The organism is Propionispora hippei DSM 15287 (genome assembly GCF_900141835.1).
In the GTDB taxonomy this organism is placed as follows: Bacteria; Bacillota; Negativicutes; order Propionisporales; family Propionisporaceae; genus Propionispora; species Propionispora hippei.
Genome location: NZ_FQZD01000006.1, coordinates 57,672 through 113,829 on the forward strand (window position 1 = coordinate 57,672; position 56,158 = coordinate 113,829).

General features: G+C 49.6%; 62 protein-coding genes and 1 tRNA gene (1 of these 63 running past the window's edge). 58 read left to right on the forward strand and 5 right to left on the reverse strand.

Going from position 1 to position 56,158, the window contains the following annotated elements; genetic code table 11:
• The first annotated feature begins 321 nt into the window (after positions 1-321).
• The 3 genes from fusA to rpoZ all read left to right on the forward strand — a co-directional run bounded on the left by fusA (position 322) and on the right by rpoZ (position 3,665).
• Positions 322-2,409, forward strand: a complete 2,088-nt coding sequence (fusA, locus tag F3H20_RS03545) for an elongation factor G (RefSeq protein ID WP_149733596.1) — start codon at positions 322-324, stop codon at positions 2,407-2,409.
• 545 nt (positions 2,410-2,954) lie between these two features.
• Positions 2,955-3,215: a GlsB/YeaQ/YmgE family stress response membrane protein gene (locus F3H20_RS03550; protein WP_091744041.1), complete on the forward strand. Its 261-nt coding sequence runs from the start codon at positions 2,955-2,957 to the stop codon at positions 3,213-3,215.
• Positions 3,216-3,458: 243 nt separating this feature from the next.
• Positions 3,459-3,665 carry a DNA-directed RNA polymerase subunit omega gene (gene rpoZ, locus F3H20_RS03555; RefSeq protein ID WP_149733597.1) on the forward strand — a complete coding sequence of 69 codons (207 nt, stop codon included), beginning with the start codon at positions 3,459-3,461 and terminating at the stop codon, positions 3,663-3,665.
• Positions 3,666-3,936: 271 nt separating this feature from the next.
• On the opposite strand, the gene F3H20_RS03560 is transcribed toward rpoZ, so the two are convergent.
• A tRNA-Pro gene (locus F3H20_RS03560) sits at positions 3,937-4,013 on the reverse strand.
• A 153-nt stretch (positions 4,014-4,166) separates the two neighbouring features.
• Between F3H20_RS03560 and F3H20_RS03565 the strand changes: the two genes are divergently transcribed.
• The 10 genes from F3H20_RS03565 (at position 4,167) to F3H20_RS03610 (ending at position 12,361) form a co-directional block, all read left to right on the forward strand.
• Positions 4,167-4,856, forward strand: a complete 690-nt coding sequence (locus F3H20_RS03565) for a C40 family peptidase (RefSeq protein ID WP_149733598.1) — start codon at positions 4,167-4,169, stop codon at positions 4,854-4,856.
• Between the two features lie 145 nt (positions 4,857-5,001).
• Positions 5,002-5,733 carry a GntR family transcriptional regulator gene (locus F3H20_RS03570; RefSeq protein ID WP_149733599.1) on the forward strand — a complete coding sequence of 244 codons (732 nt, stop codon included), beginning with the start codon at positions 5,002-5,004 and terminating at the stop codon, positions 5,731-5,733.
• Positions 5,734-5,775: 42 nt separating this feature from the next.
• Positions 5,776-7,155 carry an N-acetylglucosamine-specific PTS transporter subunit IIBC gene (gene nagE, locus F3H20_RS03575; RefSeq protein ID WP_149733600.1) on the forward strand — a complete coding sequence of 460 codons (1,380 nt, stop codon included), beginning with the start codon at positions 5,776-5,778 and terminating at the stop codon, positions 7,153-7,155.
• A 105-nt stretch (positions 7,156-7,260) separates the two neighbouring features.
• Positions 7,261-8,151: an N-acetylmuramic acid 6-phosphate etherase gene (gene murQ, locus F3H20_RS03580; RefSeq protein WP_149733601.1), complete on the forward strand. Its 891-nt coding sequence runs from the start codon at positions 7,261-7,263 to the stop codon at positions 8,149-8,151.
• On the forward strand, positions 8,132-9,280 hold the full coding sequence (gene nagA, locus F3H20_RS03585; protein WP_149733602.1) for an N-acetylglucosamine-6-phosphate deacetylase: 1,149 nt from the start codon (positions 8,132-8,134) through the stop codon (positions 9,278-9,280). Before murQ ends, nagA begins: the two co-directional genes overlap by 20 nt.
• A gap of 5 nt (positions 9,281-9,285) precedes the next feature.
• Positions 9,286-10,092: a glucosamine-6-phosphate deaminase gene (gene nagB, locus F3H20_RS03590; protein ID WP_149733603.1), complete on the forward strand. Its 807-nt coding sequence runs from the start codon at positions 9,286-9,288 to the stop codon at positions 10,090-10,092.
• A 78-nt stretch (positions 10,093-10,170) separates the two neighbouring features.
• The gene (locus tag F3H20_RS03595; protein ID WP_149733604.1) at positions 10,171-10,650 is read left to right on the forward strand and encodes a PTS sugar transporter subunit IIA; all 480 of its coding nucleotides are present in this window, start codon (positions 10,171-10,173) and stop codon (positions 10,648-10,650) included.
• Positions 10,651-10,794: 144 nt separating this feature from the next.
• Complete coding sequence (gene rsmD / locus F3H20_RS03600; protein WP_149733605.1) at positions 10,795-11,415, forward strand: 16S rRNA (guanine(966)-N(2))-methyltransferase RsmD; 621 nt, start codon at positions 10,795-10,797, stop codon at positions 11,413-11,415.
• Positions 11,381-11,866, forward strand: coding sequence for a pantetheine-phosphate adenylyltransferase (gene coaD / locus F3H20_RS03605; RefSeq protein ID WP_149733606.1), 486 nt, complete (start codon positions 11,381-11,383; stop codon positions 11,864-11,866). Before rsmD ends, coaD begins: the two co-directional genes overlap by 35 nt.
• 27 nt (positions 11,867-11,893) lie before the next feature.
• Positions 11,894-12,361, forward strand: coding sequence for an ATP synthase subunit B family protein (locus F3H20_RS03610; protein WP_149733607.1), 468 nt, complete (start codon positions 11,894-11,896; stop codon positions 12,359-12,361).
• A gap of 15 nt (positions 12,362-12,376) precedes the next feature.
• On the opposite strand, the gene ylbJ is transcribed toward F3H20_RS03610, so the two are convergent.
• Entirely contained in the window at positions 12,377-13,630 is a 1,254-nt protein-coding gene (gene ylbJ / locus F3H20_RS03615; RefSeq protein ID WP_149733608.1) for a sporulation integral membrane protein YlbJ, read from the reverse strand.
• 139 nt (positions 13,631-13,769) lie between these two features.
• Between ylbJ and F3H20_RS03620 the strand changes: the two genes are divergently transcribed.
• Positions 13,770-14,597 carry a patatin-like phospholipase family protein gene (locus F3H20_RS03620; RefSeq protein ID WP_149733609.1) on the forward strand — a complete coding sequence of 276 codons (828 nt, stop codon included), beginning with the start codon at positions 13,770-13,772 and terminating at the stop codon, positions 14,595-14,597.
• Here F3H20_RS03620 and F3H20_RS03625 read toward each other — a convergent pair.
• On the reverse strand, positions 14,515-15,783 hold the full coding sequence (locus tag F3H20_RS03625) for a nucleotidyltransferase (RefSeq protein WP_149733610.1): 1,269 nt from the start codon (positions 15,781-15,783) through the stop codon (positions 14,515-14,517). The genes F3H20_RS03620 and F3H20_RS03625 overlap by 83 nt on opposite strands.
• A 190-nt stretch (positions 15,784-15,973) precedes the next feature.
• On the opposite strand from F3H20_RS03625, the gene F3H20_RS03630 reads away from it, so the two are divergent.
• From F3H20_RS03630 to ftsY, 17 genes are all read left to right on the forward strand, one after another.
• Entirely contained in the window at positions 15,974-17,185 is a 1,212-nt protein-coding gene (locus F3H20_RS03630) for an acetate/propionate family kinase (protein WP_149733611.1), read from the forward strand.
• Positions 17,186-17,300: 115 nt separating this feature from the next.
• The gene (locus F3H20_RS03635; RefSeq protein WP_149733612.1) at positions 17,301-17,807 is read left to right on the forward strand and encodes a YceD family protein; all 507 of its coding nucleotides are present in this window, start codon (positions 17,301-17,303) and stop codon (positions 17,805-17,807) included.
• Between the two features lie 65 nt (positions 17,808-17,872).
• Positions 17,873-18,049, forward strand: a complete 177-nt coding sequence (gene rpmF / locus F3H20_RS03640; RefSeq protein ID WP_091744024.1) for a 50S ribosomal protein L32 — start codon at positions 17,873-17,875, stop codon at positions 18,047-18,049.
• A gap of 140 nt (positions 18,050-18,189) precedes the next feature.
• Positions 18,190-18,756: a transcription factor FapR gene (gene fapR, locus F3H20_RS03645; protein WP_149733613.1), complete on the forward strand. Its 567-nt coding sequence runs from the start codon at positions 18,190-18,192 to the stop codon at positions 18,754-18,756.
• A 25-nt stretch (positions 18,757-18,781) separates the two neighbouring features.
• Entirely contained in the window at positions 18,782-19,798 is a 1,017-nt protein-coding gene (gene plsX / locus F3H20_RS03650; RefSeq protein WP_149733614.1) for a phosphate acyltransferase PlsX, read from the forward strand.
• Positions 19,791-20,807, forward strand: a complete 1,017-nt coding sequence (locus tag F3H20_RS03655) for a beta-ketoacyl-ACP synthase III (RefSeq protein ID WP_149733615.1) — start codon at positions 19,791-19,793, stop codon at positions 20,805-20,807. Before plsX ends, F3H20_RS03655 begins: the two co-directional genes overlap by 8 nt.
• A gap of 52 nt (positions 20,808-20,859) precedes the next feature.
• Positions 20,860-21,753, forward strand: a complete 894-nt coding sequence (fabK, locus tag F3H20_RS03660; RefSeq protein WP_394349561.1) for an enoyl-[acyl-carrier-protein] reductase FabK — start codon at positions 20,860-20,862, stop codon at positions 21,751-21,753.
• A 170-nt stretch (positions 21,754-21,923) separates the two neighbouring features.
• Positions 21,924-22,868 (forward strand): ACP S-malonyltransferase, encoded by a 945-nt coding sequence (gene fabD / locus F3H20_RS03665; RefSeq protein WP_149733617.1) that lies wholly within the window; start codon positions 21,924-21,926, stop codon positions 22,866-22,868.
• Position 22,869: 1 nt separating this feature from the next.
• Entirely contained in the window at positions 22,870-23,613 is a 744-nt protein-coding gene (gene fabG, locus F3H20_RS03670; protein ID WP_149733618.1) for a 3-oxoacyl-[acyl-carrier-protein] reductase, read from the forward strand.
• 57 nt (positions 23,614-23,670) lie between these two features.
• Positions 23,671-23,907, forward strand: a complete 237-nt coding sequence (locus F3H20_RS03675) for an acyl carrier protein (RefSeq protein WP_091744017.1) — start codon at positions 23,671-23,673, stop codon at positions 23,905-23,907.
• An 89-nt stretch (positions 23,908-23,996) separates the two neighbouring features.
• Positions 23,997-24,947 (forward strand): NAD(P)H-dependent flavin oxidoreductase, encoded by a 951-nt coding sequence (locus F3H20_RS03680; RefSeq protein WP_149733619.1) that lies wholly within the window; start codon positions 23,997-23,999, stop codon positions 24,945-24,947.
• A gap of 34 nt (positions 24,948-24,981) precedes the next feature.
• A complete protein-coding gene (gene fabF / locus F3H20_RS03685) occupies positions 24,982-26,223 on the forward strand; it encodes a beta-ketoacyl-ACP synthase II (protein WP_149733620.1) in 1,242 nt (413 codons plus the stop codon).
• A gap of 3 nt (positions 26,224-26,226) precedes the next feature.
• A complete protein-coding gene (rnc, locus tag F3H20_RS03690) occupies positions 26,227-26,955 on the forward strand; it encodes a ribonuclease III (RefSeq protein WP_149733621.1) in 729 nt (242 codons plus the stop codon).
• Between the two features lie 62 nt (positions 26,956-27,017).
• The gene (locus F3H20_RS03695) at positions 27,018-28,073 is read left to right on the forward strand and encodes an elongator complex protein 3 (protein WP_149733622.1); all 1,056 of its coding nucleotides are present in this window, start codon (positions 27,018-27,020) and stop codon (positions 28,071-28,073) included.
• Between the two features lie 260 nt (positions 28,074-28,333).
• Positions 28,334-28,594 carry a stage V sporulation protein S gene (locus F3H20_RS03700; protein WP_091744013.1) on the forward strand — a complete coding sequence of 87 codons (261 nt, stop codon included), beginning with the start codon at positions 28,334-28,336 and terminating at the stop codon, positions 28,592-28,594.
• A gap of 119 nt (positions 28,595-28,713) precedes the next feature.
• The gene (gene smc / locus F3H20_RS03705) at positions 28,714-32,271 is read left to right on the forward strand and encodes a chromosome segregation protein SMC (protein WP_149733623.1); all 3,558 of its coding nucleotides are present in this window, start codon (positions 28,714-28,716) and stop codon (positions 32,269-32,271) included.
• 228 nt (positions 32,272-32,499) lie between these two features.
• On the forward strand, positions 32,500-33,411 hold the full coding sequence (gene ftsY / locus F3H20_RS03710; RefSeq protein WP_149733624.1) for a signal recognition particle-docking protein FtsY: 912 nt from the start codon (positions 32,500-32,502) through the stop codon (positions 33,409-33,411).
• Between the two features lie 131 nt (positions 33,412-33,542).
• Here the strand turns inward: ftsY and F3H20_RS03715 are convergent, their stop codons facing one another.
• The gene (locus tag F3H20_RS03715; RefSeq protein ID WP_149733625.1) at positions 33,543-33,773 is read right to left on the reverse strand and encodes a hypothetical protein; all 231 of its coding nucleotides are present in this window, start codon (positions 33,771-33,773) and stop codon (positions 33,543-33,545) included.
• Between the two features lie 386 nt (positions 33,774-34,159).
• On the opposite strand from F3H20_RS03715, the gene nifH reads away from it, so the two are divergent.
• The 10 genes from nifH to F3H20_RS03765 all read left to right on the forward strand — a co-directional run bounded on the left by nifH (position 34,160) and on the right by F3H20_RS03765 (position 42,421).
• Positions 34,160-34,987 carry a nitrogenase iron protein gene (nifH, locus tag F3H20_RS03720; RefSeq protein ID WP_149733626.1) on the forward strand — a complete coding sequence of 276 codons (828 nt, stop codon included), beginning with the start codon at positions 34,160-34,162 and terminating at the stop codon, positions 34,985-34,987.
• Between the two features lie 104 nt (positions 34,988-35,091).
• Positions 35,092-36,660 carry a nitrogenase iron-iron protein, alpha chain gene (gene anfD / locus F3H20_RS03725; RefSeq protein ID WP_149733627.1) on the forward strand — a complete coding sequence of 523 codons (1,569 nt, stop codon included), beginning with the start codon at positions 35,092-35,094 and terminating at the stop codon, positions 36,658-36,660.
• 15 nt (positions 36,661-36,675) lie between these two features.
• On the forward strand, positions 36,676-37,026 hold the full coding sequence (gene anfG / locus F3H20_RS03730; protein WP_149733628.1) for a Fe-only nitrogenase subunit delta: 351 nt from the start codon (positions 36,676-36,678) through the stop codon (positions 37,024-37,026).
• Between the two features lie 13 nt (positions 37,027-37,039).
• Entirely contained in the window at positions 37,040-38,428 is a 1,389-nt protein-coding gene (gene anfK / locus F3H20_RS03735) for a Fe-only nitrogenase subunit beta (protein ID WP_149733629.1), read from the forward strand.
• Between the two features lie 116 nt (positions 38,429-38,544).
• Positions 38,545-38,997: a hypothetical protein gene (locus tag F3H20_RS03740; protein WP_223191591.1), complete on the forward strand. Its 453-nt coding sequence runs from the start codon at positions 38,545-38,547 to the stop codon at positions 38,995-38,997.
• Positions 38,998-39,047: 50 nt separating this feature from the next.
• Positions 39,048-39,758: a type 1 glutamine amidotransferase gene (locus F3H20_RS03745; RefSeq protein ID WP_149733630.1), complete on the forward strand. Its 711-nt coding sequence runs from the start codon at positions 39,048-39,050 to the stop codon at positions 39,756-39,758.
• Positions 39,759-39,764: 6 nt separating this feature from the next.
• Positions 39,765-40,289: a pyridoxamine 5'-phosphate oxidase family protein gene (locus F3H20_RS03750; protein WP_149733631.1), complete on the forward strand. Its 525-nt coding sequence runs from the start codon at positions 39,765-39,767 to the stop codon at positions 40,287-40,289.
• 60 nt (positions 40,290-40,349) lie between these two features.
• Positions 40,350-41,633, forward strand: a complete 1,284-nt coding sequence (nifB, locus tag F3H20_RS03755; RefSeq protein WP_149733632.1) for a nitrogenase cofactor biosynthesis protein NifB — start codon at positions 40,350-40,352, stop codon at positions 41,631-41,633.
• A gap of 36 nt (positions 41,634-41,669) precedes the next feature.
• Positions 41,670-41,996 carry a P-II family nitrogen regulator gene (locus tag F3H20_RS03760; RefSeq protein WP_149733633.1) on the forward strand — a complete coding sequence of 109 codons (327 nt, stop codon included), beginning with the start codon at positions 41,670-41,672 and terminating at the stop codon, positions 41,994-41,996.
• 11 nt (positions 41,997-42,007) lie between these two features.
• Positions 42,008-42,421 (forward strand): P-II family nitrogen regulator, encoded by a 414-nt coding sequence (locus F3H20_RS03765; RefSeq protein WP_149733634.1) that lies wholly within the window; start codon positions 42,008-42,010, stop codon positions 42,419-42,421.
• Positions 42,422-42,507: 86 nt separating this feature from the next.
• On the opposite strand, the gene F3H20_RS03770 is transcribed toward F3H20_RS03765, so the two are convergent.
• The gene (locus F3H20_RS03770; protein WP_149733635.1) at positions 42,508-43,440 is read right to left on the reverse strand and encodes a substrate-binding domain-containing protein; all 933 of its coding nucleotides are present in this window, start codon (positions 43,438-43,440) and stop codon (positions 42,508-42,510) included.
• Between the two features lie 244 nt (positions 43,441-43,684).
• On the opposite strand from F3H20_RS03770, the gene ylxM reads away from it, so the two are divergent.
• The 17 genes from ylxM to F3H20_RS03855 form a co-directional block, all read left to right on the forward strand.
• Positions 43,685-44,044 carry a YlxM family DNA-binding protein gene (gene ylxM, locus F3H20_RS03775; protein ID WP_223191592.1) on the forward strand — a complete coding sequence of 120 codons (360 nt, stop codon included), beginning with the start codon at positions 43,685-43,687 and terminating at the stop codon, positions 44,042-44,044.
• A gap of 1 nt (position 44,045) precedes the next feature.
• A complete protein-coding gene (gene ffh, locus F3H20_RS03780) occupies positions 44,046-45,395 on the forward strand; it encodes a signal recognition particle protein (RefSeq protein ID WP_149733636.1) in 1,350 nt (449 codons plus the stop codon).
• A gap of 57 nt (positions 45,396-45,452) precedes the next feature.
• Complete coding sequence (gene rpsP, locus F3H20_RS03785) at positions 45,453-45,734, forward strand: 30S ribosomal protein S16 (RefSeq protein WP_091743999.1); 282 nt, start codon at positions 45,453-45,455, stop codon at positions 45,732-45,734.
• A 5-nt stretch (positions 45,735-45,739) separates the two neighbouring features.
• Entirely contained in the window at positions 45,740-45,967 is a 228-nt protein-coding gene (locus F3H20_RS03790) for a KH domain-containing protein (protein WP_091743998.1), read from the forward strand.
• A 145-nt stretch (positions 45,968-46,112) separates the two neighbouring features.
• Positions 46,113-46,520 carry a YlqD family protein gene (locus F3H20_RS03795; protein WP_149733637.1) on the forward strand — a complete coding sequence of 136 codons (408 nt, stop codon included), beginning with the start codon at positions 46,113-46,115 and terminating at the stop codon, positions 46,518-46,520.
• Positions 46,521-46,531: 11 nt separating this feature from the next.
• Positions 46,532-47,038 (forward strand): ribosome maturation factor RimM, encoded by a 507-nt coding sequence (gene rimM, locus F3H20_RS03800; protein ID WP_149733638.1) that lies wholly within the window; start codon positions 46,532-46,534, stop codon positions 47,036-47,038.
• Positions 47,038-47,784, forward strand: coding sequence for a tRNA (guanosine(37)-N1)-methyltransferase TrmD (trmD, locus tag F3H20_RS03805; protein WP_149733762.1), 747 nt, complete (start codon positions 47,038-47,040; stop codon positions 47,782-47,784). Before rimM ends, trmD begins: the two co-directional genes overlap by 1 nt.
• 7 nt (positions 47,785-47,791) lie before the next feature.
• Positions 47,792-48,361 (forward strand): RNA methyltransferase, encoded by a 570-nt coding sequence (locus F3H20_RS03810; RefSeq protein WP_149733639.1) that lies wholly within the window; start codon positions 47,792-47,794, stop codon positions 48,359-48,361.
• A 112-nt stretch (positions 48,362-48,473) separates the two neighbouring features.
• Positions 48,474-48,815, forward strand: coding sequence for a 50S ribosomal protein L19 (rplS, locus tag F3H20_RS03815; protein WP_091743994.1), 342 nt, complete (start codon positions 48,474-48,476; stop codon positions 48,813-48,815).
• 353 nt (positions 48,816-49,168) lie between these two features.
• Positions 49,169-49,696, forward strand: coding sequence for a signal peptidase I (lepB, locus tag F3H20_RS03820; RefSeq protein ID WP_091743993.1), 528 nt, complete (start codon positions 49,169-49,171; stop codon positions 49,694-49,696).
• Positions 49,697-49,881: 185 nt separating this feature from the next.
• Positions 49,882-50,769, forward strand: a complete 888-nt coding sequence (gene ylqF / locus F3H20_RS03825) for a ribosome biogenesis GTPase YlqF (protein WP_394349556.1) — start codon at positions 49,882-49,884, stop codon at positions 50,767-50,769.
• 170 nt (positions 50,770-50,939) lie between these two features.
• Entirely contained in the window at positions 50,940-51,500 is a 561-nt protein-coding gene (locus tag F3H20_RS03830; protein WP_149733640.1) for an ATP-dependent Clp protease proteolytic subunit, read from the forward strand.
• Positions 51,501-51,681: 181 nt separating this feature from the next.
• Entirely contained in the window at positions 51,682-52,473 is a 792-nt protein-coding gene (locus F3H20_RS03835) for a ribonuclease HII (protein ID WP_223191594.1), read from the forward strand.
• Positions 52,463-54,289, forward strand: coding sequence for a hypothetical protein (locus tag F3H20_RS03840; protein WP_149733641.1), 1,827 nt, complete (start codon positions 52,463-52,465; stop codon positions 54,287-54,289). The genes F3H20_RS03835 and F3H20_RS03840 overlap by 11 nt, the downstream gene beginning before the upstream one ends.
• Positions 54,286-54,573: an EscU/YscU/HrcU family type III secretion system export apparatus switch protein gene (locus tag F3H20_RS03845; RefSeq protein ID WP_149733642.1), complete on the forward strand. Its 288-nt coding sequence runs from the start codon at positions 54,286-54,288 to the stop codon at positions 54,571-54,573. Before F3H20_RS03840 ends, F3H20_RS03845 begins: the two co-directional genes overlap by 4 nt.
• Before the next feature lie 32 nt (positions 54,574-54,605).
• The gene (locus F3H20_RS03850) at positions 54,606-54,959 is read left to right on the forward strand and encodes a YraN family protein (protein ID WP_149733643.1); all 354 of its coding nucleotides are present in this window, start codon (positions 54,606-54,608) and stop codon (positions 54,957-54,959) included.
• A 70-nt stretch (positions 54,960-55,029) separates the two neighbouring features.
• A protein-coding gene (locus F3H20_RS03855; protein ID WP_149733644.1) for a YifB family Mg chelatase-like AAA ATPase crosses the window boundary here: on the forward strand, positions 55,030-56,158 show its 5' portion. The gene runs 392 nt beyond the window's last position; 1,129 of the gene's 1,521 nt are visible here — the first part of the coding sequence; it begins with the start codon at positions 55,030-55,032; its stop codon lies off the right edge, out of view.

Below are 56,158 nucleotides of genomic sequence, written 5' to 3' on the forward strand. Positions count from 1 at the left end.
GTTCCCAACATACAATGTACTACATGTGAACCATGCAACGGTTAGGAGGCGAGTGTGATGAAACTGCTGAAGGTATATATCATGACAGTTCCGGCACCATTGCGCAAAATTATGCGGCTGTTTTACAAAACTACGTAAATACGTGCTCTTTTCTTATAACCGCTCCGGGATGGGGCGGTTATTTAATTTATTTTCAATGAATAGACTGAAAAGAAGGAAAATTTAAACGACAAGGAGAAATGGAAAAATATTGCTTGTTTGTGTGAGTCTTTGTGTATGTCTTTGGTGCGAACTGCCAATATCTTGAGGAGGGGGTTCAGTATGAAGGATTATAAAGGCGACAGAATACGAAATGTAGGAGTTGTGGCTCATGGCGGTGCCGGCAAAACATCTCTGGTAGAGGCCTTTCTGTTTGACAGCGGCGCGGTAACCCGGCTGGGAAGGGTAGACGACGGTACAACGGCGACAGACTTTGAACCGGAGGAAATGAAGCGCAAGGTGACGATCAGTGCGGCGTTGGCGCCCTGTGAATGGAAAGAACACAAACTCAATTTTGTCGATACGCCCGGCTATGCCGATTTTGTATCGGAGGTTAAAGGTTCTTTACGGGCTGTCGACAGCGTTCTAATGGTGGTATGCGCCGTATCGGGCGTGGAAGTGGAAACCGAAAAGGTTTGGCAGTATGCCCAGGATTTGAATAAGCCTTCCTTGCTGTTTGTCAACAAGATGGACCGGGAAAACGCTGATTTCTTTGCTGTTTTGGAGCAAATTCGCGCTTCCTTTGGTAACCGGGCGGTACCTGTGCAGATTCCGATAGGCTCACAGGAGACCTTTCGCGGTGTTGTTGACCTGCTGACAATGAAAGCTTTTTTTTCGGCCAATCCGGCGGGAACGCAGGTACGGGAAGAAGTTGTGCCGGAAGAGGTCATGGAGCAGGCTCTGCAGGCCCGGCAGCAGCTTATTGAGTGTGCGGCGGAGGCTGACGATGAACTGCTGGAACGGTATCTGGAAGGGGAGGAACTAAGTGCGGAAGAAATCAGAAAGGGGCTGCTGCTGGGGATAGCCCGGGCGGAAATTTTCCCTGTTTTATGTGGTTCTGCTTATAAAAATATCGCTGTACAGCCATTGCTTGACGCCATTGTGGACTATCTGCCGGCGGCGACAACCGCGGTGGCTGAAGGATATCATCCTGTCACCAGAGAGGCTGTGACGCGAAATAGTCAGGATCCCTTTTCGGCTATTGTATTCAAAACGACGGCAGATCCGTTTGTCGGCCGTTTGACCTATATCCGGGTATTTTCCGGTGCCCTCAAACCGGACAGTGCCGTATACAATGCTTCGAAAGGAAAAACCGAGCGTATTGGTAATGTTTTTACTCTTCGCGGCAAACACCAGGAGGTAGTGGGGGCTATCGGCGCGGGCGATATTGGGGTGGTTGCCAAGCTGCAGGATACCGCGACCGGTGATACCCTGTGCGATAAGGACAATCCGGTAGTATTCCTGCCGATTGAGTATCCTCAGCCGATGTTTTCCATGCGTTTAGAGGCTAAAAACCGTAATGATGAGGACAAAATCGGCGGTGCGCTGGCCCGGTTGCTGGATGAAGACCCAACGCTCAGCGTGAAGAAGGCCACCGATCCGGTGCAACTGGTGGTCAGCGGAATCGGCGAGCTGCATATTGATATTATGGTGGAACGGCTGAAGCGGAAATTCGGTGTGGATGTAGTACTGCAGCCGCCCAAAATTCCTTACCGGGAAACCATCCGGAATTCGGTGAAAATCGAAGGAAAGCATAAAAAACAGAGCGGTGGCCACGGACAGTACGGACATGTCTGGCTTCAGATCGAGCCGCTGGCGCCGGGGACCGGTTTTGAATTTCACGATTCCATTTTTGGCGGTGCCGTGCCGCGCCAATATATACCGGCGGTGGAAAAAGGCGTCAGGGAAGCTTTGCAGGGCGGTGTTCTGGCTGGTTATCCTCTTGTGGACGTAAAAGTGACTCTGACTGACGGTTCCTATCATACGGTGGATTCGTCGGAAATGGCTTTTAAGATTGCCAGTAGCCTGGCCTTGCGCAAAGGAGTGCTCCAGGCCAAACCGGTACTGTTGGAACCGGTCTACAATCTGGAAGTGGAAATACCGGAAACTGATATGGGCGATATTATTGGTGATATTAACAGCAAGCGCGGCCGGATACTTGGAATGGAAAACATCGGAAAGGGTCTCGGCATCGTCCGGGCCCAGGTTCCGCTGGCCGAAGTCTTTCGTTATGCGCTGGATCTGCGGTCACTGACACAAGGGCGAGGCAGTTTTACCATGAAGTTCTCTCATTATGAAGAACTGCCGCAGCGCATTGCCGAACAGGTGATCAGCTCCAGTAAAAAAGACAAGTTGGCGGAAGAAGGTTAAAAGGCTAGCTGACAATGGTCAGGCCCCTCCCGGAAGGGAGGGGCCTTTATTTTAGACATGGTAGTTTATGAATATGCTGTAAAAAGAGTGCTGTTTCTGTCTGAAAAGCAAGGAATTTGCGAAGAGGAATTTATTTCCATTTGGAGAATATATGTAAAAAAATGGAAAGAAGGTTTTCGATGATCGCACCGGTACCTTGCATTTACAAAGCAGAAATCAGACAGCAGCCTAAACCGGCTTTTGTCTGTATAGCGAAGAAAAAGGAGGAAAAGAGTTTTAAAAATATACTGGACCATGCAGTGAAACGGGGGGAGGAATACAGCATAAGCATACGGATTTAAGCCGGATAGCCGGCCGGACTACCTGAATGGGAGGAGGCTTGTTGGAAAAATTTTCGTTTTTCACTTATGAAATATTGCTTTATTAGCCATACTAGTGCTGTAACAACTTTGAAACGGAAAGATAATGGCGAGGTAAAATTTTGGCCATCAGCAATTTCTGCTTTCAAGGTTGGTGCAACACTAGGATCAGGAGGTGATAAAGCGATGATTTGGTTTTTAGTAATTGGTCTGGTATCCGGCTGGCTGGCCGGAATGATCGCCAAAGGCGGCGGTTTCGGTATCTGGGGCGATCTGGTGACCGGTGTGATTGGTTCTTTTATTGGCGGCTTTTTATTTAATCTTTTGGGAATCAGCACTTATGGCACCATTGGGTCCATCATATCCAGTACGGTTGGGGCCATTGTGCTTTTATGGGTGATCCGCATGTTTTCCCATGTTGCGCCGGCCGCTCAGAAAAAAGAGTAGAATAAAGCTAATCGAAAAGCCCTATCTGCTAATATTCGGCGGATAGGGCTTTTCGCCGGCATAAATACCTTGGTTTCATTTCACTAATACCCTTAATTCCCAGACTGTTGTTTTAATTGAATTTAAAGCTATGAAATACCTAACAAAGAAGAGTTAAATATGATATAATATATTAATTAGCCAATTTCGAAACTATATGATGGGAGGACCGATAGTAGAGTATAAAGAAAAGAGGGAACAATAATGGATTATCCTGTACTAGAAGACTTGTTAGAAAAAGTGGATTGTAAGTATACTCTGGTTGTACTTGCTGCCAAGCGGGCAAGAGAATTGAGAGAGGGTAAAACCTGCTTAGTCAATCCTAAGTCTTCAAAAATAGTTACAATTGCTCTGGAGGAAATTGCACAGGGGAAAATATCGTACCAACGGCATAAGGTGGGCATAAAATAGCATACAACCTTGGCAATATCATATAAATTTTCAAAAAATGATAAAGCTAACAATAAATCCCCGCTTCGGTTTAGACCGAGCGGGGATATTTATATTACCTATTAATTTTAGGAAATTTAGGGTTTGAATAAAATAAAAAAATCCGACCATTATGTATGGTGGAATTTTATTTAATAAACCTTATGCCTACTTTTGATACTCCATCAGAAAAATGCGGAAAGTAAGCACCATCGTAGATTCAATTTAGCTATCGGGATTAGCTATATTTAAGTGGTCGGGGCGACAGGATTCGAACCTGCGGCCTCTTAGTCCCGAACCAAGCGCGCTACCAAACTGCGCTACGCCCCGTTGCTCACATTTACATATTATACACATGAAAGGCGAGGTTGTCAACATAAGTATTGGAGGAAAGAATATTTTTTCGATGGCTTAAAAATTGGAAGGATTTTGGAAAAAAATAAAGAATAGTTTCACTATTAAGAAAATACAAAGGGGGGTTTTATGAAAAAGAGCGGAAAAATCATTGTTTGTTGCTGGTTTGTTTGCCTGATGGTTTTAGCTGTCATGCCGGCAGCGCTGGCGCAGGTTGCTCTTAAACAAGGTTCGTCCGGCAACGAGGTCTTTATGCTGCAAACAAGGCTAAGGGAAATCGGGTACTACCAAGACGAAGCGGATGGGGCTTTTGGTTCCGGTACCCGCAGTGCGGTAATTAACTTTCAATTGGATTGCGGCCTGGCTGCCGATGGTGTGGTCGGGGCACAAACCTGGCAGGCTTTACGGGATTATCGGGTAAATGATACCAGCCGCGGACAGGTGGACCGGCGCTTAGGGCAACGGATTGCTGTGTATGCCCAGAACTTTTACGGTGTGCCCTATGTCTGGGCCGGTCGTTCGCCGTCGGGGTTTGATTGTTCAGGATTTATTTCCTATGTATTTGCTCAGAACGGAGTTTCATTGCCAAGGATGGCAGATGAGCAGTACAATGTGGGGATGTGGGTAAATCGGGCCGATTTGCAGCCCGGCGATTTGGTCTTTTTTTCTACCTATGAAGCCGGAGCTTCCCATGTAGGCATCTATATCGGCAACGGGCAATTTGTCCATGCCAGTTCCGGTGCAGGACAGGTGGTCAGTACCTCCCTGTACAGCCAGTATTATCAAGCCCGATATTTGGGTGCCCGCCGTGTTGCATAAGACAGCCGAACTTTCGGCTGTTTTTCATTTCTGCCACTATAAAAAAAGTATTGAAGGAAAGAAAAAGTAGTGCTATAATTGGTATATACAACATATCAATATATCAAATTACGGATATCGGATTATAGACCAAACGGAGGTTGTTATGCAGAAAGTAGATAAGACTTCACCTGTCCCGTTGTACTACCAATTGAAAAATATTTTGGTCGAATTAATTGAAAATGAGGAACTGCAGCCCGATGATCCCATACCGCCTGAACGGGAATTGTGCGAATATCATGGGGTCAGCCGTATGACAGTGAACAAGGCGGTTGTCAGCCTGGTCAATCAGGGTGTTTTATACAGGGAACAGGGGAAAGGAACCTTCGTGGCGCCTCATAAAGGAAAGTATACGCTTTCCGGCTTGTTTGGCTTTACCGAGGATATGGAACGACGGGGACTAACTGTGCGCACCACACTTATTTCTTTTGAAAAGAAGGAAGCGACGAAAAAGATTCTGGAAACTCTAAAACTGGAAGATCACCAGCCGGTTTTTGAAATCACCCGGCTGCGGTATGTAGAGGAAGAACCTTATGCGCTGGAAACGGCCTATATTCCGGTGTATCTGTGTGAGACGTTAACGGCCGACATGCTTCAGGATCATTCCCTGTATGGCTTGTTGACCGGTGAGTTCGGTCTGCAGATTGAACATGCTTACCAGACTATCGAACCGGTGTTGATGAACGATTATGAGAGCAACATGCTGGATGTGAAAAAAAATAAACTGGCGTTGCTCTTTTCCCGGAGGACCTATGTCAAAGGTAATATTCCGATGGAAATGACCAAAGCCATTTACCGGAGTGACCGGTACAAGTTTGAGGTCACCTTACAGCGTTAGCCGGCACGTCGGGGACGTGCAAAAAATAAAGGGGGTTAAGAGATGAGTAATTGGTTTGGAAGTGTGCAGAAGATAGGTAAAGCCTTGATGCTGCCAGTGGCAGTGTTACCGGCTGCGGCCCTATTGCTGCGGTTTGGAGCGCCGGATGTGTTGAACATCCCGTTCATTATGAAGGCAGGCGGTGCCATCTTTGACCATTTGGCATTACTGTTTGCCATTGGTATTGCCGTTGGGTATTCTCATGACAACGGCGGAGCATCCGGGCTGGCCGGTGCTGTCGGGTATTTTGTACTGACCGAAGGGTTAAAGGCGATTAATCCCGATCTGGATATGAAGGTGCTGGCAGGGATTATCACTGGTTTGGTTGCCGGCCTGATCTACAATCGATATTATAATATTAAACTTCCTGATTATTTAGGTTTCTTTGGTGGACGGCGGTTTGTACCCATTGCCACCGCAGCGGCCGCCGTTGTATTGGCCGGATTGTTTGGCGTGATCTGGGCGCCGATTCAGGCAGCCATCCATTCCATTGGCGAATGGATTATCGGGGCCGGTGCTCTTGGGGTATTCATTTTTGGCTTCTTTAACCGTTTATTGATCCCTGTTGGATGTCATCATATTCTCAATAGCTTTATCTGGTTTGTTTTTGGCAATTATACTGATAGCACAGGAAAAGTGGTTACTGGGGATTTGAACCGGTTCTTTGCCGGTGATCCGACGGCGGGCAATTTCATGGCCGGTTTTTATATCATCTTTATGTTTGCCTTACCGGCGGTAGCCTTTGCCATGTATACAACAGCTAAACCGGAAAACCGGGCTAAAGTGGGCGGCATGCTGTTTTCCGTAGCCTTTACATCCTTCCTGACAGGTATTACCGAACCGATTGAATTTATGTTTATGTTTTTAGCTCCGGCGTTGTATTTCTTCCATGCCGTATTAACCGGTCTGGCTTTGGCGGTATCCTATTCCTTCGGGATTCTTCACGGGTTCGGTTTCTCGGCCGGGTTAATTGACTATTTGCTGAGCTGGAAGCTGGCTACCAATGCCGGTATGATTATTCCGTTAGGTCTGGCTTTTGCCGCTATCTATTATGTAACCTTCGTTTGGGCCATTCGCCGTTACGACCTGCCGACACCCGGACGATATGAGGATGAACTGGAAAATACGGCAACTGCGAATATCAATATCAGCGATTTCTCCGTTAAGATGCTGGAAATACTTGGTGGTAAAGAAAACGTGGCTACACTGGATTCCTGCATTACCCGACTGCGGATGAATATGAAAGATGCAGGTATGATTGATGAGGATAAATTAAAGGCTTTAGGTGTCCGCGGCGTTATCAGAAGAGGCGACAGTGTGCAGGTGGTTGTGGGTACACAGGCCGAACTGATTGCGGAAGAATTGAAAAAGTTAATTAAGTAAACAGTAGGAAGCGGGATTAGCGAATGCGGTTTGTAGCTCTGTCTTTAAAAAACGGTGACGGCAAACCGCATTCTCTCGCAATATATGCATGGAGCAGGAGGATATATGAGTCAAATCAATGAGAAAACAGTGCATATTGATGAACTGGCTACGCGGGATATGGCCGCGCTCTTTAACCAGGAAGACAAACTGGTGGCTTGGGCAGTGGAAAAATCGCTGGATACTATTGCACAGGCTATTGACCGAATTGCCGTCTGTCTTGCCGCACAGGGCCGCCTATTCTACATCGGCTCAGGCAGCGGGGGCAAGATCGGAGTGCTGGATGCTACCGAATGTCCGCCGACTTTCGGGGTGAACGATGGAGTAGTGATCGGCGTGATTTCCGGCGGGGCCGAGGCGCTGACCGGCTGGCGGGAGGATACGGAAGACGACGGGGAACTGGCGCGGTGTGATCTGAAAGAACGGGAATTTTCACGCAATGATATTCTGATTGCCTTAAGTGCCAGCGGCAATACTCCGTACGTGCTGGCAGCGGTGGATTACGCCAAGAAACTGGGGGCGCAGACCATCGGTGTGTGCTGTAATCCCGGCGGGCTGTTGGAGTCGTCAACCGACTTGTGCATTACGGTTGATGTGGGTCCGGAGGTCATTATGGGGTCAACACGCTTGAAAGCAGGTACGGCGCAAAAGATGGTGCTCAACATGCTGTCTTCCTGTGCCATGATTAAACTGGGTAAAACCTATGGTAATCTGATGGTCGATGTAAGGCCGATCAATCTGAAGCTGAAAAAACGAGTCATTGACGTTGTGCAGATCGCTACAGGTAAAACACGGGAAGCCGTCATGGCCACTCTGGAAGCAGCCGAGGGTGATGCAAAAGCCGCGATTGTCATGCTTCTCTTGGATGTGGCGGCACCGAAGGCGCGCGATTTGCTAAAAGCGCATAATGGCTTTGTGAAAAAGGCAGTGAGAGAATATGATGAAAGCAATTGTTAATGCCCAAATTGTTTTGGAAAACAGCATACTTTCCGGTTATGCCATTTTATTTACCGATAAGATCGTCGATATCGTGCCAGAGCAGGAAATTGCCGGTCTTAACGGCCTGGAACGCCTGGACGGAGCGGGACAGTACGTATCGGCCGGATTTATTGACACCCATGTCCATGGCTGCGCCGGTGTCGATACGATGGATGAACAGGAAAACAGTATCAGTCATATCAGCCGGCATATTGTGCAAACCGGCGTAACAGCTTTTTTGCCGACGACCATGACGATGAGTCTGGATCGGATCACTCAGACGCTGGGCCGTATTAGGCAATTTATGAAAGAAGGCTTGAAAGACGGTGCCCAGGTGCTGGGCTGTCATTTGGAAGGTCCGTTTATTAATAGAAACTACAAGGGAGCGCAAGCCGAAGAATATATTCTGCAGCCCGATTTTTCCTTGATTGAGCCGTTTGAGGATATCATCAAAATTGTCACTATGGCGCCGGAACTGACCGGCAGCGAGGAATTTATCAGACAGTGTGTCCGGCGCGACATCGTCGTTTCCATTGGACACAGCGCGGCTACTTATGAGGAGACGACCGCTGCCATTGCGGCCGGTGCGTCCCATATTACCCATATCTGTAATGCCATGCCTTTGTTAAATCATCGCCAACCCGGCATTTTGGGGGCGGCCTTTGAACATAAAGAAATGACCTGCGAGCTTATTGCCGACAATATTCACGTACATCCGGCTGTGCAGCGGTTGGTGCTTGCAGTAAAAGGCAATCATGCTGTACTGCTAATTACCGACGCTATGCGAGCCTGTCTGCTAGGCGAAGGAGAATATGATCTGGGCGGGCAAAATGTCATTGTCAAACAGGGAGAAGCCAGGCTGTCCAGCGGCGTGATTGCCGGCAGTACGCTGACGCTGAATAGGGCGGTTGGTAATTTTATGAAAAATACAAACCTGAGTATCGCGGAAGCCGTTGCGCTTGTCACCTCGAATCCCGCCAGAAAGATTGGCGCGTTCCGGCAGAAGGGAAGTATTGCTATCGGAAAGGATGCCGATTTTACTTTGTTTAATCAGGAGTTCGACGTTTTTGGCACGGTTGTTCGGGGAAATCTGGTGTATCGGAGGTAATGAGTATGCGTGTGTTTATCGTGAAGGATTATGAGGAATTGAGTGTGCAGGCAGCACAAATTGTGGCCGGTCAAATCTATGTAAAGCCGAATAGCGTACTGGGGCTTGCCACCGGCAGTACCCCGCTGCTTATGTATCATCATCTGATCAGAATTTATAAAGAATACGGGCTGGATTTTTCTGAAGTGACTACCTTTAACCTGGATGAGTATGTAGGCTTGCCGGAAGCAGACAAAAACAGTTATCACTATTACATGAACGATAATTTCTTCCGGCACGTAAATCTGGACCAAAAGAAAATTCATCTTCCTGATGGCATGGCTGCCAGTGTCGACGCCGAATGTCTGGCCTATGAAAAGGCTATTCAAAACTGTGGCGGCATTGACTTACAGGTGCTGGGAATCGGTCAGAACGGGCATATCGGCTTTAATGAGCCTGATGAAAAATTTGAAGCCTATACCCATGAGGTAAAGCTGAAACAGGATACCATAGAAGCTAACGCCCGCTTTTTTGCCGATATAAGCGAAGTACCGACCCGGGCCATCAGCATGGGAATAAAGACCATTATGCAGGCGAAAAAGGTTGTATTGTTGGCTAATGGCAGCAATAAGGCGGAGGCTGTTTATCGTGCTGTCTGTGAAGGCATTACACCGGAAATTCCTGCTTCCATTCTACAATTGCACCAGGACGTTATCGTTATTATTGAGGAAGGGGCGGCCCAGTATTTAAAGGACAGGTTGACTTTTCAGCAAAAGGAAAAAATTCTTTTTTTTAACAAAATTCATGAATGCAGCAAGATTATTGCGTCATAACGTCGTAATTGATAACTAAAGGTTTTGCAGAATGTGAGGAAATAGGCGCTAAAAATATGATGGCCAGGTGGGAAAAACATGTTTAATTTTTTTAGTAAAAAGAAACAGGAGATCAGTCTGTATGCGCCGCTGCAGGGGAAAGTCATTGGCATTGAGGCGGTGGATGACCAGGTGTTTTCACAAAAAATCATGGGTGACGGTATTGCCGTTGAACCGACCAATAACCAACTGGTAGCTCCCTGTGACGGACAGATTGTATTGGTGGCAAAGACGAAGCACGCCATTGCCATCCGGGCACAGGGTGGTTTGGAGGTTTTGCTGCATGTAGGAATGGATACGGTGGAGCTGGAGGGCGAGGGATTTACCTGCCATGTCCGGGAAGGGCAGGCGGTGAAACGGGGCGAACTCCTGTTGGAATTTGACAGGGAACTGCTTACAGCCAAAGGCAAAAAGCTGACTACACCACTGGTGATTACCAACGCTGAGGAAAAGGTAAGTCAACTGGTCAGACCGAACCCGGGAGATTCCGGTCCGGTACTGCAAATTACTTTAAAATAGGTTATGCAAACCGGTGTGAATAAAGCAACGTTGCTTTGTTCATGCCGGTTTTGCATTTTCACTGCTTTTATGCCATAATTTGTAGTATAAATTTCGAGCATTATCAAGAAAAATATGTTAGAATGTAACGGTAGAGGTAGATATATGCGAATTATTACAGGAAGTGCCAGAGGGGCTAGACTGAAAGCGCCCCGGGGAATGGATACACGTCCTACCGCTGACCGGGTAAAGGAATCGGTTTTTAATATTCTTGGAACGCGGGTGCGGGAAGCGCGGGTGCTGGATTTATTTGCCGGTACGGGCAATCTGGGATTGGAAGCGCTTAGCCGGGGAGCCAGGTCCGCCGTTTTTGTCGATTCCGGCAGTGCCAGTGTTGCCGTTATCCGGGACAATGCCTGCCACACCAAGCTGCTGGACCGGGCAGTGATTTACCGAAAGGATGTATACAAGGCGATTGAGGCCGCGATACATAACCGGCAGATCTTTGATATGATTTTTAGTGATCCGCCATACAATAAGGGATTGGCGGTTGCAACGATAAACAAACTGGATGCGGCCGGCATTCTGGCGCCTGAGGGGATTATTGTCATAGAGCATTCTTGCCATGAAATGCTTGACGAAAAATGGAGCCGCCTTCGTAAGATCCGCAGTGAAAAGTATGGGGAGACAATGGTCAGTTTTTTTGCCAATCAGGAGATACAGCAGTCAGCTAATGAACCAGGAGGAATACATGAAACAGATAGCCATATGTCCGGGCAGCTTTGATCCGATCACTAACGGACATCTTGATATTTTTGAAAGAGCCAGCCGGATGTTTGACGAACTGATTGTGGCGGTTTTTCATAACCCGAACAAAAAGCCGCTGTTTACCATGGAGGAACGGGTCGCGCTGCTGGCGGAGGCCACCGGGCATATTCCAAATATCCGGATTGATTCATTTTCCGGTCTTTTAAATGTGTATGTCCGTGAGAAAAATGCTAACATCATTGTCCGGGGACTGCGGGCACTGAGCGATTTTGAGTATGAGTTTCAGCGGGCGCTGCTTATTAAAAAGATTGATCCGGTCATTGAAACGGTGTTTATGATGACCAGCAGTGAGTATTCTTTTGTAAGCTCCAGCGGAATCAAGGAGTTGGCCAAGTTTGGCGGTGTTATTACCGATTTTGTGCCAAGTTGTGTGGAACGGGAAATTATGCGGCGAAGCGCCCAAATCTGAGATTAAATCTAGGCGGGAGATGGATCGATGAGTATTGAGCAAATATTGGACGAACTGGAAAATTTGCTTTTAGAAGCTGCCCGGGTGCCGTTTACTAATAAGCGGGTTGTGGAGGAAGACGAACTGGCCCGTTTGCTGGACGATCTGCGGGAGATCATACCGGGAGAGATTATGGAAGCCAGCCGGATCGTGAAGGACCGGCAGCGGATTATTGAGGATGCCCAGCGCGAGGCTCAGCAGATTGTCGAACAGGCAAAGAATTATATTGCCAAATTGACGGATGAAAATGCTATCACTAAGCAGGCGCAGGAACAGGCCAACGAAATCATCCTGCAATCGCGTAAGAGTGCGCGGGAACTGCAGGTGGATGCCATTGGCTATGCCGAGAATGTGTTTAAGCATTTGGAAGATAATTTAACCAAAGCCCTGGAGGTTATCCATCAGGGACATCATGAATTACAGCAATCAAAAAATGATCAGTCAAAAGCGGGATAAGGAGCCTAAAGCTCCTTATTTTTTTATGGCGTACGTGTAGATGCCGCGGAGAATATGCAGGGTGATGGACAGTGAGACGAGAATTGCTAAGAGTAGCAGGAGCTGGTAGGAAACCTGTTCCAGCCGGGTAAGCCAGTACGCTGCGGTAAGATTGCCGGTCTGATCGAACAGTACAGGAGCTACGAACAGACGACTAATGGTATCCATATGATCAAAAAAAAGCAGGGTCAAGAGGCCGGCCAATAGAGCGTGCAGAAAACGGGCGACCATATAGGGAGCCATGCGGATGCCTGATTCAATGACAATACTGGCGACCTGACCGTGTACCGATAAGCCGCTCCAGGCGATAATAGCGCTGGTCATCACGGTTTTTTGCCAGAGCGGAGCATCGGCCTGGCTGGCGGCCAGCGTCCCCAGGTCAATTTCAAATAGCCCGCTGACCAATGATTCGGCCAGATTGCCGCTTAAGCCCAGCCAGTGGAGCATTCCTGAGAAAATAGCTGCCAGCGTGTCGGTGGCTCCGATGATGGATAACATGCGGAGAAAGACGGAAAATAGTATAATAAAGCCGCCAATCAGCAAAGCTGTATTCATGGAGCTTTTTACGGAATCACCAAGTAGCAGGCCGATGGGGCGCCCATCTTCCTGTTTTGCCTGGTAAAGAGCCCGGAAGGCCCGGCTGACCAAATTGCCGGAAACCTCCTGTTGCGGCGGTTTTGGGGGAACATCACGGTCAGTGCCGTGAAAACGGAAAATAATACCAACCAGGAAACTGGCGAGATAATGGGCCAAGGCCAGGATGATACCTAACTCCGGCATGCCGAACATGCCGACCGCCACAGCACCGAACATGAATAAGGGGTCTGCCGTATTAGTAAAGGATAAGAGCCGTTCGGCCTCAACTGCGCTGCAAAGCTGGCTTTTGCGGAATTTGCAGGTGATGACGGCGTCCATCGGATAGCCGGAAGCAAGGCCCATGGAGAGGGCAAACGCCCCGACACCAGGGACGTTGAACAGTGGTCGCATCAGTGGCTCTAACAGTACTCCGATAAAATGGACAACACCCAGCCCCATCAGAATTTCCGACAAAATGAAAAAAGGCAGTAAGGCGGGAAATACGACGTTCCACCATAAATTTAACCCCATGATGGCCGAGTCAAAGGCATCTTTGGGGTATTGGACCATGCATAGGGTTATAAAAACAACACCAAAGGCCATAGAATAAGCAGAGAGACGGGAACGGTAACGTTTGCTGCTCCGAAAATTCATAAATCACAATCTCCTCCTCTACCGCCGGAACCGCTGACGGGGTAACGCCATGAGACAGGCAGCGCTTTCCAGACATTTCTGTAATATATATTGTGGCGGCGGGAGGAATATCACAAGAAAATCGCTGGGGAGGTCAGGTATGCGTCCGAAAGTTGGCTTGGCATTGGGGTCCGGAGGACTGCGCGGGTTGGCCCATGTAGGCGTGCTTCGCGTACTGGAACGGGAAAACATTCCGGTTGATTATATTGCCGGCTGCAGCATCGGCAGCATGATTGGCGCATTATACTGCGCCGGACAGCAGCCCGATACCATATTAAAGCTGGCCCGCCATTTAAAAAGAAATTACTGGCTGGATTTTATCATACCCAAAATGGGGATTGTTTCCGGTGAAAAGGTGCTGCAGGTGATGCGGCTCCTGACCCAGCAAAAGAGTTTCGCCGATTTAAGAACTCCTTTGGCCGTGGTAGCCACTGAGATCAATCATGGAAAGGAAGTCGTGTTTACCGAGGGCGATCTGGCTAAGGCGGTCAGGGCCAGTATTTCAGTTCCGGGCATATTCGTACCTTATCAGTGGGATGACATGCTGCTGGTAGACGGTGCGGTGCTGAATCCGACACCCATTGATGTGGCCAGAAAGATGGGAGCAGATATTGTAATTGGTGTGGATTTGGCATACGCTTCAACCGTTTCCAGCATAACCAATATGTTTGATGTCATTATTCAGTCGATTGATATTATGGAACGGGAGTTGAGCAAGCACCGCCAGCCTCACTGTGATGTGCTGATCCGTCCCGAGATTTCCCATATTTCACCAAGCTCTTTTGAGGCCATTGAAGAATGTGTCGCCTTAGGCGAGGCGGCGGCTGAGCTGGTGGTGGGCGAGATTAGACGGTTACTGGCGGGTGAGCCGCCACATATACCGGAGACTGGCGAAAATCCCAGCCACCATAACGCAAGGCCCGATTAGCAAAGCCCAGGCTATAAATATCGCTGGCGGCGCTATCTATAGCAAGCATTCTCTGCAGTGGCGTCAGCGAAGCAATATAACGTTGTCGGCTGTTTAAAAAATGAGTGGTTTTGGTAATAAGCGGGACAGTTGACAGCAGGGAGGCTTGCCGCAGCAGTTCTTTGCCTTGTTCGTTAAATGCCAGAACCCGGGCGTACAGCGGACCGGCATGGTCGGACTCATCTATAGCCGCCTTGGTAATACCCAGCAAGGCGTGCAGCAGGATGCGCTGTAACCGGGTATGGGTGTAGCGCTTGCATTTTATGGCGGACAATAGTTCATCCCAGCCAGTGGCGATAAGTGCTGTCTCGGCAATTCGATGCTGCAGTCCTTCGGTAACATCAGGCAATTCAGCGATGGCTGACAGCGACATGGTGCGGAGCTTGGACAACAGTGCGGTTTCGAAAGCGCCGGCGGTAACCGGACCGCGCCCGCTGCGTAAAGCCTTTTCGATGATCGCTTTGCTGGCCGGTGGAATAACGGCTGCAGCAGTTGGCTGTACACAGCCATTTTCCAGAATGGATTTTCTGATGGCGGTAGCACTGGCAAAAGGAGCGCTGATATCAACCTCATGATACCCGGCATGCTGGCGTTTGACCGGGCAGGGAAGGATGGCGGCACCATAACGGTTGAGTGCCCGCAGGTATTCGATGGCCAATATATTATTAGGAGTGAAGGCAACAGTTGCCGGCTCTGCCTGACTTTGTGCCAGCAGTACCTGGCCAAGCGCCGCCGGGTAGGAAAGGCCGGTCTTTAGCTTTTGCCTGACCAAGGACCCGGTATGAGCCGTATCGGCTAGGTTCGCCAATTTTTTTAGAGCCGTCAGATCATTATCCTCCACGCCGAAGGAGAGATGGCTGACAATTCCCAGCGCCTGCAGCAGACGAACGCCGCCGGCGGCAAAATACTGAGCGCTACGCAACGCAAATACAGCCGGCATTTCAATAACCAGATCGGCCCCTGAACGCACGGCCATTTGGGCTCGCAGCCACTTATCGAACAGGGCCGGTTCACCGCGCTGGACAAATTGGCCGCTCATGACAATGACGGCTGCCGGACAGCCTGACAAGGATTTCGCCGAATTTAGCTGCCAATGATGGCCGCTGTGAAAAGGATTATACTCTGCAATAATACCTACTGCTTTCAAAGAAATATTCACCTCTAACGCATAAATATCCTTATTATATTATAACCTATTTCGGATAAAATGCAGGTCTATTATTATTAGCGGTAAGCAGGTATCAGGCATTTGGTGTCGAAGTGTGAACTTAATTGTAATATTATAAATTGCAGGTTGTTTTGAACAATTTAATTTTTGTACATAGGAGGATTGGAAATTGAAGATTTTGGTCATTAATTGCGGCAGCTCTTCCCTGAAATATCAACTCTTTGATATGACCGATGAATCGGTGCTGGCCAAGGGTTTGGTGGAACGTATCGGTATTGAGGGCTCGGTGCTTACGCATCAGCCGGGAGATAAAGCTAAGGTGAAAATCACCGGTGCAGTGGATAATCACAGCACGGCGATTAAAATGGTCGTCGAAGCGCTGACTCATCCCGAATACGGTGTGATTAAAAGCATGCAGGAGATTGCTGCCGTAGGTCATCGCGTGGTACACGGGGCCGAGAAATTCACCGATTCGGTCCGTATTACGCCGGCGGTTATGCAGGCGCTGGAAGAGTGTGCCGAAATGGCGCCGCTCCATAATCCGCCCAACATTCTGGGCATCAACGCCTGTGCCCAATTAATGCCGGGCATTGCCCAGGTAGGTGTGTTTGATACCGCCTTTCATCAAACCATGCCTCCTAAAGCCTACATTTACGGCCTTCCCTATGAAGTGTACGAAAAATACGGCATCCGCCGCTATGGTTTCCACGGAACGTCTCACCGCTTTGTATCGCAGCGGGTAGCCGAGGTTCTGGGAAAAGATATTAAAGGCCTCAAGATTATTACCTGCCACTTAGGCAATGGCTCCAGCATTGCGGCGATTGACGGCGGCAAGTGTGTGGATACCAGCATGGGCTTCACACCGCTGGAAGGCTTGGTCATGGGTACCCGCAGCGGTGACCTGGATCCGGCTATCTTACCCTTCCTGATGAAAAAAGCCGGTATGAGTGTCGATGAAATTGATAATTATATTAATAAAAAGTCCGGTGTCCTGGGGATTTCCGGTGTTTCCAGCGATTTTCGCGATATAGAAACGGCGGCTTCGGAAGGCAATGAACGGGCTCAACTGGCCTTGGATATTTTCTCCTACAAGGTATTGAAAGATATCGGTGCCTACGCGGCAGCCATGAACGGTGTGGATGTCATTGTATTCACTGCCGGACTGGGAGAAAACTCCAAGGAAATGAGAGCGATGATTTGTAAAAACCTGAGCTATTTGGGAGCCGTCCTGGACGCTGAACGGAACAATGTCCGGGGGCAAGTCCGGGAGATCAGCACCGAAGCTTCCACGGTCAAACTGTTTGTTATTCCTACCAATGAAGAATTGGTTATTGCCCGTGACACAAAGGAAATCTGCGATCAAGGCGGATGCCGCATTTAATGCTGGCTTAACCGATATGCGGCAGGTTAATACTGCCGCTTTTCTTTTGCTATTTCATTTCTTGACAAACCATATGGGGGTCGCTATAATAAATGAAGGTTGAGGTGGAAAATCAATGAAAATTAATGTAGCCCAAGTTAAAAAAGAGATTGGCAGCCGACAACCGTTTACATTTATTACTCCCGCCTGCACTATGGATGTCAGCCAGTTGCGCTTCGAGCTTGTCGGTGATGTGAAAGTGACAGGAGAAGTGGTTAACAATGGTCGTGCTCTGGAGGTTTCGGGAGTGATTTATGCCCGGATGGCGAGTCGTTGCGACCGCTGCCTGGAGGCATTTGACGCTCCTTTGGACATCGCGTTCCAGGAAGTTTTTCAGGAAACGGTTGACCAGGTTGCGGATGATACAGCAGACGTAGCTTATTATCAAGATGACGAAATCGAACTGGCAGGCTTAGTGGAAGAAAACCTTTTAATGGCTGAACCTTTAAAGGCTCTGTGCAAACCTGGCTGCCTTGGTCTATGTCCTCAGTGCGGTGTGAATCGAAATGTGTCGCCATGCCATTGCAGTCATGACGATATAGATCCGCGATTGGCTAAATTGCGACAGCTTTTAAAAGAATAGCTCAAAAGGGAAGGCTCATCGTATGAGTCTGAATTTGTTTTATTGTTAAGGAGGTGTAGAAATAAATGGCAGTACCAAAGCGTAAAATGTCTAAAGCACGCCGCGATAAGCGCCGCGCAAACTGGAAGCTCACTGTTCCCGGGTTGGTGGAATGCCCGCAGTGTCATGAAAAGAAAATGCCCCATCGCGTTTGTCCTGAATGCGGTCATTATAACGGCAAGGCAGTTGTGAACGCGGAATAATAAAAACGTATATAAGCAAGATAGAGTATATCAGGTACTTTATCTTGCTTATTTCTTTTTGCTTGCATTTTGGCAATGAACTGTCTATAATAAGTACTAGCAATTAGTCTTAGTACTAACTTATAAAAATAGGTGATGGTATGGCGCGTATCCAAAAAAAAATCAGACAACAGCTGCTAACCGAAAAACTGGACGCTACCCCTTTTCTAACCGATGAGGAGTTGGCGGCACTGTTAAACGTGAGCGTTCAAACAATTCGCTTAGATCGTTTGGAACTCGGCATACCGGAAGTCCGGGAGCGGACCAAGAAGATGGCCGAAAACGTACAAAGCAAGCTGAAGACGCTGGGGAGCGAGGAAATTATCGGTGAGCTTATTGATTTGGAATTGGGCCGTGCCGGCATCTCCATTATGAAAATCACCGCCGATATGGTTTTTGAAAAAAACCAGGTTGCGCGGGGTCACTATGTTTTTTCACAAGCCAATTCCCTGGCTCTGGCTGTCATTGACGCTAATGTTGCCGTAACAGGGGTGGCTAATATAAAATATAAGATGCCCATTCATGTTGGCGAAAAATTAATTGCCAAGGCAGAAGTTATGAAAAAAAGAGGAAATAAATATTTTGTATGGGTTAAAACTAGAAACGATAAACAGGAAGTATTCCGGGCTAAGTTTATTATAGTGTCTTTAGAACAGGATGAGAAGTGAATGGACTGACGAAGGGAGATTTCGGATGAGAATTGCCGTTGATGCCATGGGTAGCGATTATGCACCGAAAGAGATTGTACTGGGCGCGGTTGCTGCTGCAAAAGAGTATCAATGCGATATTATTTTGGTAGGCGATCAGGAGCAGATACTGCCCGTTTTAGATACATACAGCAATTGGCGAGAACTGGGGATTTCGGTGCAGCAGGCATCGGAAGTTATAGAGATGCATGAACATCCAGGCGTGTCTGTCCGCAAAAAAAAGGATGCCTCCGTGGTGGTGGCTACCCGGCTGGTCAAAGAAGGCATTTGTGATGCCGTAGTCTCTGCCGGCAGCACCGGGGCGGCCGTAGCGGCGGCGTTATTCGGTCTGGGACGGATTAAAGGCATTGAGCGGCCGGCTATCGCGACCCATATTCCCAATTTAACCGGCACCACTATCATGCTCGATTCGGGAGCCAATGTGGACAGCAAGCCTAAAAACCTGGTGCAAAGTGCCATTATGGGTTCCATTTATGCCGAATATGTGCTGGGCATGAATCGGCCGCGGGTGGGACTTTTAAATATCGGGGAAGAGGATAGCAAGGGAAATGAACAGGTGCTGACGACCTTCCCTCTGCTCAAACAGTTAAAAACCATCCATTTTATCGGCAACGTGGAAGGCCGGGATACTTTTAACGGTACGGTGGATATTGTTGTTTGTGACGGCTTTGTCGGTAATGTGGTGCTTAAGACAGGCGAAGGACTGGTCAGTTTTCTGACGACACTTATAAAAAATACGATAAAAAACAGCGGCTGGCTTGCCAAGCTGGCGGCCTTTCTTCTGCTGCCATCCATAAAAAAGCTGAAGAAGAAGCTGGATTACGATGAATACGGCGGAGCGCCGCTGCTCGGTGTTAATGGCGGCTTTATCATCTGCCACGGAAGCTCAAAAGCAAAGGCTATCAAAAATGCGATACGCGTTGCCTGCGAATTTTCGGAGCAAAAGGTTGTGGAGCATATCAGTGAAAACATCGTAAAGGAAGGTGTTGGTGCGAATGAGTGAGCAAGGCGTATCGGTAGGTATCGTCGGTATTGGTACCTATGTCCCCGATAAAATAATAACCAATCACGACTTGGAACAAATGGTTGACACCTCTAATGAATGGATTGTCGAACGTACCGGTATCCGGGAAAGGCATATTGCCGAACCGGACATGGCTACCTCTGATTTGGCAGTACTGGCTGCCAGAAAAGCGCTGGCCGATGCCGGGGTTTCCGCCGAGGAAATCAATTTGATTATTGTGGCTACGGCTACTCCTGACATGTTTTTTCCTTCCGTAGCCTGCATCGTACAGGACCGGCTTGGTGCCGTCAATGCCGCCGCCTTTGATCTGGGCGCAGGCTGCACCGGCTTTGTCTATGCTGTGGCAACAGGCAGTCAGTTTATCAAGTCGGGCTTATATAAAAAGGTCCTGGTCATCGGGGCCGAGACTTTGTCCAAGGTAGTGGACTGGACAGACCGCAATACCTGCGTTCTGTTTGGTGACGGAGCCGGTGCTGTGGTGCTGAGCGAAGTAAAAGCGGGCTATGGGATTTTGAGCATTGACCTTGGCTCCGACGGTTCGGGCGGGGAGTTTTTGAAAATTCCGGCCGGTGGAACACGGGTGCCGACTACGGAGCAAACGGTCAGTGACAGGCAGCATTATTTGTATATGAACGGCAGTGAAGTATTTAAATTTGCTATCAAGGTTATGGGGGAGGCGGCTGTAAAAGCGTTGGACGCCGCCGGGCTTGATCATCACAGTGTAAATTGCCTGATCCCGCACCAGGCCAACATCCGCATCATTCAATCGGCGGCTAAAAGACTTAAGCTGCCAATGGAAAAGGTTATGGTCAATGTCGATAAATACGGGAATACTTCTGCTGCCTCTATTCCGCTGGCTTTGGAGGAAGCATTGAAAAGTTGTCGAATACAACAGGATGACATAGTTGTACTTGTTGGTTTCGGCGCAGGCTTAACCTGGGGTGCGTGTGTTATAAAATGGTGTAAGGAGGAAAAGACTATTGTTTAACAGTAAAATTTGTCAATTATTAAACATTAAATATCCAATTTTACAGGGCGGTATGGCATGGGTTGCCACAGCCGAACTGGCGGCAGCCGTATCTAATGCCGGCGGCCTGGGCGTAATTGGAGCGGGACATATGCCTCCTGATGCGCTGCGCAGCGAAATTGTCAAAGCAAAATCGCTGACAAATAAACCGTTTGGTGTCAATATCATGCTGATGTCTCCTTTTGTCAAGGAAGTTATGCAGGTGGTAATTGAGGAACGTGTGCCGGTTATTACCACCGGGGCGGGAAATCCCGGTGAATACATTCCCGCTCTGAAAGAAATCGGCAGTAAGGTGATCCCGGTGGTGGCTTCTGTAGCTCTGGCCAAACGGTTGGAACGGGTTGGTGTGGACGCGCTGATTGCCGAAGGCATGGAAAGCGGCGGCCATGTTGGTGAAGTATCGACCATGGCGTTGATTCCGCAAATTGTTGATGCCGTCAGTATTCCGGTCATTGCCGCCGGCGGCATTGGTGATGCCAGAGGCGTCGTTGCCGCTCTGGCCTTGGGAGCCCAAGGCGTACAAATCGGTACTCGGTTTGTTGCTTCCGTTGAATGTACGGCTCATGATAACTATAAAGAAGCGGTAATTCGCGCTAAGGAACGTTCAACGGTGCTTACCGGCGTGACGACAGGCCATCCGGTGCGCGTTATCGCCAATAAGCTTACGCGCGAATACCTGGAGCTGGAAAGAAACGGCGCCTCGGTGGAAGAACTGGAGCGTCTGGGCGCCGGAAAGCTAAAGGCGGCGGTCCGTGACGGTGATACCGAGCGCGGCTCTGTGATGAGCGGACAAATTGCCGGTATGGTGCGTGAAGTAAAACCGGTGGCGGCCATCATTGAGGAAATTGTCAGTGAAGTGCCTGCTATTGTCGCTGCCGTTCAAAAATTTACGCAAGGGAACCGCTGATTTAATGAGCCTGCCAGCCTGGTGAGAGATTTTTCGGCTGGCAAGAAGTAAAACCGCAGGAATAGCGGACCCTATTTCAAGGTTTTATTGACGTAGCCAGACGGAAAAAGATCCGCCAGGGAGCAGTGTGAATAAATCAGTGATTCCCTAGGCTAACAGGAGGCTTGAGGATGAGTAAACGTGCATTTGTGTTTCCCGGACAGGGCTCGCAGACAGTAGGGATGGGCCGGGAACTTTATGAAAAGTTTGCCGTAGCGAAGCAGGTGTTTGAGGCGGCTGATGAGGCTCTTGGATTTTCCATCACCGATATGTGCTTTCAGGGACCCGAGGAGGAGCTTCGTAAAACCTTTAATACACAGCCGGCTATTTTGACGGTTAGTGTTGCTTGTTATGAAGTTCTTAAGGAATACGGCCTCCAGGCCGATATTGTCGCCGGCCATAGTCTGGGCGAATACTCGGCGCTGGTTGCCGCCGGTTCGCTCGCTTTTGCCGACGCCGTACGCCTGGTGCGCAAGCGGGGGCAATTCATGCAGGAAGCGGTCCCCCTGGGGGAAGGCGCTATGGCGGCTATTTTAGGGATGGACCGCGCCAGCGTGGTGGAAGTGTGTCAGCAGCTAGAGGCTGAAACGGGCTCGGTGCAGGCTGTTAACTTCAACTGCCCCGGACAGATTGTCATTGCCGGCAAGGTTGCGGCGGTGGAAAGAGCTGCCGAGCTGTTGAAAGGTCGTGGCGCCAAACGGGCCGTTATGCTGCCGGTAAGCGCTCCCTTTCATAGCACACTGATGCAGCCGGCAGCAGAAAAGCTGGCTGCCGAGCTGGATAAAATCACTGTTCAGGACGCAAAAATACCGTTGGTAGCTAATGTCAACGGGGAAATTGTCACCGTTGGCGGTCAGATTAAGAAACTGCTGGTCGAACAGGCGGCAAGCCCGGTAAAATGGGAAGATTGCGTAGCCCGGATGGTTGCTTTCGGCGCCGGTGAGTTTGTTGAAGTCGGTCCGGGTAAAGTTCTTACAGGATTTACCAAAAAGATAGCGAAAGAAGTTAATAACAATAATATTGAGGATATTGCTTCTTTGGAAAAAACCCTTGATTATTTCAGGGAGGTTCGCTAAAATGCTTTTAGACAATAAAGTGGCAATTGTCACCGGGGCTTCCCGGGGAATTGGCCGGGCGGTGGCCCTGGCGCTGGCTCAGGCGGGCGTTAAGGTAGTTATCAACTATGCCGGCAATGCGGCTGCGGCCCGTGAAGTAGAAGAGCAAATTACGGCCATGGGTGGGGAAGCGCTGGTTGTACAAGCCGATGTGGCTAAGCTGGAATCGGTGGAAGAACTGGTAAAACAGGCTACTGAGAAATTCGGCCGCATTGACATCCTGGTCAACAATGCCGGCATCACCAGAGACAATCTGTTGATGCGCATGAAGGAAGAAGACTGGGATGCCGTAATCAATACCAACCTGAAGGGCATTTTCAATTGTACAAAAACAATCGCCCGTGTTATGATGAAACAGCGTAGCGGTAAGATCATTAATATGAGCTCGGTGGTTGGGGTTACCGGCAATGCCGGTCAGGCCAACTACGCGGCCGCCAAGGCCGGTGTGATCGGCTTTACCAAGTCGATGGCTAAGGAACTGGCTTCACGGGGCATTACCGTTAACGCGGTGGCTCCCGGCTTCATTGCTACCGATATGACGGCTGTGTTATCAGACCAGATCAAGGATGAACTGGCAGGCCGGGTGCCGCTAGGCCGCTTAGGCAGTGCCGAGGAAGTTGCTTCGGCCGTACTTTTTCTGGCTTCCGACGCAGCTACCTATATTACAGGACAGACTTTACATGTCGACGGCGGCATGGTAATGTAGCAGATGTGTAATTTTTGTTATTATGACATATAATCTTGGAAGGAGGTGAATTTTATCATGACAACTTTCGATAAAGTAAAAGAAATCGTAGTTGAACAACTAGGTGTTGATGAAGCTGATGTTGCTATTGACTCTACTTTTATTGATGACTTGGGTGCTGACTCTTTGGACATTGTTGAATTGATTATGGCTTTTGAAGAGGAATTTAATATTGAGATTCCTGACGAAATAGCTGAAAAAATCAAAACAGTGAAAGACGCTGTGGGGTACATAGAACAGGAGAAGCAAGGCTAAAAGTATTACCTGTTCCAAGGAGAGTCCCGTGAAACGACAGTTCGCGGGACTTTCTTAAAGGTAGTACGCGTGAATGGAGGAGTAATTACTTGAAACTTCCAGAACTGAAAATTGGCCATTTAGTGGCCAAGATACCGATTATTCAGGGTGGCATGGCAATCCGTATCTCTACAGCCCGGCTGGCTGCTGCTGTGGCGGAACAGGGCGGTGTCGGTTTAATTGCTGCATCAGGTATGAGTTTTGATGAGTTGCGCAGCGAAATTCGTCTGGCGCGTTCCCTTACTAAAGGCATTGTTGGCATTAATATTATGGTTGCGGCGAGACAGTTCGCCGATATTGTTAAAACGGCGATTGACGAGGGTATTGACCTGGTGGTTGCCGGCGCGGGTTTTTCCCGTGATGTGTTTGGCTATGGCAAAGAGTCTGGTACACCGATTGTGGCAATGGTTTCCTCTGTAAAGGCTGCTAAACTGGCCGAAAAGATGGGCGCTGCCGCTGTAGTCGTGGAAGGTAAGGAAGCCGGCGGGCATCTCGGCACCGATAGGTCGATGCGGGAACTGCTGCCGGATATAAAAAAAGCGGTTCAAATTCCGGTTATTGGTGCCGGCGGTGTCATTGACGGGCACGATGTAGTTGAGGTTATGAAGCTGGGGGCCGATGGCGTACAAATGGGTACGCGGTTTGCTGCAAGTGTAGAATCCAATGCAGCTCCCGAGCTAAAACAATTTTATTTGAAAGCAAAACATGAAGATGTCGTTTTAATCAAAAGTCCTGTGGGACTTCCTGGACAGGCCATAGGCAACCCCTTTGCTAAGAAAATTATTGAAGGTACTGTGCCTGCTCCTGATTCTTGTGACGCCTGTCTGAAGCACTGTTCGAAAAGTTTTTGCATTATCAAGGCTCTTATCCGTGCACAACAGGGCGATGTGGAATCCGGACTGGTGTTTACCGGCGAGTACATTCATCGAATAGAGGAAATACTTTCTGTTAAAGAGATTTTTAGCAGAATTCTGGCAGAAGTTGAAGCAAGCAATGGATAAACATAGACAAAAAGAATATGGTGAGGTGAAGAGTTTGAAGAGGCGAGTTGTAATTACAGGATTAGGGGCTATTTCACCGATCGGTGTAGGCAAGGATGATTTTTGGCAAGCTCTGATGGAGGGCAAATGTGGCATTGGACGGATTACCCGTTTTGATCCAAGCGAATATTCGACGCAGATCGCCGGCGAAGTAAAGGATTTTGATCCGGTTAAATATATTGATAAAAAAGAAGCAAAACGGATGGACCGGGCGTCGCAATTTGCGATTGCCGCTACCAAAATGGCTTTTGAAGATGCGGCCATGGATTTGGACAAGGAAGACCGTACCCGCATCGGCACGTTGGTGGGAACCGGTATTGGCGGTATTGAAACGCTGCATGAACAATATAAGATTTTATTTGAAAAAGGACCCAACCGGGTGAGCCCGTTCTTTGTGCCGATGATGATCGGCAACATGGTGGCCGGCCATACGTCGATTACCTTTGGTTTGCAGGGGCCGAACAGTTGCGTGGTCACTGCCTGTGCCACCGGCACCAATGCCATTGGCGACGCTTTTAGAATCATTGAACGGGGCGAGGCTGATGTGATGGTAGCAGGCGGTACGGAAGCGGCTATTTCACCGGCGGCGGTTGCCGGCTTCTGCTCGATGAAGGCTATGTCTACCCGCAATGATGAACCGGAAAAGGCTTCGCGTCCCTTTGAAAAAGAGCGTGACGGTTTTGTTATGGGCGAAGGCGCCGGTATTGTTATTTTAGAATCGTTGGAACATGCATTGGCCAGAGGCGCGCGTATTTATGCAGAAGTAGCCGGCTACGGACACAATGCAGACGCTTACCATATTACCGCCCCGGCTCCGGAAGGTGTCCAGGCAGCCAAATGCATGGCTATGGCTTTGGCCGATGCCGGCTTAAAACCGGAAGACGCCGATTATATTAACGCTCACGGAACATCGACACCGCTTAATGACAAAAATGAAACACTGGCCATCAAATCCCTGTTTGGCGACCATGCTTATAAGTTGGCGGTAAGCTCCATTAAATCCATGACCGGTCACTTGCTGGGAGCTGCCGGCGGGATTGAGTGCATTGCAACAGCACTCACCATTGCCAATAGTATGATTCCGCCGACCATCAATTACGATACGCCTGATCCGGAACTGGACTTGGATTATGTTCCTAACAAGGCACGGGAAGGTGTAGTGAATGTGGCGCTGTCCAATTCGTTTGGTTTTGGCGGCCATAACGCTACTATCCTTTTGAAAAAGTACCAAGCGTAAGCGATGAAAATGTTGCTGGATAAACCACGGCTTCAGGCGTTGGCCGCCTTGAGCGGGGTATTAGGTGTCGAGTTTAAGGAAATTTCTTTGCTGAATCAGGCGCTTGTTCATACTTCATTCGCCAATGAGAATAAGCATATGGGCGTTATGCATAATGAACGGCTGGAATTTCTGGGCGATGCCGTTCTTGATCTGGTGATCAGCCAATTCCTTTTTAACCGCTTTCCCAACTTAACGGAGGGCGAACTGACCAAGGCGCGCGCTGTTATAGTCTGCGAGCCGACCCTGGCCCGACATGCGGCCAGACTGGGAATCGGCAAGTATTTGCTGCTGGGTAAGGGCGAGCTTAGTTCAGGCGGCCGGGAACGCATTTCCATTCTGGCCGATTCTTTTGAGTCTCTCATTGGCGCCGTATATCTGGATGGCGGTTTTGAGCGTGCGGCGGACTTTGTTCTGCAGCAGCTCACCGAGGAATTGGTCTTGGTTGAGCAGGGACAGTATATAAAAGATTACAAGACTCTGCTGCAGGAATCCATTCAAAAGCATAATGACAGTAAAATTGTCTATGAAATTGTATCGGAACGAGGGCCTGATCATGATAAAGTATTTGAAGTGTCTGTTGTGGTCAATTCAAATATCTTAGGATGGGGAACTGGGAAAAGCAAAAAGGAAGCGGAACAGTTTGCCGCTAGACAAGCCTTGATCAAACTCCATATCATTGATGAAAAATAAACAGGGGCGGCCAGTGGTCGCCCTTGCGTTCTACCTGCGAAAGGGTAATATAAGAGGGTCATATGAAGCACTTTATCATTCCCATTTTTATTCCGCACTTTGGTTGTACTCACCAGTGTGTTTTTTGCAATCAAAAGAAAATTACCGGCAGCAGTGCCATAAGGTTAAGCGGCAAAGACGTTGCAAACTTGATTGAGCTGTATTTGGCCAGGCTTGACCGGCCTCGCCGGGTTGAAGTGGCCTTTTATGGCGGCAGCTTTACCGCTCTTTCTGTAAACTATCAGCGTGAACTGTTGACGCCGGCTGCTCTGGCGCAGCGGGAGGGACGAATACACGCTATTCGCCTCTCGACCCGCCCTGATGCTATTTCCTCCGATATTTTGCAGCATTTGCTCTCTTATGGTGTCAGTATCGTTGAGCTAGGAGCCCAGTCATTGGATGACGGCATCCTGGCTACCGCAGCGCGAGGGCATACGGTGAACGATATTGAACGGGCCGTTTGCCTGCTGCGGGAAGCAGGACTGTCCTGCGGCCTGCAATTGATGCTGGGGCTGCCCGGTGAAACCTGGGAGCTGTTGCCGCTGGTGGCGGCGCGTCTGCTGCGTTTGAAGCCTGATATGTTGCGAATTTATCCAACCCTGGTAATTGCCGGTACGCCGCTGGCCGATTTGTATCAGAACGGACACTATGCGCCGCTAACCGTGGATGAGGCGGTGCGGCGGGCTGCTTTTTTCAGGCTGCTTTGCGACCAGCAGGGAATTTCTGTCATCCGTACAGGTCTGCAGGCTACGGAAGAGCTTGACCAACCTTCGGTAGTGCTGGCTGGGCCGTATCACCCGTCTTTTGGCGAGATGGTGGAAGCCCGCCTTTTTTCTCTGATGTTTCAACGCTTTGCGGCCGGAAAGGATTTGACCGGCCGTCAGCTCGCCATTCTACATCACCCGCGTGATCATTCGAAACTTCGGGGTTTAAGCAATGCCAATCTTAGAAACTGGCAGGAACAGTATGGTTTTAACAAGTTGAGCCTGTATCCGGCAGGGAGCAAAGCGGGTGAACTGATAATCGAATATGAAGGTCTCTCCCATGTGGTAAACAAACAGATGCTTTGTCAACTTTAGAGAGCTCCTGACTCATTCCGGCTGTACGTCCCTGACGAAGCTTTCGCTGCCTGGCTGTGTCAACCAAGCCTTGAAATAGCCGATTTTTCCTGCGATTTTCCTTTTTGCCAGGTGGAAAATCTCTCGTATACCGGCAGGCCTAGTACATTAGCAGATCCCTAAATGACAAAAGAGGAATTTTTAGGAAACCTCTCGAATATCTTATAGATATACAAGAAAGGTTATACAGCCCCAATAGTTATTGATGAGGAGGTTTACTAATGGAAATCCTTAAAGTATCTGCACAATCGAGTCCTAAATCTGTAGCAGGTGCTCTGGCTGCCGTGTTAAGAGAAAAGCATTCCGCAGAAGTGCAGGCAGTGGGGGCGGGGGCAGTCAATCAGGCCATAAAGGCTATTGCCATATCGCGGGGATTTGTGGCGCCAAATGGTATGGATCTCATTACAATACCTGCTTTTGCTGAAATTTCCATTGAGGGTGAGGAACGGACTGCAATCCGGTTTATTGTGGAACCACGGTAAGTTTTTTATTGGCGGAGACCTGTTTGCAAACCTGCAGACAGGTTTTTTATACATGACTGGGCAGGACAAGTTATTTAAAAACTCTATATGAAAAGTTTGGAATGTGTGGTGAATTTTTTTTGCTGTTACGTAGGTTGGAGGCTTATGGGTTTAAGTCGTTTGCGGATAAAACGGAAGTGGACTTTGGACCGGGCATTACGGTAGTGGTCGGTCCAAACGGCAGTGGGAAAAGCAATATCTCCGATGCTATTCGCTGGGTGCTTGGCGAGCAGAATATCAGAAACTTGCGTGGCGCCAGGGTGGAAGATATTATCTTTTCCGGCAGTACCGGCCGGCGTGCGCTGGGGGTGGCGGAGGTTTCGCTGGTTTTTGATAATTCGGACGGCGTGCTGCCGCTGGATTTTAATGAAGTAACGATTACCCGCCGGGTTTTCCGGTCCGGCGAGAGTGAGTATTTCATCAATAAGACGCACTGCCGCTTAAAAGATATTCATGACCTGTTGGCCGATACCGGGCTGGGGCGGGAAGCCATGCCGGTTATCAGCCAAAACAAGGTAGATGAAATATTAAACAGCAAACCCGAGGAACGGCGCCTGATTTTTGAAGAGGCTGCCGGTATCACCCGTTATAAAAACCGGAAAAAGGAAGCTTTACGAAAATTGGACGATACGGAGCAGAATCTGGTCCGCCTGGAGGATATCATTTCGGAAATCGAATTACAGCTTGAACCGCTGGAGGCCAGTGCTGCCCGGACTTCGCGCTACCAAGAACTGCAGGAGGAATTGACGGCCTGCCGCATTACTTTGCTGGTGGACAAGCTGAAAAAGGCGGAGCAGATGGTGGAAAGCGCCACTTTGCAGGAGCTTGCTCTGAAAGAGGAAGAACTGACTGTGGGCAATCAGATTCTGCTAGGCGAGGCCGAGCTTGAACGTCTGACTGCTCAACTGGCGGAATTGGAAGAAACCTTACGTGGGACTGGAGAGCGCCTGCAGCAAGCTTACCGGGAAACCGAGCGGCTGGAAGGCCGAATTGCCTTGCTGACTGAAAAGATCTCCCAGGGCTCGGCTGCCGGCGAACGAATAGCAGCCGAAGAGCAACAGAACCGGGAACAGGCGGAAACCTTGCAAGAACGTTTAGCGGAAAGCTGCCGCCAACTGTCAGAAAAGCGCGAACAGGTCCTGGTGCTGCAGCAGGAATTGGCCCAAAGTCAGGAGGCCTATCAGCAGACCGCGGCGGACATACAGGCGATGGAAGCCCGCCTGGAGCTTTGCAAGGAACAGTCTTTTGATTATTTGCAGGAATTGGTTAGCGCCCGTAATGAGATTGTCACGTTGGAAAAAGATATGGCCAAACTGTTGACCAATCAGGGGGAGTACGCCCGGGAACTGGCGGGATACGGCGAGCAGCTTACACAGACCGGTGAGGCGGCGAAAGCGGCACTGGCGGAGAAGAACGGCTTGGCCGAAAGGCTGGCGGAACTACTCAAGGAGGAAGAGCGGCTTGCTGAAGTAAAACAGGCTCTGGAAGCGGACTGCCGGGACTTGCAGAATAAAGAAAAGGCTTTGCAGGTAAAACTGAATGAGTTTGCGTCCAAACATAAAATTCTGTCCCACATGCAGCAGGATTTTGACGGGTTTGGCCGCAGCAGCAAGAGTGTCCTGCAGAACCGGGCAGCCTGGCGTCAGGGAATTTGCGGCGCGGTAGCTCAATTAATTCAGGTACCGGACTCCTATGTCACGGCGGTGGAAACTGCTTTGGGCGGCGCCTTGCAATATCTTGTTACCGAAGATGAAGCGACAGCCAAACAGGCTATTGCCTTTTTAAAGGACCAACGTCTGGGCCGGGCCACTTTCCTGCCGCTTACTACTATTCAGACCGGGACGCCGCGGGATTATGAACTAAAGGCGGCAGCGGCGGCAGGTTCACTGGGACTGGCCTCGGTCGTGGTCGATTGTGAGCAGAAATACCGCAAAGTGGTGGAATTCCTGCTGGGAAGGACCATTATAGCCGAAAATATTGACGCTGCGCTGGCTATTGCCAAGAACCATCAGTATCGTGTGAGAATTGTTACGCTTGACGGACAACAGGTTAATCCGGGCGGTTCTCTGACCGGCGGTAGTACGCATCGCCGGGAAAACAGCTTTTTAAGTCGCAGCAATGAAATTGCGACGTTGGAAAAAACCATAGGGGAAACCAAGTCGTCCCTGGAACAGGCTCAGCAAGCGGTGAGTGCCGTCGAGCGAAAACGGCTGGAACTGGATAAAACGGCGGAGGTTAAGCAGGCAGAAAAGCAAGCCCTGGAAGTGCGGCTGGCGCAGCTTGAAGTGCATGGGACCAATCTGCAGGGAGAACTGCGGCGTTTGCAAATGGCGTCAGATAGCCTGCAGGAGGAAATGGACTCCTTTACCGGTGAAAAAACGGCAATGCAAACGAAATTGGCTCAAAAGCAAGAAGCTATTCTTGTTTTGGAAAATCGTGATGCCGAGCATAAGCGGGAGATGCTTCGTTGGCAGCAGGAACTTAAGCTGCTCAATGAGAAAAAAGACTTGACCGGTCATGCGGTGACCGACTGCAGGGTTTCGCTTACAGCGCTGGAACAGCAAATGCAGGCTGTGGAAAGCGAAAGCCAAATGCTCCGGACGGAACTGGCTAAGACGGCCACTGTGCTGCAGCGGTTGGCTAATGAAGCGGTAACGCTGCGGGAACAGACAGCCGGCTATGACGCCGAGCTGAAAGAAGTGAAGGAGCTGCACCGGACGACAGAGGGGCAGACTGCCGGCTGTCTGACGGCGAAGAAAGAACTGGAGTCCGGCAAGTATGCCGTGTTAACGGAACTTACCAAGCAGGAAAAGGAGATAAAGGATAAACGGCGGCGTCACAATGAAATTCAAAACCGGCTGCATGAATTTGAGTTGATGGCCACAAAATACAAGTATGAATTGGAAACTTGCCGCAAGGAACTGACCGAACGGTGTAATGTTTCCTGGGAAGAGGCTGTTTCCCGCTGTCGTGAAGGCAGTGTGGCGGAGCTGACGGTGCAAGCTAAACGGCTGGAAGAGGAGATTGTTTTGCTGGGACCGGTTAATCATAGTGCGATTGAAGAATTTGCCCGTGTACGGGAACGGTATGAGTTTTTGCGGAATCAATCGGAAGATTTAAAAAATGCCCGTGAATATTTAGCGACTATTATTCAGGATATTGACAAGAAAATGTCCAAGCAATTCAGTGTGGCCTTTAAAGAAATTAATCAGCATTTCAGTGTGATCTTTGAGCGCCTGTTCGGTGGCGGCAAGGCCTGGCTATCTTTGCTGGAACCGGACAAACCGCTGGAAACGGGGGTTGAGGTCTGGGTGCAGCCGCCTGGTAAAAAGCAGCAAAGCCTGGTATTATTATCAGGTGGGGAGCGGGCTTTGACGGTCATTGCCCTGCTGTTTGCCTTTTTAACCTACCGGCCGGCACCGTTTACCATGGTAGACGAGATTGATGCTCCGCTTGACGAAGCCAATCTGCAGCGCTTCAGCGGCTTTCTGCGGGATTATGCCCAAAACACTCAGTTTATTGTGGTTACTCACCGGAAAGGCACTATGGAAGTGGCCGATATTATTCACGGTGTTACCATGGAAGAGTCCGGGGTTTCCCGCCTGGTTTCCGTCAAACTGGTGGATGCTGCGGGATAAATAGAGGCAAGGGCGTGTCCTTCAGACTATCCGAAACGCTCCCTGACGGCGCCTTTTGTGCCATACTTTATTAAAATTTTTGAAATAGGGGCCGCTATTCCTGCAAAATTTCGCGTGCCCTTTAGGGTATAATTTGTCTGGCGCAAAAATCACTCGCCATGGATCATTCCGTTAGTTTGAAGACACGCCCTAGGGCGTATGAAAAAATAGGAATTAGGTGAAATGAATATGGGCTTTTTTGATAAATTGAAAGTCGGTCTGGAAAAAACCCGCAAGGGCTTAACCGAGAAGATTGAACAATTAATTGTCGGCTATGCTGACATTGACGATGAGTTTTTGGATGACCTGGAGGCTATCTTACTGACCGCCGATGTGGGAGTGAAAACGACAGCCCAACTACTGTCGGACGTCCGGGCCGGGATTAAGAACAAGCAAATTCAGTCGCCGGAAGAATTAAAGCCGTTTTTACAGGAGAAAATCAGTACCATTTTAATAAGCGGTGAAACGGCGGAACCGGAGGTACAGCCACCTATGGTGATTATGGTGGTAGGAGTTAACGGTGTGGGAAAAACGACCACTATCGGCAAACTGGGCAATTACTACCGGGAGCAGGGCAAGACGGTTATGCTGGCGGCCGGCGATACCTTCCGTGCTGCGGCCATTGAGCAATTGGAAATCTGGGGCGATCGGATCGGAGCGGAGGTTGTCAAGCATACGGAGGGTTCCGATCCGGCGGCCGTAGTGTTTGACGCCGTCCAATCGGCTAAGGCCCGAAAAGTGGATGTGCTGATTATTGATACGGCGGGACGGCTGCACACCAAGTCCAACCTAATGGAGGAACTGAAAAAAATTTATCGGATCATCAACCGGGAGCTGCCGGGAGCACCGCACAGTACCTTGCTGGTGCTGGATGCAACTACCGGTCAGAACGCTGTGAACCAGGCCAAGCTGTTCGGCGAAGCCGCTGCCGTATCTGGCTTGGTTCTGACCAAGCTGGACGGTACAGCCAAGGGCGGCGTGGTGATTGCCATCAAGTCGGAATTGAATGTTCCCGTTCGCTGGATCGGCATCGGTGAAGGGGTGCAGGATTTACGTCCTTTTGATCCGGCAGAGTTCAGCCAGGCATTGTTTGCCGATTAAATCATAAAAACAAGGATCTTTTAGAAAGATCCTTGTTTTTATTTATACACAGGTACTAACTAGATAAACTAAATCAACAAAAACAAATTAAATTAACTAAAACATATTGACTCTATGGATTTGGTGTAGTATTATAAGACAAAAGCAAGTTTAATATTCTCTGGAGCAGGGTGTTTGCAGTACTTTGCCTGGCAGATACGAAGGGGTATCAATGAACCGGAACGGTTCATTGATACCCCTTTTTTACAGCAGGCCGTTTTACTCGCGATACCACGAATATGGCGGGTAAAGAAAACTGTCTTGCCTGGCGGCTTACTATTTAACACAAAAATAAAAGCTTCATGGATACCACGAATATCCATGAAGCAGAGGTAAATCTCCTATTCTCAGTGGCACTAAGTTTATTTGATTTGCCCATTTTGCATTATAGCAAAATAGGCAGGGAGTTTCAAGGTGTTCTTAGAGAAAAAGATAGCTTTATTGAAATGAAAGGGGGTGGTTATCAAAAGAAGACTGTTGGAGGCTGGTTAATAGGCAAAAATAACTGTACCGGAAGGAGCTGAGGATATATCGTCCATATATGCTTTAAAAACAAAAGCTTTGAGGATACCACGAATATCCGCAAAGCCGTTGTTAAACCCAGTGGCACTAGGTTTATTTAATTTGCCTGTTTCTATTATAACGGGAAGTATTTTCAATTTCAACTATAATTTTAAAAAATCTGTTAATTTAAAAGGAGGGCATACACATGCCAAGAAAAATTGCGATTTATGGTAAAGGCGGAATTGGTAAATCCACGACCCAACAAAATACGGCAGGAGCTATGGCTCATTTTTACGATAAAAAGGTGTTTATCCACGGTTGCGATCCCAAGGCTGATTCAACCCGGCTGATTTTAGGGGGAATGAACCAAAAAACGCTGATGGATATGCTGCGTGACGAGGGGGAAGACAAAATTACCACCGATAGAGTGGTAAAAGACGGTTATCTGGGAATCCGTTGTGTGGAATCGGGTGGTCCCGAACCGGGAGTTGGTTGTGCCGGTCGGGGTGTTATCACGGCTATTGACCTGATGGAGAAAAACGGCGCCTATACGGATGATTTGGATTTTGTGTTTTTTGATGTACTTGGTGACGTTGTCTGCGGCGGATTTGCCATGCCGATCCGGGATGGCAAGGCGCAGGAGGTTTATATTGTCGCTTCCGGCGAAATGATGGCCATTTACGCTGCCAATAATATTTGCAAAGGCCTGCTGAAATACGCTAAACAAAGCGGTGTGCGGCTAGGCGGCGTTATTTGCAATAGCCGTAAGGTAGACCGGGAAAGAGAATTCCTGGAAGAGTTTACGGCAGCGATTGGTACCCAGATGATCCATTTTGTACCGCGGGACAATATTGTTCAGAGAGCTGAGTTCAATAAGAAAACAGTTGTTGAATACGATGCAGATTGCAACCAAGCCAAAGAATACGGCGAACTGGCGCGCAAGATTATTGAAAATGATAAATTTGTCATTCCCAAGCCGCTCAGCATGGATGCGCTGGAGGCTATGGTGGTCAAATACGGGATTGCAGATTGAGCAATCGACCGTGTAGCGGTAACCGGCTGTTTAGCTTATAACAGTAACCGGTGGTAGTTGTATCTGTATATGTATTGATTAACGATATGAGGGAGGACCTTGTCATGCCGTATCATGAGTTTGAATGCAGCAAATGCATTCCGGAAAGAAAAAAACACGCGGTGGTAAAAGGCCCCGGTGAAACGTTGGCCGATGCACTGCCGCTCGGCTATCTCAATACCATACCCGGCACCATTTCCGAACGGGGCTGCGCCTACTGCGGCGCGAAGCATGTTATCGGGACACCAATGAAGGATGTCATTCACATGAGTCATGGGCCGGTAGGCTGTACCTATGACACCTGGCAGACTAAACGCTATATCAGTGACAACGATAATTTTCAGCTAAAATACACTTATGCTACGGATATGAAGGAAAAGCATATTGTCTTTGGGGCGGAAAAGCTGCTTAAGCAAAATATTATTGAAGCCTTTAAAGCGTTTCCCAAGATCAAACGGATGACTCTTTACCAGACTTGTGCCTCGGCGCTGATTGGCGACGATATCAACGCCATTGCTGATGAAGTAATGGAGGAATTGCCTGATGTGGATATTTTCGTCTGTAACTCCCCCGGCTTCGGCGGTCCCAGCCAGTCCGGCGGGCATCATAAAATCAATATTGCCTGGATTAATCAAAAGGTTGGCAATGTGGAGCCTAAAATCACCAGTGACTATGTGATTAATTATGTCGGTGAGTATAATATTCAGGGCGACCAGGAAGTCATGGTAGATTATTTTAAACGAATGGGTATTCAGGTGTTGTCTACTTTTACGGGCAATGGATCTTATGATGATCTTCGGGCGATGCACAGAGCTCATCTTAATGTATTGGAGTGTGCCCGCTCGGCCGAATATATCTGTAACGAACTCAGGCAGCGCTATGGGACGCCACGGCTTGATATTGACGGCTTCGGTTTTGAGCCGCTGTCGGCATCCTTGCGCAAGGTAGCGATGTTCTTTGGCATTGAGGAACGGGCGGAAGCCATCATTGCCGAAGAAACGGCTCGCTGGCAGCCGGAATTGGACTGGTATAAGGAGCGCCTGAAGGGCAAGCGGGTTTGCCTGTGGCCCGGCGGATCGAAGCTTTGGCACTGGGCTCATGTTATCCATGCGGAAATGGGCGTTGATGTTGTTTCGGTTTACACCAAGTTCGGCCATCAGGGCGATATGGAAAAAGGCATTGCCCGTTGCGAAGAAGGGGCTTTGGCTATTGACGATCCAAACGAGCTGGAAGGCCTGGAGGCTATGTATAACTTAAAGCCTGACGTGATTTTTACCGGCAAACGGCCCGGCGAGGTAGCGAAGAAGATTCGTGTTCCCTATCTGAATGCCCATGCCTATCATAACGGTCCATATAAAGGCTTTGAGGGATGGGTGCGGTTTGCCCGCGACATCTATAATGCTATTTATTCGCCGATACACAAGCTTGCTTATCTGGATATCAGCAAGGATGAGATTGCCACAGATAAGGGATTTGAAACCCGGCAAATGCTTTCCGATACCAATTTGAGTCCGGAAATAACTGATTCAACTGATCTGCGCCAATATACCGGGAAGTTTGACAGCGTCTCCGACCTACGGAGCAAGACCTATTTCAGCTTCCCGCCGGCGCAACCAAAACTTTCAGTGGTATAAGGGAGGTGCCGATCGATGGATGATGTTATGCGTGATCGAATTGAACAGTTGGTTGATTATATTATGAAGAATTGCCTGTGGCAGTTTCATTCCCGGGCCTGGGACCGGGAAAAGCAAAATGAGGGGATTCTTACCAAAACGATGCAGATTTTATGTGACGAACCGGTTGAGAAGGAAACTCCTCAGGATAAATGCTACTGGGTTGATGCCGTCATTTTGGCTGAAGCTTACCGGCAGCGGTATGAGTGGATTCATGCCATGGATAAGGCTGAATTAAAACTGCTTATGCAGGGGCTGAAGGAGCGGATGGATTATCTGACGATTACCGGGTCGCTTAATGAAGAGCTAACCGTACCTCTCTATTAGGAAGGATGATATTATGGCTTGCGAATTAAAAGAAAAAGAGCGTGCTGGAATTATCAACCCCATATTTACCTGCCAGCCCTGCGGTTCCCAGTTTGTCAGCATCGGAATCAAGGATTGCATTGGCATTGTGCATGGCGGTCAAGGTTGCGTTATGTTTGTCCGATTGCTTTTCTCGCAGCATTTTAAGGAAAGCTTTGAAATTGCATCTTCTTCTGTGCATGAGGACGGCGCCGTATTCGGGGCGCTGAACCGGGTGGAGCAGGCGGTTGACGTGCTGTTGATGCGGTATCCTCATGTGAAGGTTGTGCCAATTATAACCACTTGCTCGACAGAAGTCATCGGTGACGATATTGACGGGGTTATTACTAAACTCAATAATGGACTGTTAAAAGAAAAATATCCCGGCCGGGAAGTATATTTAATCCCCATTCATGCACCAAGCTTCAAGGGAAGCATGGTCACCGGGTATGATGCGGCCGTAAAGGATGTGGTCAGCTATTTTGCCAAGAAGGGCGAGTCGAACGGGAAACTGAACTTGATTACCGGCTGGGTTAATCCCGGTGATGTAACCGAACTGAAACATTTGCTGGCGGCCATGGAAGTTGATACAACCGTTCTTTTTGAAATTGAAAGTTTCGACTCTCCGTTAATGCCTGACGGAAACCATGTCTCTCATGGCAATACCACCATTGAAGACTTAAAAGGAACGGCTAACGCGTTAGGCACGATCGCCCTGAACCGCTATGAGGGAGGGCAGGCTGCGGAATACCTGGAAAGCGAATTTGACGTACCGGCCATTATCGGCCCTACGCCGATTGGAATTCGCAATACCGATTCGTTTTTGCAGAAGGTAAAAAGCCTGACCGGTAAATCAATACCGCCTTCCTTGGTCAAAGAGCGAGGCATTGCTATTGACGCTATCACCGATGTGGCCCATTTATTTCTGGCCGATAAAAAGGTTGCCATTTATGGAAATCCCGATCTCGTGATCGGTCTGGCCGAGTTCTGTCTTGATCTGGGAATGAAGCCTATGCTGCTGCTGCTTGGTGATGATCGTAAGGACTATCCCCTGGATCCCCGCATTAAAGCGCTCCAGGAAAATGTAGATTACGATATGGAGATTATCACTAATGCGGATTTGTGGGAATTGGAAAACCGGATAAAAAATGAAGGGCTTGAGCTGGATTTGATTCTGGGCCACTCCAAGGGCCGGTTTACCTCGATTGATAACAATATACCCATGGTAAGAGTCGGTTTTCCCACTTATGACCGTGCCGGCTTGCACCGGTACCCCGTAGTCGGTTATGCCGGAGCCATGTGGCTGGCCGAGGCTATGGCCAATACCCTGTTTACTGATATGGAGTATAAAAAGAGTAAAGAATGGATGCTGAATGTTTGGTAAAAAATTAGGCAGCGGTACCGTCAAAAACAACAAAAGTGCAGAAATCCAACAGTAACCTGCATACTGCCGGTTTGACTGAAAACCGGCAGTATGTAAGGAGAAAAGAGGCTGGTCATATGATGGACATAAGCGAGATCGATGTGGCGGCGTTTGAGGAAAACTACCGCAGCAGCAGGATGTATCATTTTCGGGCCCGACAGTTTCTGGAAGAAGGCCAGCAAGCCAGTGTGGTCTTTAACGTGGCCTCGGTTGCGCTGGAAAACTATCTGATTGCCTTATGCCTGCTGTATGGGATTGAGCCGGAAAATCATAACTATATTTGCTTGATGGAGGCCGTCGAAGCGATAGACTGTCTGGTTGTTTCACCGGAACTAAATCAGTCGATCCGGTCGCTGGACCAGATTTTTGGTATCTGTTCGCTGGAAAATTATTTTCACGGCGCACCGGAGGTAACTGATATGGTGAAAGTGTTAGAGCTGTGTGAAGCCGTGGCGGAACTGTTCGATCCGATAAGGATCGGTGACGTACGGCGTTTTGCCCAGCAGCAGAAGGAAAGCTGCCCGACTTGACCGAATAAGGCCGATAAAAGTATATTTGATAGGACCAGAAGGGGGTTGCCATGAGAATTCATTATTTGCAGCATGTTCCTTTTGAGAACCCGGCCATGCTTGTCACCTGGGCGTATGAACGAGGACACCGGCTTTCGGGTACGCACCTGTATAATTTTGAGGCGGTGCCTGAACCGGACCAGTTTGACTGGCTGGTGATTATGGGCGGTCCGATGAATATTTACGAAGAAGAGCAATACCCCTGGCTGGGTTATGAGAAGGACTGCATCCGAAAGGCCATTGAGCAAGAGAAAGTAGTCCTGGGTATTTGCCTGGGGGCGCAGCTCATAGCCGATGTATTGGGCGGTAAAGTTACGAAGAATCCAGTGGCCGAGATCGGCTGGCTGCCGGTTACCCTGCACAAAGAAAAAATCCAGGAAAAATTTTTTGACGGGTTTCCGGAAAGCTTTCCCGTTTTTCAATGGCATAACGACACTTTCAGTATGCTCGGCGAGGAGGCTGTCTGCATCGCCTCCAGCGAGGGCTGCCCTCATCAAGCTTTTATGTACCGGGATCGGGTTTTTGGCTTCCAGTTTCATCTGGAAAGTACGGCCGCCAGCATCAACTCATTACTTTATCATTGTGCTGACGAACTGCGGCCGGGACCTTATGTGCAGACTGCTCAAGCCATCCGGGAGAATATGGGGATACTGGCGGTGGTTAATTCACTGATGACAGAATTTCTTGACCGTCTGGCCGCGTATACCGCAAGCGAGAGGTGAACAAAGATGGAGCAAATCAGCTATACCCAGCGAATTTGTCATGATCAGGAAAAAATCGAACGCTTTTTAACCGAACAGCGGGTGGGGACGCTGAGTATGTCCGATTCAAGCGGCATCCCTTATGCTTTGCCGGTGAACTATGTGTATTGGAACGGCAAGATATACATCCATGGCATGGGGAGCGGCAAGAAACATGCCGTTCTGGCCAAGCAGCCGTCAGTTTGTTTCACTGTCTTTGAAGAGTTTGGTACGGTGACCGACGCTCATCCGGCCAAATGTGATACGGCGTATTTGAGTGTGATTATCTTTGGTAAGGCTTTGCCGGTAGCGGACACAGTGGAAAAAACGGCAGCCTTGAACCGGCTGTTGGACAAATTTCTTCCCGGCTTTTTTAAGAGTCCATTGACCGGTGAATTTGTGGAGCAGTACCGGTCATCTTTCGATAACAAAACGGTTATGGTTTACGGCATCGAGGTGGCAGAACTCACCGCAAAGGAAAATCCGGTGGCCGGACAAAACCTGTTCAAGTAAAAATTCCTGTTCTGACGAAGACTGCAGTCAGCCAGGTATTATGGAAATGGAGGGGAGCATATGGAGCAGCCATGTCCGATGACCGGGCTGTCCGGTGAAGCGGTGGAACTGGCAGCCAAGACGGCTAAACATCCCTGCTATTCGTTCGAAGCGCACCAAAAGTTTGCCCGAATGCATCTGCCGGTGGCGCCGGTATGTAATATCAGCTGCAACTATTGCAACCGCAAATACGACTGTGTGAATGAAAGCCGGCCCGGCGTAACCAGCGCTGTACTGACACCGGAAGAAGCGCTGGCCAAGTTCACCAGGGTAAAGGCTGAATTACCGCAGCTCAGCGTAGTCGGTATTGCCGGACCGGGTGACGCGCTGGCTAACTGGAGAGCAGTCCGGAAAAGCATTGAACTGATTAAGGCTGCCGCACCGGATACTATCTTTTGTCTGTCGACCAATGGACTGATGCTGCCGCGCTATGCCGCAGAGATTATGGAGCTGGGTATCCGGCACGTAACGGTCACGGTAAACTGTCTGGAGCCGGCTATTGGCGCGAGCATCTATCACCACGTCCATTATCAGGGGAACTATTACGTGGGGGAAAGTGCGGCGAACATTCTGATCAACAACCAACTGACCGGCATTGAACAGTTAGCCGCCAATGGTGTTTTGGTCAAGGTCAATACTGTGATGATCAAGGCAATTAACGGCAGTCACATTCCTGAGGTCGTGAAAGCAGTAAAGGAGCGGGGCGCGGCGTTGTCCAATATCATGCCGCTTATTCCGGCGCCGGGCAGCGTGTTTAGACATTTTCCCCAGACCAGCCGCAAAGAAGTGGAAGCTTTGCGGGATCTGTGTCAGAGTGAATTGCCGCAAATGCGGCACTGTCAGCAATGCCGGGCCGATGCCATTGGCCTTTTGAATGAGGACCAGTCCTATAAATTCCGGGATGCGAAAAAGGAATTGCCCGGCAACTGTCAGTCTAAGCACGGACTTTATAAGGTGGCCGTTACGTCCCGGAACAGGAGGATGATTGATTTGCATTACGGCTATGCCGAAGCTTTTCATATTTATGAGACTGACGGCAGCCGTAGTACCTTCCTGGAAACGAGAAATGTCGCAAAGTATTGTTCCGGGAAGGCCACCTGTGAGGAAAGTGAAGCGGTGAAGGCTGTTGTAGTGCAAAGCTTTGCCGATTGCCATGCCGTACTGACCATGCGTATTGGCTATGAGGCTCAAAAACGTCTGCAGGAACGGGGCATTGCCGTGATAGAATCCTGTGCCGGTGTGGAAGAAGGCTTGCTGCATGCCTTTCAGGTACTGGAAGCTGCCCGGGCGCCCGGAATTGCCTAGGATAACACAATAAAAAAGCAGGAGGATGAGCATAGCATGATTATGATCAGAGCGATTATCAGACCTGAAAAAAGAGATGAAGTTCTGAACGAACTGGCTGCCGGGGGCTTTAATGCCGCTACCGTACTGGATGTGGTCGGCAGGGGGAAGCAGAAAGGTATTAAGCTGGCCGGCGTGGTTTATGATGAAATTCCCAAGACGATGATTATTATGGTAGTCCGCGCCGCAGACCAGGAGGCAATTGCGAATATCATTCTACAGACAGCTAAATCGGGGGATCAGGGATTGTTTGGTGACGGAAAGATTTTTGTCTCACCGGTGGAAGAGGTGTATACTATTTCCAGCGGCAAAACCGGACTATAGGGGGCGGCATTATGAAAGAAATTATTGCGGTGGTAAGGATGGGCAAGGTCAGTGCTACCAAACGGGCCCTGGTTGAAGCCGGTGTGGCCGGTTTTACCGCCTCTAAGGTGCTAGGCAGGGGCAAGCTGGTCAAGGACCCTGCGGTAATCGAAGCCCGCAAACAGGAATTGCTGGCCCTTAACAAGAGCAAGGATAAACAAGAAGCGGAACTGTTGATTGATACCTTCCTGAATGGAGTCCGGCTGTTTCCGCGGCGATTATTTAACGTCATTGCCCACGACGAGGATGTTCCCCGGATTGTGCAGGCGATTATGGCGGTAAACCGGACGGATAATCAGGTCGGTGACGGCAAAATTTTTGTCCTGCCGCTGAACGATGCTATCCGGGTACGGACCGGCGAAACAGGTGACAGCGCGATTTGGTGAAATGATTATCATTCAACCAATAGAAAAAGCCCCAAGCAACGTGGTCATACCATCGTTTGCTTGGGGCTGTATTGCTTTGGCCGCGGTTACAGTTCGGCGATGATTTCACCCATCTGAGAAATATCATAGCCACTCATGCCCATGACTTCTTTACGGAATTCATCGGACCGTAAGATGGAAAGCAAGGTTTCAAAATGCTGGGGATTGATGTCCTGCGGTAAAATAACGAGATCATACCGTTCTTTTTGCAGTGGGATAAACTCAATGTTACGGACCTGCATAGCCGCCTTTTCCGTTCCGAGGCCGACGTCGGCTTCGCCTCTGGCGACACAACTGGCAACTGCCAGATGGCTTAATTCCTCACGGGAATATCCCTGGATGTTGCGGGAATCTATATTAAGCTTACGAAGTTTTTCATCTAAAAGCACTCTGGCACCGGCACCAAGGTTGCGATTGACGAAACGAATATCGGGCCGAGTCAAATCATGCCAGTCTTTGATGTTTTTAGGATTGCCGGGAGCGATATAAAAGCCTTCGACGCGGGAGACCAAATTGACAACACAGGCTTTTTGTCCCGGTAAGTAGCGGCGTACAAAAGGCACGTTATATTCATCGCTGTCGCCGTCCCAAAGATGAGTTGTGGCAATATTAGCGGTGCGGTTGTAAAGCGAAATTAAACCGCTGATACTGCCTACATAGCGCCGCAAAAACTGCACGCCGGGAATTTGTTTTTCAAGATGGCCCGATAGTACATCGAGGATAACATCTTGTCCACAAATAATAAGGCCCGGATAGTGGGCTGGGGCAGAATGATCGGCAGGTAAGCCCTCATGGCCGGTAAATAACTCGTTGCTGCGCGATTTTCGTTTATAGTTTTCAAGATCGGCGCTTTCGATACGCATGCTGCGTCCAATGCGGTAGGCCGGCAATTCGCCGCGCTTAATCAGACTATACACGGTAAATCTCGAAATATTAAGTATTTTTGCTACTTCCTCAGGCTTGTATAAATTGCTGGACATTCGTTATACCTCCACAAACTCATGAACATATAATACCATGCTTTTAAGCCTTTTCTCAACCTATGTCGAGCTATTTCCTGCTGTTTCTTTTTCGTAACCGGTAACGGATGTACATATTATCGTATCTTGTCAAAAATATACTAAAGAAGTGACAAGGTAAAATACTTGACAATGCCGTTGCCAGTCTGTATACTTAGAAAAGTGAAAAGCCGTTCTTCCTAAAGCATGAAGGGATCGTTTCAGTATGCTGGATAAAGTGCTGCGCATGGGATTTTTATATGATTTTTATGGCGCGTTGCTGACCGAAAAGCAGCGACAGTGTCTGGAAATGCATTACCTCAGCGATTTGTCGCTGGCGGAGATGGCTGAGCAGCTTGGCGTGACCCGGCAGGCGGTACATGATATTTTGCGACGGGCTGAGCAGCTTCTGGACGAATATGAGACTAAACTTAAGCTGTTTGAGCGGTTTCAGCACGAGCAGCAGACAATCAGTCAGGTGTACGGCCTGATCAGCAGTCTGTCGGATGAAGTGAAGCAGTTGGAGCCGGTAAATCGGTCGCTACATATATTGGAACTTTTATTGGATTACGGTAAGGAGGCATAGCATGGTTTTTGAAGGCTTAGCCGATAAACTACAGCAAACATTTAAAAAACTGCGCGGCCGGGGCAAACTGACCGAGGCGGATGTGAACGAAGCCATGCGCGAGGTCCGGATGGCGCTCCTGGAAGCGGACGTAAACTTTAAGGTAGTGAAAGAGTTTATTGCCAAAATCAAAGAGCGGGCTATTGGCCAGGAAGTCATGGGCAGCCTTACACCGGTGCAGCATGTCATAAAGATTGTCAACGATGAACTGACCGAGCTGATGGGCGGGACACAAAGCCGTATCGCCATCGCCTCCCGGCCGCCGACCATTGTGATGATGGTGGGCTTGCAGGGGGCCGGTAAAACGACGACGGTTGCCAAACTGGCTAATTTGCTGGTCAAGAAGCAAAGCAAGCGCCCATTGTTGGTTGCGGCGGATATTTACCGTCCGGCAGCCATCAAGCAATTGCAGGTGCTGGGTGAACAGCTTGATGTTCCGGTGTATGCCGCTGAACCGGGCACGAAACCCGTGGACATCGCTAAACAGGCACTGGAGTACGCCTTGGCCCATACTCGGGACATGGTGCTCATTGATACGGCCGGCCGGTTGCATATTAACGAAGAACTGATGCAAGAACTGAAAGATATCAAGCGCGAGGTCAAACCCCATGAAATCCTGCTGGTGGTTGATGCCATGACCGGTCAGGATGCCGTTACGGTGGCCGAGTCCTTCAACAATGAACTGGGCGTTGACGGTGTGATTCTGACCAAGCTTGACGGCGATGCCCGCGGCGGGGCAGCTTTATCAGTCCGGGCGGTGACCGGACGGCCGATTAAGTTTGCCGGCATGGGCGAAAAGCTGGATGCCTTGGAAACTTTCCATCCTGACCGGATGGCGTCCCGGATTCTCGGCATGGGCGATGTGTTGAGCCTGATCGAAAAAGCGCAGAGCGCCATTGATCTGGAGCAGGCTCAGGCAATGGAAAAGAAGCTGCGCAAGGAAGAATTCACGCTGGACGATTTTCTCGAGCAGCTGCAGCAGGTGCGCAAGCTCGGCTCCTTTGAGCAGATACTGAGCATGCTGCCCGGTATGGGGAATTTGAAAAAGCTGCAGGATATTGAGTTTGACGAAAAAGAACTGGTCCATGTAGAGGCGATTATCCGCTCGATGACCAAAAAGGAACGACGTTCGCCGGACATCATCAACGGCAGCCGCCGCAAGCGCATTGCCCTGGGCAGCGGGACGCGGGTACAGGATGTAAACCGGCTGCTAAAACAGTTTACCGAGGCGAGGAAGATGATGAAACGGTTTCAGGAAATGCAAAAGGGTGCAAAAAAGGGACTGGGCTTTAAGCTTCCCTTTATGCGCTAATATATGTATACAGTGAGTATCCAAGCTTCGGATACTCTATAAAGGAGGTGAATGGAAATGGCGGTTAAAATTCGTTTGAAACGTATGGGTGCTAAAAAGAACCCGTTCTATCGCGTTGTTGTGGCTGACTCTCGCTCGCCGCGTGATGGCCGGTTTATTGAAACTCTGGGACATTATGACTCTACGGTTGAACCGGCAGTCATTAAAGTGGATGAGGAAAAAGCAATTAGCTGGCTGCAACAGGGTGCTCAACCTACCGACACGGTAAAAAGCTTGTTCAAAGCGGTTGGCATCATGAAAAAATGGGATGAAATAAAGCGTGCTAAGAAAGAGGCTTGATAACTATGAAGGATCTCGTTGAAGTTATCGCCAAAGCTTTAGTGAAAAATCCGGAACAGGTTGCTGTGACGGAGTTGGCTGAAGCGACCGGCACTGTTTATGAACTCAGGGTAGCTCCGGAAGACATGGGTAAAGTCATTGGTAAACAGGGTCGCATAGCTAAAGCACTACGCACCGTAGTAAAAGCTGCTGCCACTCGCGAAAATAAAAAAGTAACAGTGGAAATTATTTAGAAAATAAATAATCAGGAGTTTTGTTGTGAAAGGTTCAACTGTCAAATGCTTTGGCAGATGGGCCTTTTGCAATAAAAGAGAGGCCTGTTCTGAGACTGGTTGTGGATTGTTTTAGAACAGGGCTAAAGAAAGGTGGATTAACGGAATGGAAAATATGAGCTTGAAATGCCCTGTCACGATCAAAGCCAAAGTAACGGAAACTCTCAAACAGCGTTTGGCAGCAGAAATTCAGGAAAATATTAAAAAAGTGGACATGGAATTGCAACAACTGGAGTTTCATGCCAAGCGGGCGCTGGCCGATCAGGCTAAGCAGGATATGCAGGGATTGACCGCCATTCGTCAGCAGATTGATGCGGAACGGCAAAAGCGTCTTGAATTTAAAAACCATATGATGGAAAAGCTAAAGGAAACGGCCCAATTGGAACTGGGGGCGGAAATTGCCCAAGGGACGTTGGAGAGAACCGTGTCAGTTGGCATCGGTGATGACTTGCATAAAATACTTGGTGAGGAAATCCTGATTGAAGACGGGATCGTTATCGCCTTCCGCAGGTAGGAAGAAAAAGCATGGCAGAAAAGTTGATTTCCATAGGAAAGATTACTGCCCCGCATGGTGTGCGGGGTGAAGTGCGTGTCATACCGGACACCGACTTTCCAGAGCGGTTTGAACAGATGAAGACCATCCGGCTGGATGACGGCAGTGTATGGCCGGTGCTTGGGGTCAAATACCATAAGCATTTTGTACTGCTTACCTTAAAAGGTATTGACAGCAAGAATGCTGCCGAGCCACTCCGCAACAAGGTGATTCAGGTTAGACCTGATGAATTGGTACCGTTGCCGGCGGGGCATTATTATCATTTTCAAATCATCGGTCTGGAGGTCTTCACGGAAGACGGGGAATTTCTGGGACGGGTAAAGGACATTATTACCACAGGCAGCAATGATGTGTATATCGCGGAGCAGGAAGGGCAGCGGCCGGTGCTGATTCCGGCATTGAAAAAGGTAGTGCTGGATATTGACCTGCCGGCCGGAAAAATGAAGGTGAAACTTCAGGAGTGGGAAACGGAAGCATGATGCGTATTGATATCATTTCCTTGTTTCCCGACATGTTTGCCGGACCTCTCGGGCACAGCATCATCAAGCGAGCCCGGGAAGCCGGGCTGCTGTCGGTGCAGGTGACCAATCCCCGTGATTTCGCTTTTGATAAACATCATATTGTTGATGATTATCCCTTTGGCGGCGGTGCCGGCATGGTGATGAAGCCCGATCCGGTTTTTCTGGCGGTTGAGAGCATTACGGCCGAGCGGGAACCGGATAAGTGCCGGGTTATTTTAATGTGCCCCGGCGGGCAGCCCTTCACCCAGCAAAAGGCCAGGGAACTGGCCGGATATGAGCAGCTTGTCTTTATCTGCGGCCATTATGAGGGCCTGGATGACCGGGTGCGTCAGCATCTGGCCGACGAAGCCGTATCCATCGGTGATTATGTACTGACCGGCGGTGAATTGCCGGCCATGGTCGTCGTGGATGCCGTAGCCCGTATGCTGCCCGGTGTATTGGGGGCCAGCGACGGGGCGGAACAGGATTCCTTTTACAGCGGGCTGCTCGAATATCCCCAGTATACCCGGCCCCGTGACTTTCGCGGCTGGTCGGTGCCTGACGTGCTGATTTCCGGTGACCATGCCAAAATAGCCAGATGGCGGCGGAAACAATCGTTGAAAAACACGCTGGAACGGCGCCCCGATCTGTTGGTGGATTTTCCGTTGAACGCGGAGGATGCCGTCTTGCTGGAGGAAATCAAGAAAGAACGGTCTGGAGGCTAGTGCACTAATGTCAAGGGTTTACTTAGGACTGGTTCATTATCCTATTTATAATAAAAATAATGATGTGGTGACAACGGCCATCACCAATTTTGATGTCCACGATATTGCCCGGACATCACGTACCTATCATATTGCCCGTTATTTCATCATTCACCCGGTGGAAAGCCAGGTCAAAATGGCCAGGGATATCGTAGAATACTGGCAGAACGGCTATGGCGGCGAGTATAATCCCGACCGACGGGAAGCCTTCAGTATTTTGGACATTGTGCCGGATATCCGGGCAGCCGTTGAGCAGATTACGGCTGCGGAAGGCAAAGCGCCGGTCATTGTAACTACCGATGCGCGCCAATTTTCCAATATGGTGTCGTATCGAAAGCTCCGGGCGCTGCTGCAGGAGGAGGAACAACCTTGTCTCTTATTGTTCGGGACAGGCTGGGGCATTGAAAAATCGGTAATGGAGCAGTTTGATTACATTCTGGAGCCTATTTACGGTCCCTGCGATTACAATCATCTGCCAGTGCGGGCGGCTGTGGCTATTATCCTTGACCGGTTGCTGGGCGAGGCCTGGTGGTCGTAATTAATACTTGAATATCCAGGCAATATATGATAAAATTATCGTCGTGTAAAACGGACGGTCCTCTGTCGCTTATTGGGCGGGTAAGAACGTCTAGTATAAGGAGGCACTATAAGTGAATATTATTCAGGCATTGGAACAAGAGCAACTTCGTAAGGACATTCCTACGTTCAGACCGGGAGACACCGTCCGCGCCCACGTAAAGGTAGTGGAAGGCAACCGTGAACGTATCCAGGTTTTTGAAGGTGTTGTTATCACCCGTCAGGGTGGCGGCGTACGTGAAACTTTCACGGTAAGACGTATTTCTTACGGTGTTGGCGTAGAACGTACTTTCCCGGTACATTCTCCCCGTTTGGAAAAAATCGAAGTCGTCCGCAGAGGTATTGTGCGCCGTGCTAAATTGTATTACCTGCGCAACCTTACCGGTAAAGCCGCACGTATTAGAGAAAGACGGTAGTAAACAGGGGACTGGCAGCAGTCCCTTTTCTCGCATGGCCGGAAATGTATTTTTTCGGTCATCAGTGGAAAGACTAAGGCTTCCGCCGGTGTCACACAGACTTGGCACAAGCCGGGTCTTTTCTTGCTTTTCGGGCTGTATAGAGACCGGCTTTATATCGAACACTAAGGTGGAGTTAGTACCTTGCGTCGCCTAAAATAGATAGTTCCCTTTTTCGGCCTGCGGTGTTTGCGTATGTTTGCGAGGCTACTTCGTTTTGCAGGACAAAAAATTCTTAAGCTTATCCGATGCTTTAAGTGACGCAGAGTATCCCCTTTACATAGAGAAGTGTTATCCGGTAGGAGGAATTCACCTTGAGTAATGCAAATCTAAAAAACGAAATAAAGGACTGGGTTATTTCCATCGTCATTGCCGTTGTGCTGGCATTTTTTATCCGGTATTTTATTGTAGAGCTGTATATGGTGGAAGGGCCTTCGATGCGACCCACGTTAATGAACGGGGAACGCCTGGTGGTCAATAAATTCATTTACCGTTTTAAAATGCCTGAATATGATGATGTTCTGGTCTTCCGCTATCCGCAGGATCCCAGCCGTGATTTTATCAAACGGGTCATTGCTGTGGCCGGTGATACAATTGAAATCAAGGAAGGCCGTGTGTTCCGCAACGGACAATTATTAAATGAGCCGTATATTTTGGAAAAGACTAAAGGCTCCTATCCGTTGGCTACCGTGCCTAGCGGAACCATCTTTGTTATGGGCGACAACCGGAATAATTCCGAGGACAGCCGGTTTAACGATGTTGGCTTTGTGCCGCTTAACTTGATTAAGGGCAAGGCCGTACTGGTATTTTGGCCCTTTGATCAGCTAAAAACTCTTCCTTAGTCAAGCGCCTGACTGTAAGCCGTATGAAAAAGCGTAAGCCGTTTAAAACTAGTACCGTACTGCCGCTGCAAATGGTTGTACCATCACCATCTGTCAGCGCGTCAGACGGACGGGGTTGAAACGGCTTTTTGTATACGGAGCCGGCCCAAGAGGGAGCCGGTGAATGAATCTGCATATTGTGAGTGATGTATATGGAAAATAGCAAGGATAACATGCGTATAAACTGGTTTCCCGGGCATATGGCCAAAGCTCAGCGTATGATGCGTGAACACGTAAAGCTGGTCGATGTCGTCATTGAACTGGTAGATGCCCGCATACCACTGAGCAGTGCCAATCCAGTGATTGCCGATATCATTGAGAACAAGCCGCGCGTCGTTGCGCTAAACAAGGCTGACCTGGCTGAAACGGCCTGGACCGAACGCTGGATAGAAACATTCCGCAGTCAAGGCCTGCAGGCAGTTGCCATTGATTCCATGACAGGTAAAGGAACCAAGTCCCTGATCAGTAAGGTGGAGCAGGGCGCCAGCGCGGCCATTGCCAAACTTGTTGACAAAGGAGTGCGGCCACGGGCTGTAAGAGCGATGATTCTGGGCATCCCCAACGTGGGAAAATCCTCCCTGATCAATCGCCTGCTGGGATCGGCCACTGTGCGTACAGCCGATAAGCCGGGCGTAACCAGGGGTAAACAATGGATTAAAGTCTCCAATAACCTGGAGCTTTTGGATACTCCCGGCGTACTTTGGCCGAAGATAGAGGACCCGTCAGTGGCCCTGCGGCTAGCCATTACCGGGGCTATTAACGACGAAGTATATGATTTGGAGCAGGTAATGGCCAAATTCTTAACCATGCTGCGGGAGGACTACAGCGAACGGCTGAGCGAGAGATATAAGTTGACGCTGCCTTTGCCGGAAGACAGCGAGGAATTGCTGCGTTTGATCGGCAGCAAGCGGGGTTGTTTGCGCAGCGGCGGCGTGGTCGATTGCGACAAGGCCCGCAAAATCATTCTGAACGAATTTCGCGGCGGCAAGCTGGGGCAGTTTACGCTGGACCGCCAATTGCCGGACCGGGAATAGATGAGGGGTGGGGAGGCTTGCTCGTTAAAGGGCAGCCTTCTTTATTTTTTGGCAGCGCCTGCAGGATTTTTCCTGGTCGGTGGAATATAAGTTAAAGAGAATAGATGCTCTGTGAACAATTGATTAGTTTGATTCAGTTGATATTGTTCGACGGACAAGGAGGAAATAAAATGGAACAAGAAGAGAAACAAGAGAAATGGCAGGAGAAACTGTTAAAAACCCGGTCGATCATTATTGCCGATGAGATCACGCAGGCTGTGGCGGAGAAAGTAACTGCCCAGCTCCTCATTTTGCAGGAAATGAGTGATGAGCCGATTAAATTATTTATTAACAGCCAGGGCGGTCATGTGGAGGCCGGTGATACCATCCATGATATGATTCGCTTTGTGACGCCGAGAGTCATTGTCATCGGTACCGGCTGGGTAGCCAGCGCCGGCATTACCATTTATCTGGCGGCGGCGAAAGAGGACCGCTACTCGCTGCCCAATACCCGCTATATGATTCACCAGCCGCTCGGCGGGGTACGCGGCCAGGCGACCGATATCAAAATAGAAGCCGATGAAATTATCAAGATGCGCCGCCGCATCAACCGTTTGATTAGCGAAGGTACCGGACAGCCGCTGGCCAAGGTGGAGCAGGATACGCAGCGCAATTATTGGCTGGATGCGGCAGAGGCAAAAGCCTACGGTATTGTAAGCCGTATTATCGCCGAGTATAAGGAAATAGAGTAAGTGCTATAGGTCACAGCCGGTCAATGGCTGTGACCTTTTTTGTTGGGCAAGGAAGGGGCTGTTTTCTGGCGGAGAAAGGAATTTGTCTTTAACAGCAAGAATATAGCAAAAACGGAAAAATATTTTAAGGTGTGTGGACAATGAATACTCGTGCCACACGCCCAGGACTGGTGGGATTTTTTTGCGTACGGCTAACATGACGGTTGCGGAAATCACGGAATTGCTGAATCAGGCGGAACTGCCGGAGACTATCCTGGCGGAGCTACATACGGACCGGCGTGTTTCGGTCATACGATTATTGGAGAAATGGCAAAAAAGAAAAGCAAGCCTGACCAGGGAAGCGGCCCGCCTGCAGCAGCTTTTTCTGCCGGAACAGGAATTTCGCCGTCAAGGCTATGAATGCATTGTCGGTGTCGATGAAGCAGGGCGGGGGCCGCTGGCCGGTCCGTTGGTGGTCGGTGCGGCAATTCTGCCGTTTGGCTGTAAACTTCCTTCGTTGAACGATTCGAAAAAACTATCGGCGGCGCAAAGGGCCGTATTATATGATGAGATTAAGAAGAAAGCGTTGTCTACCAAGACGGTCATTGTCGAAGTGGCGGACATTGACCGGTTGAATATTTATCAGGCTACTGTGCAGGCCATGTATCAGGCGATTAAGACCATTGGACTGAAACCGCAGGCCGCTTTGATTGATGCCGTGCCATTGCCGGAACTGCCGATTCCGGCCAATTCATTGATTGGCGGAGACGGACTGAGTGCATCCATTGCGGCAGCCTCTATTCTGGCCAAGGTAGAACGGGACAGGCTGATGGAAGAATTGGCGCTGCTTTATCCGCAATACGGTTTTCAAAATCATAAGGGTTATGGGACCAGAGAACATTTAAAAGCATTGGCAGAATATGGACCTTGCCCGATTCACCGGACCAGCTTTGAACCGATTAAATCATGGGGAGGCAGACAGGATGCGAGTTAGTAATCTTTTACCGGGACAGCTTCCGGCACCGGCTGAGCTGGAAGGACAGGCTAACGTGTCTGCGACGGCTCAGCCTCAAGCTCAGGCCGAAACCAATACACCGGGACTGCAGATTCAGCTTTTGATCCATGAAGCATTGGAAACGCTGCTAAGTAATTTGGGCGGAACGGTTGAAAACAGTCAGTTGCTGCTGGCTTCGCTGCCTGACAGTTTGCAGCAGGAGGTGCGGCAAATTTTGCAGCAGGCAACGCCCGATACCGGCGCTATTTCCCGGGGAATGTCTACCCTGGTACAACTACCAAAAAATCTGGCCGAACAACTACAAAATATAGTGCAAACTCTGCAGGGAACACTTTATCTGGAAGAACAGCTTACTCCGGATATATGGAATACGCTGTCGGAAAAGGCCGAGACGGTTCTTGCCATGATACGGCAGAATCCATCGCGGCTGCCGACTCAGACGGCACCGGTGGCAGAACCGCCGGCAGCAGCGAAGGATAGCTTCCCTGCTCAATCCGCTATGCAGAATCAACCGGTAGAACCCAATAATACGCTGGAAACGGGGATTTTTCGTCAGCCGGTACAGCAGTCTCTGCCGGAGAGTGCGGCAAAGCCCGTTTTGCTTGTACTGGAAAGCGGACAGGAACCACAACAGGCTGCCAAGTTGGCGACAACGGCTGAACCCAACAAGCAATCAACAACAGCGGTGCCATTGGATGAGGCAAACCGTCCCTTAGTACCGCCGACCAGCAAACCGGTGACCGACTGGCCGGCCAAGGCCTGGCAGGTATTGGCTAACAATGGGCAGGACCGGGAATCGGTGTCGGCAGCCGTTCGACAATTGGCCGCCGAATTTCAGGATTTACCTGTTAAGGAGCAGGTGGCAGGTAAACAGATATTGTTGACGCTGCTTAACCAGCCGGCGGGGGACGCGGGGGAAGATATTCAATCCCTTTTACTGGCAGTAAAACGACTGCAGGCGGAAATTTCCCGGACAAGTGGAGGTGGCCGCACCGTGCTGCCGGAGCCGATGGCTGGAGAAAAGGCAGGAAGAGCGCCTCTAGCGACTATCGCTGTACCGGTCGGTCTCCCTGCCACTCAGGAAGCCGAGGCATGGACGACGGCTACGGTGGTCAAAATGGCTAAAGGAGTATTAGACGGCGGCGAAATTCCCAAGGAACTTCCTTCTGTGCGTCTGGAAACACTGGATGTAACGGCAACGGAACGTCAGGAACTGCAGAAAGCTGTTAACTACTTGCAGGATTTTCTGCCGCAAACCGTTAGACAGGCGGCTGTGGCGCATAATCTGCCGGAACTGCCCGACCTATGGCTGATGTTTAAATTTTCCGAGGCCTCCAAATGGAAGGAACTGCCGACGGAGACTCTCCAGAAAGCCATTCGTACCATTCAGGAGCTGTCAGCCACCGTGCAGGATTCACAGGCTGCTCTGCCGGAAAAAACAAATACTGCCAATACCATGTCCTTTACTATGCCCATCTATTTTGGCGACGGCAGTACCGTTTATCCGGCTTATGTTCGTATCTATCATGAACGCCAGGGGACGGGTGCCTATAAACGGGAGGCACAACCGGAGACCTGGTTGCGCATTTTCTTTGATACCAACCGTCTGGGCCGGGTGGACGCCATGTTTCATTTATATCAGGGCAATCTGTTGAGCGTGCGTACCGAATTTGCCAACGATGAGGCGGCGACTGCTTTTCGCGATATTGTTGTCCAGGTGCGCAGCGCGTTGGGAGAACTGCCGCTGACGCTGACTGATTTTAGTGTACGCATTATACCGGGGGAGACAGCATGAGCGAACAGAAAGAAGAACGCAAACAGGCGGTTGCCATTCAGTATGACCGGGAGGCAGATAGTGCTCCTAGGGTTGTAGCCAAAGGAAAAGGTTTGGTGGCCGAGCAAATTATAGCCGTAGCCCAAAGCCAGGCGGTACCCCTATATAAAAATAAGGCGCTATCCAATATGCTGATGGCCGTGGAACTGGACCGGGAAATTCCGCCGGCACTATATAAAGCGGTGGCGGAGGTTCTGGCCTATATTTATCGTTTGGATCAGAATTTTAGCCGAAGAAATGGCTAAGTAGGGCAGCAGTGAAAGGCAGAGGTGCTGGGATGAATCATATAGCCTTGGGTGAAAAGGGAGAGGCGGCGGCAGTCGAGTATTTGCGCCGCCATGGTTATGCTGTCCTGCAGCAAAAATACCGGGCCAGGACGGGTGAAATTGATATTATCGCTAAAAAGGACGGTGTACTGGTTTTTGTCGAGGTAAAAACCAGGCGCAGCACGCGGTACGGGCTGCCGGCCGAAGCGGTAACCTATCGGAAACAGCAAAAAATCATCCAAACAGCGCTGTGTTATTTGGCTCAAACCCAGCAGCCGGATGCGCCCTGTCGAATTGATGTCATTGAGGTATATGAAGCTGACGGACGGATTAATCACCTTGTTAATGCTTTTGGGCGGCAATAGTGCGGAACCGATTGCCCCGGACGTAACCAGGCTGTTGCTGGAATGGAAATGAGGCCGATGGAGGTAGAATATGTTTGCGCAGACATTCGGAGCCACCACGTTTGGGTTAGATGGCATTGCTATTCATGTGGAAGTGGATATTACCAATGGGCTGCCGGGAATGGAAATTGTCGGACTGCCTGATGCGGCTGTACGTGAATCACGGGAACGGGTCAGGGCGGCCATCAAGAATTCCGGTTTCGAGTTTCCGGCCCAGCGGATTACCATTAATCTGGCTCCGGCCGATATCAAAAAGGACAGTTCCGGCTTGGATTTGCCGATTGCGATTGGCATTTTGGCAGCCAGCGGCCAGATCGGAGAGAATTGCCGGCGCTGCCTGTTTGTGAGCGAACTGTCACTGGAAGGCAAGCTGCGTGCCGTATCAGGAGTATTGCCGATGGCTATGGCTGCGGCCGAGCAGGGCATCACCCAGTTGGTTGTCGCCAGGGAAAATGCCGGCGAGGCCTTACTGGTTGATGGCCTGACCGTGTATGCGCCGGACAAACTGACCGAAGTGGTTTGGCATTTGCAGGAAAGACGGGCTTTAACACCGCAGCAAAAACGGGCGGAAGCCGCTGGTTTGCCTATTTGGGGAGATGATTTTTCCGAAGTACAGGGTCAGGTAGTTGCCAAACGGGCGGTGGAGATCGCCGCCGCCGGTGGGCATAACCTGCTGCTTAGCGGATCGCCCGGTTCAGGAAAAACTATGCTGGCCCGGCGGGTGCCTGGGATTTTGCCGGCTATGTCCGACCAGGAGGCCTTGGAAGTCACCAAGATTTACAGTATTGCCGGCTTGCTATCGGCTAACACCGGTTTGGTTTCCGTACGTCCATTCAGGAGTCCCCATCATACCATATCTGATGCCGGTATGATCGGCGGCGGCAGAATCCCCAAACCAGGTGAGGTAACCTTAAGCCACCACGGAGTGCTGTTTTTGGACGAACTGCCGGAATTTCCCCGCGGCGTGCTGGAAGTGCTGCGCCAGCCGTTGGAAGACGGACACGTAACCATTTCCCGCGTGCAGGCTTCCTCCTCTTACCCTGCCCGATTCATGCTCATCGCTGCGATGAATCCCTGCCCGTGCGGCTTCGCTGGTGATGGTCTGCAGACCTGCACCTGTACGCCGGCCGATATACGGCGGTATGTGAAAAAAATATCCG

Excerpts from the sequence above, each read along its gene's own strand:
- fusA (WP_149733596.1), top strand. The coding sequence starts at position 322 with ATGAAGGATTATAAAGGCGACAGAATACGAAATGTAGGAGTTGTGGCT.
- F3H20_RS03550 (WP_091744041.1), top strand. The coding sequence starts at position 2,955 with ATGATTTGGTTTTTAGTAATTGGTCTGGTATCCGGCTGGCTGGCCGGA.
- rpoZ (WP_149733597.1), top strand. The coding sequence starts at position 3,459 with ATGGATTATCCTGTACTAGAAGACTTGTTAGAAAAAGTGGATTGTAAG.
- F3H20_RS03565 (WP_149733598.1), top strand. The coding sequence starts at position 4,167 with ATGAAAAAGAGCGGAAAAATCATTGTTTGTTGCTGGTTTGTTTGCCTG.
- F3H20_RS03570 (WP_149733599.1), top strand. The coding sequence starts at position 5,002 with ATGCAGAAAGTAGATAAGACTTCACCTGTCCCGTTGTACTACCAATTG.
- nagE (WP_149733600.1), top strand. The coding sequence starts at position 5,776 with ATGAGTAATTGGTTTGGAAGTGTGCAGAAGATAGGTAAAGCCTTGATG.
- murQ (WP_149733601.1), top strand. The coding sequence starts at position 7,261 with ATGAGTCAAATCAATGAGAAAACAGTGCATATTGATGAACTGGCTACG.
- nagA (WP_149733602.1), top strand. The coding sequence starts at position 8,132 with ATGATGAAAGCAATTGTTAATGCCCAAATTGTTTTGGAAAACAGCATA.
- nagB (WP_149733603.1), top strand. The coding sequence starts at position 9,286 with ATGCGTGTGTTTATCGTGAAGGATTATGAGGAATTGAGTGTGCAGGCA.
- F3H20_RS03595 (WP_149733604.1), top strand. The coding sequence starts at position 10,171 with ATGTTTAATTTTTTTAGTAAAAAGAAACAGGAGATCAGTCTGTATGCG.
- rsmD (WP_149733605.1), top strand. The coding sequence starts at position 10,795 with ATGCGAATTATTACAGGAAGTGCCAGAGGGGCTAGACTGAAAGCGCCC.
- coaD (WP_149733606.1), top strand. The coding sequence starts at position 11,381 with ATGAAACAGATAGCCATATGTCCGGGCAGCTTTGATCCGATCACTAAC.
- F3H20_RS03610 (WP_149733607.1), top strand. The coding sequence starts at position 11,894 with ATGAGTATTGAGCAAATATTGGACGAACTGGAAAATTTGCTTTTAGAA.
- ylbJ (WP_149733608.1), bottom strand. The coding sequence starts at position 13,630 with ATGAATTTTCGGAGCAGCAAACGTTACCGTTCCCGTCTCTCTGCTTAT.
- F3H20_RS03620 (WP_149733609.1), top strand. The coding sequence starts at position 13,770 with ATGCGTCCGAAAGTTGGCTTGGCATTGGGGTCCGGAGGACTGCGCGGG.
- F3H20_RS03635 (WP_149733612.1), top strand. The coding sequence starts at position 17,301 with ATGAAAATTAATGTAGCCCAAGTTAAAAAAGAGATTGGCAGCCGACAA.
- rpmF (WP_091744024.1), top strand. The coding sequence starts at position 17,873 with ATGGCAGTACCAAAGCGTAAAATGTCTAAAGCACGCCGCGATAAGCGC.
- fapR (WP_149733613.1), top strand. The coding sequence starts at position 18,190 with ATGGCGCGTATCCAAAAAAAAATCAGACAACAGCTGCTAACCGAAAAA.
- plsX (WP_149733614.1), top strand. The coding sequence starts at position 18,782 with ATGAGAATTGCCGTTGATGCCATGGGTAGCGATTATGCACCGAAAGAG.
- F3H20_RS03655 (WP_149733615.1), top strand. The coding sequence starts at position 19,791 with ATGAGTGAGCAAGGCGTATCGGTAGGTATCGTCGGTATTGGTACCTAT.
- fabK (WP_394349561.1), top strand. The coding sequence starts at position 20,860 with ATGGCATGGGTTGCCACAGCCGAACTGGCGGCAGCCGTATCTAATGCC.
- fabD (WP_149733617.1), top strand. The coding sequence starts at position 21,924 with ATGAGTAAACGTGCATTTGTGTTTCCCGGACAGGGCTCGCAGACAGTA.
- fabG (WP_149733618.1), top strand. The coding sequence starts at position 22,870 with ATGCTTTTAGACAATAAAGTGGCAATTGTCACCGGGGCTTCCCGGGGA.
- F3H20_RS03675 (WP_091744017.1), top strand. The coding sequence starts at position 23,671 with ATGACAACTTTCGATAAAGTAAAAGAAATCGTAGTTGAACAACTAGGT.
- rnc (WP_149733621.1), top strand. The coding sequence starts at position 26,227 with ATGAAAATGTTGCTGGATAAACCACGGCTTCAGGCGTTGGCCGCCTTG.
- F3H20_RS03695 (WP_149733622.1), top strand. The coding sequence starts at position 27,018 with ATGAAGCACTTTATCATTCCCATTTTTATTCCGCACTTTGGTTGTACT.
- F3H20_RS03700 (WP_091744013.1), top strand. The coding sequence starts at position 28,334 with ATGGAAATCCTTAAAGTATCTGCACAATCGAGTCCTAAATCTGTAGCA.
- ftsY (WP_149733624.1), top strand. The coding sequence starts at position 32,500 with ATGGGCTTTTTTGATAAATTGAAAGTCGGTCTGGAAAAAACCCGCAAG.
- F3H20_RS03715 (WP_149733625.1), bottom strand. The coding sequence starts at position 33,773 with ATGGATATTCGTGGTATCCATGAAGCTTTTATTTTTGTGTTAAATAGT.
- nifH (WP_149733626.1), top strand. The coding sequence starts at position 34,160 with ATGCCAAGAAAAATTGCGATTTATGGTAAAGGCGGAATTGGTAAATCC.
- anfD (WP_149733627.1), top strand. The coding sequence starts at position 35,092 with ATGCCGTATCATGAGTTTGAATGCAGCAAATGCATTCCGGAAAGAAAA.
- anfG (WP_149733628.1), top strand. The coding sequence starts at position 36,676 with ATGGATGATGTTATGCGTGATCGAATTGAACAGTTGGTTGATTATATT.
- anfK (WP_149733629.1), top strand. The coding sequence starts at position 37,040 with ATGGCTTGCGAATTAAAAGAAAAAGAGCGTGCTGGAATTATCAACCCC.
- F3H20_RS03740 (WP_223191591.1), top strand. The coding sequence starts at position 38,545 with ATGATGGACATAAGCGAGATCGATGTGGCGGCGTTTGAGGAAAACTAC.
- F3H20_RS03745 (WP_149733630.1), top strand. The coding sequence starts at position 39,048 with ATGAGAATTCATTATTTGCAGCATGTTCCTTTTGAGAACCCGGCCATG.
- F3H20_RS03750 (WP_149733631.1), top strand. The coding sequence starts at position 39,765 with ATGGAGCAAATCAGCTATACCCAGCGAATTTGTCATGATCAGGAAAAA.
- nifB (WP_149733632.1), top strand. The coding sequence starts at position 40,350 with ATGGAGCAGCCATGTCCGATGACCGGGCTGTCCGGTGAAGCGGTGGAA.
- F3H20_RS03760 (WP_149733633.1), top strand. The coding sequence starts at position 41,670 with ATGATTATGATCAGAGCGATTATCAGACCTGAAAAAAGAGATGAAGTT.
- F3H20_RS03765 (WP_149733634.1), top strand. The coding sequence starts at position 42,008 with ATGAAAGAAATTATTGCGGTGGTAAGGATGGGCAAGGTCAGTGCTACC.
- F3H20_RS03770 (WP_149733635.1), bottom strand. The coding sequence starts at position 43,440 with ATGTCCAGCAATTTATACAAGCCTGAGGAAGTAGCAAAAATACTTAAT.
- ylxM (WP_223191592.1), top strand. The coding sequence starts at position 43,685 with ATGCTGGATAAAGTGCTGCGCATGGGATTTTTATATGATTTTTATGGC.
- ffh (WP_149733636.1), top strand. The coding sequence starts at position 44,046 with ATGGTTTTTGAAGGCTTAGCCGATAAACTACAGCAAACATTTAAAAAA.
- rpsP (WP_091743999.1), top strand. The coding sequence starts at position 45,453 with ATGGCGGTTAAAATTCGTTTGAAACGTATGGGTGCTAAAAAGAACCCG.
- F3H20_RS03790 (WP_091743998.1), top strand. The coding sequence starts at position 45,740 with ATGAAGGATCTCGTTGAAGTTATCGCCAAAGCTTTAGTGAAAAATCCG.
- F3H20_RS03795 (WP_149733637.1), top strand. The coding sequence starts at position 46,113 with ATGGAAAATATGAGCTTGAAATGCCCTGTCACGATCAAAGCCAAAGTA.
- rimM (WP_149733638.1), top strand. The coding sequence starts at position 46,532 with ATGGCAGAAAAGTTGATTTCCATAGGAAAGATTACTGCCCCGCATGGT.
- trmD (WP_149733762.1), top strand. The coding sequence starts at position 47,038 with ATGCGTATTGATATCATTTCCTTGTTTCCCGACATGTTTGCCGGACCT.
- F3H20_RS03810 (WP_149733639.1), top strand. The coding sequence starts at position 47,792 with ATGTCAAGGGTTTACTTAGGACTGGTTCATTATCCTATTTATAATAAA.
- ylqF (WP_394349556.1), top strand. The coding sequence starts at position 49,882 with ATGTATATGGAAAATAGCAAGGATAACATGCGTATAAACTGGTTTCCC.
- F3H20_RS03830 (WP_149733640.1), top strand. The coding sequence starts at position 50,940 with ATGGAACAAGAAGAGAAACAAGAGAAATGGCAGGAGAAACTGTTAAAA.
- F3H20_RS03840 (WP_149733641.1), top strand. The coding sequence starts at position 52,463 with ATGCGAGTTAGTAATCTTTTACCGGGACAGCTTCCGGCACCGGCTGAG.
- F3H20_RS03845 (WP_149733642.1), top strand. The coding sequence starts at position 54,286 with ATGAGCGAACAGAAAGAAGAACGCAAACAGGCGGTTGCCATTCAGTAT.
- F3H20_RS03850 (WP_149733643.1), top strand. The coding sequence starts at position 54,606 with ATGAATCATATAGCCTTGGGTGAAAAGGGAGAGGCGGCGGCAGTCGAG.